General features: G+C 58.2%; 51 protein-coding genes, 1 tRNA gene and 1 pseudogene (2 of these 53 running past the window's edge). 33 read left to right on the forward strand and 20 right to left on the reverse strand.

Features of this window, described 5'->3' with window-relative positions; translation table 11 throughout:
• From RO009_10080 to fdhD (RO009_10180), 21 genes and pseudogenes are all read left to right on the forward strand, one after another.
• Window positions 1-264, forward strand: partial view of a tetratricopeptide repeat protein gene (locus RO009_10080; protein ID MDT3685377.1) — the 3' portion only. 537 nt of this gene lie to the left of the window's left edge; the window shows 264 of its 801 coding nt (coding positions 538-801); its start codon lies off the left edge, out of view; the stop codon is at window positions 262-264.
• Window positions 261-2,093 (forward strand): annotated as a pseudogene (gene selB / locus RO009_10085) (selenocysteine-specific translation elongation factor). The gene RO009_10080 and the pseudogene selB overlap by 4 nt, the downstream one beginning before the upstream one ends.
• A 129-nt stretch (window positions 2,094-2,222) precedes the next feature.
• Window positions 2,223-2,318 (forward strand) — tRNA-Sec (locus RO009_10090).
• 20 nt (window positions 2,319-2,338) lie between these two features.
• The gene (locus tag RO009_10095; GenBank protein MDT3685378.1) at window positions 2,339-2,803 is read left to right on the forward strand and encodes a hypothetical protein; all 465 of its coding nucleotides are present in this window, start codon (window positions 2,339-2,341) and stop codon (window positions 2,801-2,803) included.
• Window positions 2,766-3,191 carry a hypothetical protein gene (locus RO009_10100; GenBank protein MDT3685379.1) on the forward strand — a complete coding sequence of 142 codons (426 nt, stop codon included), beginning with the start codon at window positions 2,766-2,768 and terminating at the stop codon, window positions 3,189-3,191. Before RO009_10095 ends, RO009_10100 begins: the two co-directional genes overlap by 38 nt.
• 56 nt (window positions 3,192-3,247) lie before the next feature.
• Window positions 3,248-4,255, forward strand: coding sequence for a hypothetical protein (locus RO009_10105; GenBank protein MDT3685380.1), 1,008 nt, complete (start codon window positions 3,248-3,250; stop codon window positions 4,253-4,255).
• Window positions 4,252-4,629 carry a DsrE/DsrF/DrsH-like family protein gene (locus RO009_10110; protein ID MDT3685381.1) on the forward strand — a complete coding sequence of 126 codons (378 nt, stop codon included), beginning with the start codon at window positions 4,252-4,254 and terminating at the stop codon, window positions 4,627-4,629. The genes RO009_10105 and RO009_10110 overlap by 4 nt, the downstream gene beginning before the upstream one ends.
• 9 nt (window positions 4,630-4,638) lie before the next feature.
• Window positions 4,639-5,079 carry a glycine cleavage system protein H gene (locus RO009_10115; GenBank protein MDT3685382.1) on the forward strand — a complete coding sequence of 147 codons (441 nt, stop codon included), beginning with the start codon at window positions 4,639-4,641 and terminating at the stop codon, window positions 5,077-5,079.
• Window positions 5,080-5,342: 263 nt separating this feature from the next.
• Complete coding sequence (locus RO009_10120; GenBank protein ID MDT3685383.1) at window positions 5,343-6,248, forward strand: LysR family transcriptional regulator; 906 nt, start codon at window positions 5,343-5,345, stop codon at window positions 6,246-6,248.
• 170 nt (window positions 6,249-6,418) lie between these two features.
• Window positions 6,419-6,892, forward strand: a complete 474-nt coding sequence (locus RO009_10125; protein MDT3685384.1) for a formate dehydrogenase subunit gamma — start codon at window positions 6,419-6,421, stop codon at window positions 6,890-6,892.
• Window positions 6,889-8,445 carry an NADH-quinone oxidoreductase subunit NuoF gene (locus tag RO009_10130; GenBank protein ID MDT3685385.1) on the forward strand — a complete coding sequence of 519 codons (1,557 nt, stop codon included), beginning with the start codon at window positions 6,889-6,891 and terminating at the stop codon, window positions 8,443-8,445. The genes RO009_10125 and RO009_10130 overlap by 4 nt, the downstream gene beginning before the upstream one ends.
• 11 nt (window positions 8,446-8,456) lie before the next feature.
• Complete coding sequence (fdhF, locus tag RO009_10135) at window positions 8,457-11,333, forward strand: formate dehydrogenase subunit alpha (GenBank protein MDT3685386.1); 2,877 nt, start codon at window positions 8,457-8,459, stop codon at window positions 11,331-11,333.
• Window positions 11,334-11,364: 31 nt separating this feature from the next.
• The gene (gene fdhD, locus RO009_10140) at window positions 11,365-12,159 is read left to right on the forward strand and encodes a formate dehydrogenase accessory sulfurtransferase FdhD (protein ID MDT3685387.1); all 795 of its coding nucleotides are present in this window, start codon (window positions 11,365-11,367) and stop codon (window positions 12,157-12,159) included.
• A complete protein-coding gene (locus RO009_10145; protein MDT3685388.1) occupies window positions 12,149-12,388 on the forward strand; it encodes a formate dehydrogenase subunit delta in 240 nt (79 codons plus the stop codon). Before fdhD (RO009_10140) ends, RO009_10145 begins: the two co-directional genes overlap by 11 nt.
• 121 nt (window positions 12,389-12,509) lie before the next feature.
• A complete protein-coding gene (locus RO009_10150; GenBank protein ID MDT3685389.1) occupies window positions 12,510-13,250 on the forward strand; it encodes a substrate-binding domain-containing protein in 741 nt (246 codons plus the stop codon).
• Window positions 13,251-13,496: 246 nt separating this feature from the next.
• Window positions 13,497-14,414 (forward strand): phenylacetic acid degradation operon negative regulatory protein PaaX, encoded by a 918-nt coding sequence (paaX, locus tag RO009_10155; GenBank protein ID MDT3685390.1) that lies wholly within the window; start codon window positions 13,497-13,499, stop codon window positions 14,412-14,414.
• A gap of 317 nt (window positions 14,415-14,731) precedes the next feature.
• Window positions 14,732-15,091 (forward strand): hypothetical protein, encoded by a 360-nt coding sequence (locus RO009_10160; GenBank protein MDT3685391.1) that lies wholly within the window; start codon window positions 14,732-14,734, stop codon window positions 15,089-15,091.
• Window positions 15,012-17,495, forward strand: coding sequence for a molybdopterin-dependent oxidoreductase (locus tag RO009_10165; protein ID MDT3685392.1), 2,484 nt, complete (start codon window positions 15,012-15,014; stop codon window positions 17,493-17,495). Before RO009_10160 ends, RO009_10165 begins: the two co-directional genes overlap by 80 nt.
• A complete protein-coding gene (locus tag RO009_10170) occupies window positions 17,492-18,145 on the forward strand; it encodes a 4Fe-4S dicluster domain-containing protein (protein MDT3685393.1) in 654 nt (217 codons plus the stop codon). The genes RO009_10165 and RO009_10170 overlap by 4 nt, the downstream gene beginning before the upstream one ends.
• The gene (locus tag RO009_10175) at window positions 18,142-18,978 is read left to right on the forward strand and encodes a hypothetical protein (protein ID MDT3685394.1); all 837 of its coding nucleotides are present in this window, start codon (window positions 18,142-18,144) and stop codon (window positions 18,976-18,978) included. Before RO009_10170 ends, RO009_10175 begins: the two co-directional genes overlap by 4 nt.
• A 12-nt stretch (window positions 18,979-18,990) precedes the next feature.
• On the forward strand, window positions 18,991-19,842 hold the full coding sequence (fdhD, locus tag RO009_10180) for a formate dehydrogenase accessory sulfurtransferase FdhD (protein ID MDT3685395.1): 852 nt from the start codon (window positions 18,991-18,993) through the stop codon (window positions 19,840-19,842).
• A 138-nt stretch (window positions 19,843-19,980) separates the two neighbouring features.
• Here fdhD (RO009_10180) and RO009_10185 read toward each other — a convergent pair whose 3' ends face one another.
• Together RO009_10185 and RO009_10190 are read right to left on the reverse strand one after the other, a co-directional pair.
• Window positions 19,981-21,384, reverse strand: coding sequence for a polysaccharide biosynthesis/export family protein (locus RO009_10185; GenBank protein MDT3685396.1), 1,404 nt, complete (start codon window positions 21,382-21,384; stop codon window positions 19,981-19,983).
• A 16-nt stretch (window positions 21,385-21,400) separates the two neighbouring features.
• The gene (locus RO009_10190) at window positions 21,401-22,273 is read right to left on the reverse strand and encodes a glycosyltransferase family 2 protein (GenBank protein ID MDT3685397.1); all 873 of its coding nucleotides are present in this window, start codon (window positions 22,271-22,273) and stop codon (window positions 21,401-21,403) included.
• Window positions 22,274-22,745: 472 nt separating this feature from the next.
• On the opposite strand from RO009_10190, the gene RO009_10195 reads away from it, so the two are divergent.
• A complete protein-coding gene (locus tag RO009_10195; GenBank protein ID MDT3685398.1) occupies window positions 22,746-23,897 on the forward strand; it encodes a glycosyltransferase in 1,152 nt (383 codons plus the stop codon).
• A gap of 34 nt (window positions 23,898-23,931) precedes the next feature.
• Here RO009_10195 and RO009_10200 read toward each other — a convergent pair whose 3' ends face one another.
• On the reverse strand, window positions 23,932-25,086 hold the full coding sequence (locus tag RO009_10200) for a glycosyltransferase family 1 protein (GenBank protein ID MDT3685399.1): 1,155 nt from the start codon (window positions 25,084-25,086) through the stop codon (window positions 23,932-23,934).
• Between the two features lie 272 nt (window positions 25,087-25,358).
• Here RO009_10200 and RO009_10205 point away from each other — a divergent pair, with 272 nt between their 5' ends.
• The 4 genes from RO009_10205 to RO009_10220 are packed head-to-tail and all read left to right on the forward strand — an operon-like array spanning window position 25,359 to window position 29,718.
• Window positions 25,359-26,693: a glycosyltransferase family 1 protein gene (locus RO009_10205; protein ID MDT3685400.1), complete on the forward strand. Its 1,335-nt coding sequence runs from the start codon at window positions 25,359-25,361 to the stop codon at window positions 26,691-26,693.
• Between the two features lie 4 nt (window positions 26,694-26,697).
• Window positions 26,698-27,633 (forward strand): glycosyltransferase family 2 protein, encoded by a 936-nt coding sequence (locus RO009_10210; protein MDT3685401.1) that lies wholly within the window; start codon window positions 26,698-26,700, stop codon window positions 27,631-27,633.
• A gap of 3 nt (window positions 27,634-27,636) precedes the next feature.
• On the forward strand, window positions 27,637-28,422 hold the full coding sequence (locus tag RO009_10215) for a class I SAM-dependent methyltransferase (GenBank protein MDT3685402.1): 786 nt from the start codon (window positions 27,637-27,639) through the stop codon (window positions 28,420-28,422).
• A 60-nt stretch (window positions 28,423-28,482) separates the two neighbouring features.
• The gene (locus tag RO009_10220; protein ID MDT3685403.1) at window positions 28,483-29,718 is read left to right on the forward strand and encodes a class I SAM-dependent methyltransferase; all 1,236 of its coding nucleotides are present in this window, start codon (window positions 28,483-28,485) and stop codon (window positions 29,716-29,718) included.
• Window positions 29,719-29,795: 77 nt separating this feature from the next.
• Here RO009_10220 and RO009_10225 read toward each other — a convergent pair whose 3' ends face one another.
• From RO009_10225 to rfbF, 5 genes are all read right to left on the reverse strand, one after another.
• Complete coding sequence (locus RO009_10225; GenBank protein ID MDT3685404.1) at window positions 29,796-31,904, reverse strand: DNA-binding protein; 2,109 nt, start codon at window positions 31,902-31,904, stop codon at window positions 29,796-29,798.
• A gap of 10 nt (window positions 31,905-31,914) precedes the next feature.
• The gene (locus tag RO009_10230) at window positions 31,915-32,931 is read right to left on the reverse strand and encodes a class I SAM-dependent methyltransferase (GenBank protein MDT3685405.1); all 1,017 of its coding nucleotides are present in this window, start codon (window positions 32,929-32,931) and stop codon (window positions 31,915-31,917) included.
• A 155-nt stretch (window positions 32,932-33,086) separates the two neighbouring features.
• Window positions 33,087-34,310, reverse strand: coding sequence for a class I SAM-dependent methyltransferase (locus RO009_10235; GenBank protein ID MDT3685406.1), 1,224 nt, complete (start codon window positions 34,308-34,310; stop codon window positions 33,087-33,089).
• A gap of 51 nt (window positions 34,311-34,361) precedes the next feature.
• Window positions 34,362-35,411, reverse strand: a complete 1,050-nt coding sequence (locus RO009_10240) for an SDR family oxidoreductase (GenBank protein ID MDT3685407.1) — start codon at window positions 35,409-35,411, stop codon at window positions 34,362-34,364.
• 3 nt (window positions 35,412-35,414) lie between these two features.
• The gene (gene rfbF / locus RO009_10245) at window positions 35,415-36,185 is read right to left on the reverse strand and encodes a glucose-1-phosphate cytidylyltransferase (protein ID MDT3685408.1); all 771 of its coding nucleotides are present in this window, start codon (window positions 36,183-36,185) and stop codon (window positions 35,415-35,417) included.
• Window positions 36,186-36,300: 115 nt separating this feature from the next.
• Between rfbF and RO009_10250 the strand changes: the two genes are divergently transcribed.
• The 4 genes from RO009_10250 to RO009_10265 are packed head-to-tail and all read left to right on the forward strand — an operon-like array spanning window position 36,301 to window position 40,764.
• On the forward strand, window positions 36,301-37,098 hold the full coding sequence (locus RO009_10250) for a PIG-L deacetylase family protein (GenBank protein ID MDT3685409.1): 798 nt from the start codon (window positions 36,301-36,303) through the stop codon (window positions 37,096-37,098).
• On the forward strand, window positions 37,082-39,376 hold the full coding sequence (locus tag RO009_10255) for a VCBS repeat-containing protein (protein ID MDT3685410.1): 2,295 nt from the start codon (window positions 37,082-37,084) through the stop codon (window positions 39,374-39,376). Before RO009_10250 ends, RO009_10255 begins: the two co-directional genes overlap by 17 nt.
• A complete protein-coding gene (locus RO009_10260) occupies window positions 39,367-40,113 on the forward strand; it encodes an FkbM family methyltransferase (GenBank protein ID MDT3685411.1) in 747 nt (248 codons plus the stop codon). The genes RO009_10255 and RO009_10260 overlap by 10 nt, the downstream gene beginning before the upstream one ends.
• 36 nt (window positions 40,114-40,149) lie before the next feature.
• Window positions 40,150-40,764, forward strand: a complete 615-nt coding sequence (locus RO009_10265) for a methyltransferase type 11 (GenBank protein ID MDT3685412.1) — start codon at window positions 40,150-40,152, stop codon at window positions 40,762-40,764.
• Here RO009_10265 and RO009_10270 read toward each other — a convergent pair.
• The 7 genes from RO009_10270 to RO009_10300 form a co-directional block, all read right to left on the reverse strand.
• Window positions 40,761-42,032 (reverse strand): glycosyltransferase family 4 protein, encoded by a 1,272-nt coding sequence (locus tag RO009_10270; GenBank protein MDT3685413.1) that lies wholly within the window; start codon window positions 42,030-42,032, stop codon window positions 40,761-40,763. The genes RO009_10265 and RO009_10270 overlap by 4 nt on opposite strands.
• 29 nt (window positions 42,033-42,061) lie before the next feature.
• Window positions 42,062-43,507 carry a lipopolysaccharide biosynthesis protein gene (locus RO009_10275; protein MDT3685414.1) on the reverse strand — a complete coding sequence of 482 codons (1,446 nt, stop codon included), beginning with the start codon at window positions 43,505-43,507 and terminating at the stop codon, window positions 42,062-42,064.
• A complete protein-coding gene (locus tag RO009_10280; GenBank protein MDT3685415.1) occupies window positions 43,504-45,147 on the reverse strand; it encodes a DUF4214 domain-containing protein in 1,644 nt (547 codons plus the stop codon). The genes RO009_10275 and RO009_10280 overlap by 4 nt, the downstream gene beginning before the upstream one ends.
• Window positions 45,148-45,154: 7 nt before the next feature.
• Window positions 45,155-45,904, reverse strand: a complete 750-nt coding sequence (locus RO009_10285) for a class I SAM-dependent methyltransferase (protein ID MDT3685416.1) — start codon at window positions 45,902-45,904, stop codon at window positions 45,155-45,157.
• 55 nt (window positions 45,905-45,959) lie between these two features.
• Window positions 45,960-47,360: a hypothetical protein gene (locus tag RO009_10290; GenBank protein MDT3685417.1), complete on the reverse strand. Its 1,401-nt coding sequence runs from the start codon at window positions 47,358-47,360 to the stop codon at window positions 45,960-45,962.
• A gap of 512 nt (window positions 47,361-47,872) precedes the next feature.
• Window positions 47,873-48,574, reverse strand: a complete 702-nt coding sequence (locus RO009_10295; protein MDT3685418.1) for a sugar transferase — start codon at window positions 48,572-48,574, stop codon at window positions 47,873-47,875.
• 440 nt (window positions 48,575-49,014) lie between these two features.
• On the reverse strand, window positions 49,015-49,818 hold the full coding sequence (locus RO009_10300; GenBank protein MDT3685419.1) for a response regulator transcription factor: 804 nt from the start codon (window positions 49,816-49,818) through the stop codon (window positions 49,015-49,017).
• A gap of 310 nt (window positions 49,819-50,128) precedes the next feature.
• On the opposite strand from RO009_10300, the gene RO009_10305 reads away from it, so the two are divergent.
• Entirely contained in the window at window positions 50,129-50,371 is a 243-nt protein-coding gene (locus RO009_10305; GenBank protein MDT3685420.1) for a hypothetical protein, read from the forward strand.
• Window positions 50,372-50,596: 225 nt separating this feature from the next.
• Here RO009_10305 and RO009_10310 read toward each other — a convergent pair whose 3' ends face one another.
• On the reverse strand, window positions 50,597-51,670 hold the full coding sequence (locus RO009_10310) for a GNVR domain-containing protein (GenBank protein MDT3685421.1): 1,074 nt from the start codon (window positions 51,668-51,670) through the stop codon (window positions 50,597-50,599).
• Between the two features lie 9 nt (window positions 51,671-51,679).
• On the reverse strand, window positions 51,680-52,414 hold the full coding sequence (locus tag RO009_10315; protein MDT3685422.1) for a hypothetical protein: 735 nt from the start codon (window positions 52,412-52,414) through the stop codon (window positions 51,680-51,682).
• Between the two features lie 911 nt (window positions 52,415-53,325).
• On the opposite strand from RO009_10315, the gene RO009_10320 reads away from it, so the two are divergent.
• Both RO009_10320 and RO009_10325 read left to right on the forward strand, forming a co-directional pair.
• Window positions 53,326-54,300: an NAD-dependent epimerase/dehydratase family protein gene (locus RO009_10320; protein MDT3685423.1), complete on the forward strand. Its 975-nt coding sequence runs from the start codon at window positions 53,326-53,328 to the stop codon at window positions 54,298-54,300.
• 378 nt (window positions 54,301-54,678) lie between these two features.
• Complete coding sequence (locus RO009_10325) at window positions 54,679-55,512, forward strand: alpha/beta hydrolase (GenBank protein ID MDT3685424.1); 834 nt, start codon at window positions 54,679-54,681, stop codon at window positions 55,510-55,512.
• Window positions 55,513-55,525: 13 nt separating this feature from the next.
• Here the strand turns inward: RO009_10325 and RO009_10330 are convergent, their stop codons facing one another.
• The 3 genes from RO009_10330 to RO009_10340 all read right to left on the reverse strand — a co-directional run.
• Window positions 55,526-56,119 (reverse strand): aromatic-ring-hydroxylating dioxygenase subunit beta, encoded by a 594-nt coding sequence (locus RO009_10330; protein ID MDT3685425.1) that lies wholly within the window; start codon window positions 56,117-56,119, stop codon window positions 55,526-55,528.
• 2 nt (window positions 56,120-56,121) lie between these two features.
• A complete protein-coding gene (locus tag RO009_10335) occupies window positions 56,122-57,495 on the reverse strand; it encodes a Rieske 2Fe-2S domain-containing protein (protein ID MDT3685426.1) in 1,374 nt (457 codons plus the stop codon).
• A 168-nt stretch (window positions 57,496-57,663) separates the two neighbouring features.
• A protein-coding gene (locus RO009_10340) for a glutamine synthetase family protein (protein MDT3685427.1) crosses the window boundary here: on the reverse strand, window positions 57,664-57,671 show its 3' end. The gene runs 1,519 nt beyond the window's last position; 8 of the gene's 1,527 nt are visible here — the last part of the coding sequence; its start codon lies beyond the right edge, outside the window; the stop codon is at window positions 57,664-57,666.

Consider the following 57,671-nt stretch of genomic DNA (forward strand, 5'->3'; position numbering starts at 1 on the left):
CCAGCCGCGGCGGTGCGGTGGTGGGACAAGGCTGCTGCGCGCGGAGATGCGGATGCGCAGGCCATGCTCGGTGCAGCGTTCCACTTGGGTGCTGGCGTGGCGCGCGACCCGGTGGCTGCGATGACCTGGCTGCTGCGTGGCCAGGAGGGGGGTAGCGAACTTGCCACTCCGTTCCTTGACGCTGTGCGCGCGAGTCTGGCGCCAGCTGAACTGGATCGCGCGGTCGCACTGGCCGAGCAACCCTTGCCGGAGCCCGTGGCATGATCATTGGCACGGCAGGTCATATCGATCATGGCAAGACGTCGCTCGTGCGCGCGCTCACCGGTGTCGACACCGACCGACTCAAGGAAGAAAAATCGCGTGGTATTTCCATAGATATCGGCTTCGCCTATCTGCCGGTCGACGACAGCCGCATCATTGGTTTCGTCGACGTACCGGGACATGAGCGTTTTGTCCATAATATGCTGGCGGGCGCGACAGGAATCGATTTTGTCCTGATGATTGTGGCTGCGGATGATGGGATCATGCCACAAACCAGGGAGCATCTGGCGATCATTGATCTGCTCGGCATCGATCGTGGGATCGTGGCCCTGAGCAAGAGCGATCTTGTCGATGCCGATCAGATCGCGCGGGTGACCAACGAAATCGCAAATGCACTGCTGCCGACATCTTTGAAAGATATCGAGATTGTGCCGGTTTCATCGACCACCGGACAGGGGGTGGATGCACTGCGGCAGAAGCTTTTCGATGCCGCGCGCACGCTCGGGATCCGGGCCAACAAGGGTCGGTTCAGGCTCGCCGTCGATCGTTCGTTCACGCTGCACGGCGCGGGTACGGTGGTAACCGGGACCGTATTGTCCGGGCGTGTTGCGGTCGGGGACCGTGTGACGGTCAGCCCCTCGGGGGTGGAGGCGCGGGTTCGGTCCCTGCATGCGCAGAACCGCGCCGCGGAGTTTGGGCAGCCCGGTGATCGCTGCGCTCTCAATCTGGTCGGTGAGAAGATCACCAAGGATGTGATTTCGCGCGGCGACGTTGTTCTCGATCCACAGCTGCACGCGCCTGCGGACCGGATCGATGCCGAATTGCGGGTTCTTCAATCTGAAACCAAGGCTATAGGTCAATGGATGCCGGTGCGGCTCCATCATGCGGCGGCAGAGACGGGTGCACGCATTGTGCTGCTGCAAGACACGCCCATCGAGCCCGGAAGCACGGCCTTTGTCCAGCTCGTGCTTGAGTCTCCCATCGCCGCGGCCGTTGGCGACCGCTTTGTGGTGCGCGACACGAGTGCGCAGCACACCATCGGCGGCGGTCGTTTTCTCGATCTGCGGGCACCTGCACGCAAGCGGCGGACGACAGAGCGTCTCGCGCAACTGCAAGCGCTTGCCATCGCTCAACCTGAAAAGGCATTGCTCAGTCTGCTCGATCGAGATCCGAGCTATACTGATCTTGATGCATTCGCCCGCGATCATGCGATGGCGCAGGCGGAACTCGAAGCTATTGTCGAGCGCAATGCGCTTGTCCGAATTGCCGTGTCGAAGACGACGCTGGGTCTTTCACCGGCGAGCTGGCTGCGGCTGAAGCGTAGTTTGATCGCGGCGCTTGAGAGATTCCATGCTGAAAATCCTGATCTCGCCGGGATCGGACTAGAGCGGTTGCGTCTGCAACTTGAACCACGCCTGCCGGCTCCTGCCTTCGTCGCCATGCTCCAGAATTTGCAGCGTCGCGGCGAGATCACCCTCGACGGTGCATGGGTCAAGCTGCCGGGCCACGAAGTGCAGCTTACGCTGCGGGATGAATCGCTATGGGCGCGGATACGCCCGCTCATCAGCGGTGCGGAGCGCTTCCGCCCCCCGCGTGTGCGCGACATCGCGGGTCTCCTCGACGTGCCGGAAACGGAGATGCGGCGTCTTTTGAAGCTTCTCAGCCGGATCGGACAATTGGATGAAGTTGCTCACGATCATTTCTTCCTGCGTGGCACCGTCGCGGAAATGGTCCAAATAGCTAGGCACTTGGCGGAGTCCGCGAAAAGAGGGGAATTTTCCGCCGCGCAGTTTCGCGACCAGCTCGATAATGGCCGCAAAGTCGCCATTCAGATTCTCGAATTTTTCGATCGTCACGGTGTGACGCTGCGCCGCGGTGATCTGCGACGCATCAACAAGCATCGTCTCGACCTGTTTCGCCTGCCAGCCGGCGAGAACGGCGAGCCAAAGTCTGTGCTTTCAGGAGGAGAAACGTCCCCGGTGGGGCGTCCGGACTTCAAATCCGGGAAGGGCCGCGAGACGGTTCTTAGTGGGTTCGACTCCCACTCTCTTCCGCCACTTTCCCGAAGGACCGCACGATGAGCATGAAGCCGATCGACAATTATCTTCAAAGGCTCGACTCGACGGCGCGCTCTAAGAGCGCATCAGAAGATGCATATCGCCGCGAGGCGGCCGAGCGGATCAAGGAGCTTGAGCGCGCGCGCGCCTTCTCGTTCCGGCGGCTGGCTCTTGTGAGGTCTGTCGCAGAGGCCGTGGCCGGCGCCAAAGATGAGGCAGAGGCCGCCGCGCGGGGATCTGCGGCGTTTCTGCGGGAAATCGGATGGACCGGCGCAACCGAGTCACAGCGCGAAGTCCTGGAGCGCTTCAGCCCGATTATTGCTTCGCTTTGGGAGATGTGCCGCGACGAGCCGCCGGCAGTCGACGTGCATGGCATCGACGACGATCTTGCCGCGTTTGAGACTTGGTTCGCGCAGAACCGGAACGGTTCTTTCCTGAGTCTGATGGATGCAGAACCCCTGGAGCTGCCGCTTGTCGAAGTGTGAATCGTTGCCAAGTGGTGCGTTTCTTTTTGACCACTGGGTGGTGGAAGAATTCCGCCGGTTGGATGGTTTCACGGCGCTTGTGGTGCTTGTCGGAATCGGCGACACCACCGTGTCCCCGCTGCGATCGACCTTTATGCATGTCATCGGCGAGGAACTGGACTGGATGGAGTTTTGCAAATTGCTCGCCGGCGCTGGCGTCGCCTGGGACGGCGTGCTGTTGGAGACTGTATCCGCGAAGGATGGCGGTCCGGTAACCGACGCTGAAGCACGCGCGGCGTTGCGGGCGTTAGAAAAGCGCGTGGTCGAAGACCGCCTGGTCATCAATGAGGGTCATTTTTTCGATAAATGGGGGCGCCGGTTGAAAATCGAGGAGGCGTTGCCGCAATGAGCGTAGCGCTGCGCATTCTTGATACGGCAGAAATGCCGGCGCGCTGGAATGTCGCGATGACGGCGGCGCTGACCGAGCTGCACCGCGCCGGGCGGATCGCCGACACACTGCGTTTTCATCGCTATCCGGCTGCTGTCCTTATCGGGCGGCATCAGAATCTCGGGCAGGCGGTCCATGTCGGCAGGTGCCGAGCCGCCGGAATCGAACTTGCGCGACGCGTGACGGGCGGTGGCGCCGTCTATATGGCACCAGGTGCTCTTGCTTGGGATTTGGTCATTGGGCGCGATACTGTCGGCTCTCGACTCAATCACGCGGCCGCTGCGGTCGGCGAAGCTGTAGCCGCAGCTTTGGCACGTCTCGGCCTGCCTGCGCGCTACCGGGCTGAAAACGAAATTGAGATCGCAGGCCGCAAGATATGCGGTATGAGCGGCTATTTCGACGGCGGCACGCTGGTTTATCAGGGAACGATACTCACCGACGCCAGTCTTTCGAACATGTCTCGGTTTCTGAAGCTGCCTTTGAAGCGCACACAGTCACTCCGTCACGACCTCAGAGAGCGGCTGGCGACTGTGACGGAAATTCTGGGGCGAAATCCGGATCCGGGTGAGATCGAAAATGCAATAGAGGCGGAACTTGCCCATGCGCTTGGTAGGTCGTCCATACGGCGAGACCTGACGGTCGAAGAGAGGGAGCTGGCCGAAGAATGGCATCGCACGGAATTTGGGCTGGAGTCTTTTGTGAGCGGCTGCGATCTGCCGAGCGAGGAAATGACGATGATTGGACGAGACGGCTGTGTCCATGCCTATATCAAACTCATTCCCGGTTCGGAACGCCTCATTGATCAGATATGGCTTACGGGAAATTTCAGCGTCTCTCCGTCCCGGACGATTCCCGATCTGGAAGCCGCGCTGCGCGGAATGCCAGTGCAGCATGCATCCGAACGGACGGTCGAAATCCTGTCCAGTAGACAGATCGAAATGCGCGGTGCCTCTTGCTGCGACCTTGCGGCAGCAATTGCAAAGGCGGCGGTCGGTGGTTGCGGCCGGCGAACGAAATCCCTGTGAAACGACGACTTCTTATCGTCCTTCTGAACACCGACCCGCGAAATGTGGAGGAGCTCGCCGCGCCCTTCTACCATGCTGCCGTAGCGGCTGCGATGGATTACGAGGTTGATGTTGTCTGCACGGCGACCGCCGGAAAGCTGATGATCAAGGGTGTCGCCGAGAATCTGCACGCCAAGGCCGGACATCCCATGACTGTACACGACTGGATCAAGGAGGCGCATCAGCATGGCGCGCGCTTCTGGGCGTGCCCTGCCAATCTTGATTTGTTTGATATCACTGAAGAGGATTTAATTTCTGAGTGCAGCGGCATGATGGGTGCGGCTTCCATGATCGAGGGAATCATGGAGGATGACTGTCGGGTGCTGACCTATTAGGAGAGTGGGGTGGTTGCGGTTCGCGGATGCATGTTTCCAGATAACCTGCTCTACGACGTTCCAAATCACACTTGGTACAGTCCGGATAAAGACGGTCTTGTCCGCGTAGGCATGACCCAAGTGGCCATCGCGCTCGCGCGCGAAGTGCTGGTGTTCACGCCCAAGCGTGCCGGCCGTGTGTTTGAAGCGCAACGTTCCATTGCCACGATCGAGAGTGCCAAATGGGTTGGCGTTGTGCGCGCCGCCTTTGATGGCGAGGTGGCTGCCGTCAATGAGGGATTGGTGGCACGACCCACTACGGCGAACTACGATTGTTACGGCGAGGGTTGGTTAATGCTTGTGCGACCAGCGAAAGGCGACTGGCAAGCCGGCCTGGTCACTGGTGCGGCGGTAGGGCCAGCATATGAGGACTGGATGGAGAACGAAGGCTATCCAGGTTGCGGCGGCTAGCGAGAGTGCGATTGCAGGAGGGCCTCGCACCCGCGAATTCAGGTCTTTTTGACATACGGCAAGAGCGTGCAAGTACGTCACCCGCGTTCATCACGTCGCGCGTATTGCGTTCCTGGCTCCATTGGCCGTAGGGTGGCCATAGCCCACGGCTATTGCTGACAATTGAAGAAATCGATTGATTGATTGCACACGACCACTTGTTCCGCGATCGTGTGGGCCTATGAACTTTTCCTATTGGCTGATGGCTCACGGATAATCGCCGGATGATCGACAAGCTTGAATTTTTCATCGCCCTCGCACGAGAGCAGCATTTTGGGCGGGCCGCCGAAAGCTGCGGCATCAGCCAGCCGTCTTTGTCGGCGGCCGTCAAAAGCCTTGAAGACTCCTTCGGTGTGCTTCTGGTTCATCGCGGCTCCCGCTTCCGCGGTTTTACGCCCGAGGGCGAGCGTGTTCTCGAATGGGCCCGGCGAATCGTTTCCGACGCGAGAGCCATGCATCAGGAGGTCGATGCGCTTAAACGCGGCCTCGCAGGCCATCTGCGTATCGCCGCGATCCCGACCGCTCTGGCCATGAGCGCGATGCTGACCACGCCCTACCGTGCCAAACATCCGGAGGTGAAATTCAGCGTCCTGTCGCATACCTCGGTTGAAGTGCTGAGCATGATCGAAAATCTCGAGGTGGATGCGGGCATCACCTATCTCGACAATGAGCCCCTGAATCGCGTGAACGCCATCCCCCTCTATCAGGAAGAATATCGGCTGTTGACGTCCCCGAACGGGGTGCTTGGCAATCGCGACAAGGTCACCTGGGCGGAGGTCGGACAGGTGCCGCTCTGCCTGCTGACGCCGACTATGCAGAACCGTCGCATTATTGACGGATTGCTGCGTGCGGCAGGCTCCGAACCTTCCCCGACGCTTGAATCGAATTCGATGATCGTTCTGTTCGCACATGTGCGAACCGGGCAATGGGCGAGCATCATGCCGGCGAAGCTCGCCGACACGCTGGGTCTGACCGAGAGCGTGCGTTCGATCCCCATCATTGAGCCCTCTGCAACGCATGCGGTGGGGCTCGTCGTCTCTGATCGGGACAAGACCACGCCGCTGGTTCGGGCTCTGATTTCAGAAGCCAAGAAGCTTGCCAAGGTGCTTGCGCAACCTGTTGCTGCGTGAAGCGGCATTCGCCGATATTTGTTGTCTTTAGTTAATCTTATCAATTGATCAGAAATCCGGATCGCCGCGACGATCAGCAAGGCTGATCGTTCCATCCGCGCAGCTGTATTGATTCAACGAGGCTTTCCTTTCAGTTTCCGACCATTCTCATCTGGAGATGGTCACAGGCTGTGCCGACATTTGAACCTTGGACTACCGATCGGGCGCTGAGCATCATCGCGGAAAACAAGGACCGCGATGGCGCAACATTGCCGATCCTGCACGCGCTGCAGGAGACATTCGGACATGTGCCGGAAGCGGCGGCACCACTGATCGCCGACGCACTCAATCTGTCACGCTCGGAAGTGCATGGCGTCATTACCTTCTACCATGTTTTCAGACGGCAGCCGGCAGGCCGTCATGTTCTGAAACTGTGCCGCGCGGAAGCGTGTCAGGCATGCGGCTGCGATGACCTCATCTCGCAAGCGGAATCGCGGCTTGGCGTGAAGCTTGGCGGCACGACCGCCGACGGGCGCGTGACGATCGAAGCTGTCTATTGTCTGGGCCTGTGCTCCACCGCGCCGTCGGCAATGATCGACGGAAAGCCCGTCGGCCGGCTGACCGAGAAGAAGCTCGGCACATTGCTGGCGGAGGCCGACCGATGAGCCACCGCATTTACATTCCCGGCGATTCCGCCGCTGTCGCCTGCGGTGCCGACGAAATTGCCGCGGCAATCGAAACGCTGGCAGCAAGGAACAAGATTGCCGTCACGATCATCCGCAACGGTTCGCGCGGCCTGCATTGGCTGGAGCCGCTGCTTGAAGTCGAAACGCCGAAAGGCCGGGTCGCCTATGGGCCGGTGGAGGAGGGTGACGTCGTCTCCGTTTTCGAGGCGATGCTGGCGGAGGGCGGCGAACACAAGCTGCGGCTCGGCGTCACCGACGACATTCCCTGGCTGAAACGGCAGACACGCCTGACCTTCGCACGTTGCGGCATCGTGGATCCTCGCTCGCTGGACGATTACAGGGCGCATGACGGCTACAAGGGGCTGGAGAAGGCGCTGGCCAATCCAACGGGCATTGTCGCAGAAGTGACCGAATCCGGTCTGCGCGGCCGCGGCGGTGCGGGCTTTCCGACCGGCATCAAATGGAAAACGGTCGCCGACGCCAAACCTGATCAGAAATACATCGTCTGTAATGCGGACGAGGGCGACAGCGGAACCTTCGCCGACCGCATGATCATGGAGGGAGACCCATTCGTTCTGATCGAGGGCATGACGATTGCCGGGATCGCCGTCGGCGCCAGCAAGGGCTACATCTATTGCCGCTCGGAATATCCGCTCGCCATCGCCGTGCTGAATGACGCCATCAAGGCTGCGATGCGTGGCGGGATGCTGGGCAAGAATGTTGCCGGTTCCCCTTTCACATTTGAGCTTGAAGTGCGCTCGGGCGCGGGCGCCTATGTCTGCGGCGAGGAAACCTCGCTGCTGGAAAGTCTGGAAGGCAAGCGCGGTCTGGTGCGGGCCAAGCCGCCGCTGCCGGCCCACAAGGGTCTGTTCGGCAAGCCAACGGTCATCAACAATGTGCTCTCGTTCGCGACCGTGCCGATCATCATGCACAAGGGCGGCGCGTTCTACAAAAACGTCGGCATGGGCCGGTCGCGCGGTACGATGCCGGTCCAGCTTGCCGGCAATGTCAAGCATGGTGGTCTTTACGAAGTCGCCTTTGGCATTACGCTCGGCGAGTTGGTGGAGCAGATCGGCGGGGGGACGGCCAGCGGCCGCCCGGTACGTGCCGTGCAGGTCGGAGGCCCGCTCGGGGCGTATTTCCCGCCTGCGCTGTTCGACACGCCGTTCGATTATGAGGCTTTTGCGGCGCGCGACGGCCTGATCGGGCATGGCGGCATCGTCGTGTTCGACGACAGCGTCAACATGGCCAAGCAGGCGCGCTTCGCGATGGAATTTTGCGCCATCGAATCCTGCGGCAAGTGTACGCCCTGCCGCATCGGGTCGACACGCGGCGTCGAAACGATCGACCGCATCATCAAGAACGAGAAGCGTCCTGAAAACCTCGCCGTACTCGAAGACCTTTGCAACACCATGAAATTCGGTTCGCTCTGCGCGCTGGGCGGCTTCACGCCGTATCCGGTCATGAGCGCGCTTACCCATTTCCCTGAAGATTTCGGCGCAGCGCCACCGCGTCTGCAAGCTGCGGAATGAAGGAGACACACATGTCGCTCGTTCATGAGGCCGATTTCGGAACGCCAGCCTCGAAATCTGAAAAGATGGTCGAACTGACCATCGACGGCCGGAAAATTTCGGTGCCCGAAGGTACTTCGGTCATGCGCGCGGCGATGGAGATGGGAACGCAAATTCCAAAACTCTGCGCCACCGACATGGTGGACGCATTTGGTTCCTGCCGGCTCTGTCTTGTGGAGATCGAGGGGCGTGCCGGCACGCCGGCCTCCTGCACGACACCCGTCGCGCCTGGCATGGTCGTGCACACGCAGACCAACCGTCTGGCGCAGCTCCGCAGGGGCGTGATGGAGCTCTATATCTCCGATCACCCGCTCGACTGCCTGACATGCTCGGCCAACGGAGACTGCGAATTGCAGGACATGGCCGGGGCGGTGGGCCTGCGCGACGTGCGTTACGGCTACGAGGGCGAGAACCACGTCTTTGCGAGGAAGGCCGGAGTCGCCAACGAGAACTGGCTGCCGAAGGACGAGTCAAACCCCTATTTCACCTACGATCCGTCGAAGTGCATCGTCTGCTCGCGCTGCGTGCGCGCCTGCGAGGAAGTGCAGGGCACCTTCGCGCTGACGATCTCGGGCCGCGGCTTCGACAGCCGCGTGTCGCCCGGCACGAACGAAAGCTTCCTCGGCTCCGAATGCGTGTCCTGCGGCGCCTGCGTACAGGCCTGCCCGACCGCCACGCTGAACGAGAAGACGGTGATCGAGATCGGCAAGCCCGAGCATTCGGTGGTCACCACCTGCGCCTATTGCGGCGTCGGCTGCGCCTTCAAGGCGGAGATGCGGGGCGAGGAACTCGTCCGCATGGTTCCCTACAAGAACGGCGAGGCGAACCGCGGACATTCCTGCGTGAAGGGCCGCTTCGCCTGGGGTTATGCGACCCACAGGGAGCGCATCCTCAAGCCGATGATCCGCAAGAAGGTCACGGATCCGTGGAGGGAGGTAAGTTGGGAGGAGGCGATCTCCTATGCCGCATCCGAATTCAAGCGCATCCAGGCGAAATACGGCAAGAATGCCGTCGGCGGCATCACCTCGTCGCGCTGCACCAACGAGGAAACCTTCCTCGTCCAGAAGCTGATCCGGGCCGCCTTCGGCAACAACAATGTCGATACCTGCGCGCGCGTCTGCCATTCACCAACAGGCTACGGGCTGGGCCAGACTTTCGGAACGTCAGCCGGAACACAAAACTTCGATTCCGTCGAAGATGCAGATGTCATCGTCATCATCGGCGCTAATCCGGCGTCGGCGCATCCGGTGTTTGCCTCGCGCATGAAAAAGCGCCTGCGTCAGGGCGCCAAGCTGATCGTGATCGATCCGCGCCGCACCGAGATGGTGAAATCGCCGCATATCGAGGCAGACTATCATTTGCCGCTGTGGCCCGGGACCAATGTGGCTGTGCTGACGGCGCTCGCACATGTCATCGTCACCGAAAAGCTCTACAGCGAGACGTTTATCCGCGAACGCTGCGACTGGGATGAGTTCCTGCACTGGGCCGATTTCGTTTCGCTGCCGCAGAATTCGCCCGAAACTGTTGCGAAACTCTCGAGCGTTCCGGCCGAGACCATTCGTGCTGCCGCCCGGCTTTATGCGACCGGCGGCAATGGCGCGATCTATTACGGTCTCGGCGTGACCGAACACAGCCAAGGTTCGACCGCCGTGATGGCGATCGCCAATCTTGCCATGGCGACCGGTAATATCGGCCGGCCCGGCGTCGGCGTGAACCCGCTGCGTGGACAGAACAACGTGCAGGGCTCCTGCGACATGGGGTCGTTCCCGCACGAACTGTCGGGCTATCGGCATATCTCGCTCGATGAGCCGCGCGCGATGTTCGAGAAGGACTGGGGCGTAACGCTCGACAAGGAGCCGGGCCTGCGCATCAACAACATGCTCGACGCCGCCGTCGATGGTAGCTTCAAGGGCATTTACATCCAGGGCGAAGACATCCTTCAGTCCGACCCAGACACAAAGCATGTGTCGGCCGGCCTGGAAGCCATGGAATGCGTTGTAGTACAGGACCTGTTCCTGAACGAGACCGCGCGTTTCGCGCATGTCTTCCTGCCGGGGTCCACCTTCCTTGAAAAGGACGGCACTTTCACCAATGCTGAGCGGCGCATCCAGCGCGTGCGCAAGGTGATGTCGCCCAAAAATGGCTATGGCGACTGGGAAATCACGCTGTTGCTTTCCAAAGCGCTCGGCTACGAGATGCATTACAGCCACCCGTCCGAGATCATGGACGAAATCGCGCGTCTGACGCCGGGTTTCGCCAATGTCTCCTATGAGATGCTGGACCGGCGTGGTTCGGTGCAATGGCCGTGCAACGACAAGGCGCCGGAAGGCTCGCCGATCATGCACATCAACGGTTTCGTGCGCGGCGAGGGCAAGTTCATCGTCACAGAATATGTCGCGACCGATGAGAAGACTGGACCGCGCTTCCCGCTGCTGCTCACAACCGGCAGAATCCTGTCGCAGTATAATGTCGGTGCGCAGACGCGGCGCACTGCCAACTCCATGTGGCATGCGGAAGACGTGCTGGAAATCCATCCACATGACGCCGAGCAGCGCGGCATCCGCGACGGCGACTGGGTGAAGCTGGCAAGCCGTGCCGGCGAGACGACCCTGCGCGCGCAGATCACCGACCGCGTCGCGCCGGGTGTCGTCTACACCACTTTCCATCACCCCGACACGCAGGCCAATGTCATCACGACCGACTTCTCGGACTGGGCGACCAATTGTCCGGAATATAAGGTCACGGCGGTGCAGATCTCGCCATCCAACGGGCCGTCGCGCTGGCAGCAGGAATACGAGGAGTTCTCGCGCCAGACCCGCCGCATTGCGCCGCTGGAAGCCGCGGAGTAGGGCGATTCAGACGATTTCAATCTTTCCGCGGATGTCGTGGCGAACCGCCGCCGGTTCGGTCAGCGGCGTGCGTGCGATCCCGGAGGAAACGGCCATCGCCTTCACCTACAACGGGGGCTCCTATGCAGTGATGATGGCGTCACCGCAGAATCTGGAAGACTTCGCCTTTGGTTTCAGTTTGCATGAAGGCATCGTGTCCTCGCCGCATGACATTGCCAGTCTTGACATCGTCGAGCATGGCGACGGCATCGAATTGCGAATGTGGCTCAGCGAGGCGCATACGCGGCAGCTCAGCGAGCGGCGCCGGCATATCGCCGGTCCAACCGGCTGCGGTCTGTGCGGCCTTGAAAGCCTGTCGGAGGCCCTGCGGCCAACGCCGCATATCCCGAGCAGCGGTCGGACGATCACGCCCGGGCAGATCATGCAGGCATTGTCGGCGGTACCCGCGTTGCAACAGCTGAACCAGCAGACGCGGGCCGTACACGCCGCGGCATTCTGGGAGCCGGCCTTTGGCATCCTGGCTCTGCGTGAAGATGTCGGCCGTCACAATACGCTCGACAAGCTGGGCGGCGCGCTCGCCCGCGCGGGGCGGTCGGGAAAATCCGGCGCAGTGATTGTCACCAGCCGCGTGTCGGTGGAGATGGTGCAGAAGACGGCCGTCATCGGCGCGCCCGTCATTATCGCCGTGTCGGCACCAACCGCGCTGGCGGTTCGGACCGCCGAGGCGGCCGGCATCACGCTGGTGGCAACTGCACGCGACGATGGTTTTGAAATTTTTACACATCCCGAGCGTATTCACCAGGAAGCGGCCGCCCATGTCGCATAGCAAGTCGACCGATAAGCTGGTCTATATGGCCAACCAGATCGGAAAGTTCTTCAGCAGTCAGGGGCACGATGGGGCGGCAGCCGGGATTGCCGAACACATCAGGAAATTCTGGGACCCGCGCATGCGCAGCGTTATACTCTCGCATCTGGATGCGGGCGGACAAGGACTTGACCCCGATGTACGTGCCGCGATCGGTCGCCTCAGGGATATGGCTCGTCAAGGCGCATAATCGAGCCGCATAGTGCCGGACACGCGCCGCCGCTCTTGCCATCTGCCGTGGCCTTTGCCAACTACGAGCAATGGCACAGGGTCACGGATTTTCGCAGCCACCCAGGCACCGGCTCCGTTTGGTGAGCACCACGGCGCCGGCGGGCGAGCGCGGGCTCGCCGTGTCTGATCCCCCTCCGGTTGTTGGGGGCAGTCACGATCCGCTGCTGGAATGGGCGTTGCGAGAGTGCAATGCAGGCCTTGTTTACACGCCGGAAGGCAGCGCGGCCGGTTTGCAGCGCTTTGTCGACGGCGGACTTGTCGCCGCCGCCATTCATCTGCATGCCTTCAGTGATGACAGCGATGAGAATGTTGCAGTCATGCGCAGTGAACAGCGCCTGCGCGACGCCGTGCTGGTCGGTTTTGCCCGCCGGGAGCAGGGCATTGTTGTGGCGAAAGGCAATCCTCTTGATCTTGCGGGAATCCGAGATGTGGCAAGTGCCGGCATACGCGTGGCGGTGCGTCCGGCCGGTGCCGGCGCGCAATTGCTGCTTGAGTCGCTGCTGGCGCGTGAGAACCTCGATGTCTCGAAGCTGACAATTGTCACGCCGGTCTGTCCAACCGGCACGGACATCGCGCTGGCCATCCAGGCGGGTCGGGCCGATTGCGGCATTGCCAGCCGCAGCGTGGCCAAGGCCGCCGGTCTCGATTTTATCTCTATGGCGTGGGAGCGTTTCGACCTTGTCGTGCGTCAGCGCGAGTATTTCCGGCCGCCGTTGCAGACGTTCTTCGCTTTTCTGACCACGCCGGCAATGAACGCCCGCGCGCAGGCCGCCGGCGGCTATGACATATCGATGGCCGGGCAGATCCGCCTCGCGCCGTGAAGTCCGTGTCAGAGCGGCGATAGGTGAATTGATAAATGCGCGAGACGGAAACCGGATCAAGTGTTTATGAGGTAATATTGTTTGCCGCTCGCGTCGAATTGCGGCGAGGCCGAGAGATACGCCTGGAGCGAATGATCAACTGCGTATCGTCAGAAGATTGCCGATTCAAATCGTACCGAATTGATGCCGAAATATCAGCAATGTAGATTGCGGCCGTTCATTCCGGAATTGATGAAACAGACGAGAATGATCGCGCGCCTGCTCAGACGCCTCAGACCCAAAGCCCCCTCGGTGATCATAACCGTCTATGGCGACTCCATTATGCATCACGGGGGCAGCGCCTGGCTGGGAAGTGTCATCGAATTGGTGGCGCCGCTCGGCCTGAACGACCGGGCGGTCCGGACGTCTGTCTTTCGCTTGGCCAAGGAGAACTGGCTGATCGCCGAACAGATCGGGCGCCGCAGCTACTACCGCCTCACCGAGGACGGGCGCCGGCGCTTCGATGCGGTGCATGGCCGCATCTATCATCGTGCAAGCCAGCCCTGGGACCGTCACTGGACCTTCGTCATCGTCAATTTCGCCGGCATGCCGGCGAAGCGCCGCGCTAGCCTCCGTAGCGATCTCCGCTGGCAGGGATTTGGCCAAGTGGCGAGCGATGTCATGCTGCATCCGGATCCCGATGAGGCCACATTGCGTCAGGTTCTGATTGAATCCGGCGCCGGCAAGCAGGCGTTGGTCATGCGCACTACGGCCGAGCCCTGGGTCGCTGCCGATGCACAGCGCGACCTCATCGGCCGCTCCTGGGACATGAAGCGGCTTGCCGCGGACTACAGAGCCTTCCTCGATACGTTTCAGCCGGTCTGGCAAAAGCTCAGTATCGCCGACAAGCTTGATCCGCAAACCTGCTTCATGGTCCGCACGCTGCTCATGCACGCCTACCGCCGTGTTCTGTTGCGTGATCCGAAGCTTCCAGACGAGCTGCTGAAGGCAAACTGGCCGGGCACCGCTGCGCGGCTGCTGTGCCGCGACCTCTACAAGCTGATTCAGGGGCCGGCCGAGCAGCACCTGATGGCGAGGCTGCAGACGGTGGACGGCCCGGCGCCCGCGGCCCATCCGAGCTATTTCACACGCTTCGGCGGCCTGAATTCGTTCGCCGACGCATAATCAAAGTCCGCTATCAGGGGCACGATTTCATTAGATTATTCATAGTGTTGTGGCCGCAAATCGGTGCCGCTCGCCGCTGCTCAGAAATGATACAAATCAAGTTTCTAAAAGAAAAAATATGTAATACGTTGATTTGTGCAGGAGGAATACGTCCCGGACTTGTCGTCATCCGGCGATGATCACGGTGCCGAAACAGGGCCACGCCGCCATTGCAGAACGAGGCGATGCACCTTTCGCATTCAGGCGCGGATCGAGACCGACGACACCGGACATTTCGCTGCCCGCCAGGCTTTGCGGGCTGAAGTGAGGGTGCAGACATGACAGCGCTTGCAGCGCGCGACACGGCCGCGCGAAAACTGGTCCCGACCCTTTGCTACAATTGCGTCGCCGGCCCGGATTTCATGCAGGTGATCGTCGAGGACGGCGTTGCCACCGGCATCGAGCCGAACCACAGCGCGGCCGGTGTCCATCCGGGAGCAGGGCGGCCCTGCGTGCGCGCCTACGGTCTCGTGCAGAAGACCTACAATCCGCACCGCATTAGCCAGCCGATGAAGCGGACCAATCCGAAAAAGGGGACGCGACGAGGATCCGGGCTTCGTGCCGATCTCCTGGGACGAGGCACTCGACACCATCGCCGCGCGGCTCAAGGACATCATGAGCCGCGGCCTCATCGATGAGGCCGGGCTGCCGCGCGTCGCGGCGTCGTTCGGGCATGGCGGCACGCCGCGCAGCTATATGGGCTCCTTCCCCGCCTTCATGTCGGCTTTCGGTCCGATCGACTTTTCGTTCGGCTCCGGACAGGGCGTCAAATGCACCCATTCCGAACATCTCTACGGCGAATACTGGCATCGTGCCTTCACCGTCTCCTCCGATACGGTGCTGACCAATCTCGTCGTCTCCTTCGGCTCCAACTATGAAGTGACCGGCGGCGTCTGCGCGGTGCGCCGGCATGCCGACGCCCGCATCCGCGGCGTCAAACGCATCCAGATCGAGCCGCATCTATCGGCGACCGCCGCCTGTTCGGCGGAATGGGTGCCGATCAAGCCGAAGACAGACGCCGCCTTCATGCTGGCGATGATCCATGTGCTGCTGCATGAGACGCCGCGCACCGCGCTCGACATCCCCTATCTGCGCGACCGCACCTCCTCGCCCTATCTCGTTGGGCCGAACGGCTACTATCTGCGCGATCCGCAAAGCGGCAAGCCGCTGGTGTGGGACGAGAAGGTCGGGCGCGCCATGCCCCACGACACGCCCGGCATCGTGCCGGCGCTGGAAGGTCATTTCACGGTTGCCGAGGCGGTCAGCCATCTCGCCGACAAGGAAGTGGCGCGCCACGACAATGCGCCGGCGCACACCGCCTTCACCGCCATGGTCGAGCATATGCGGCACTATTCGCCGGACTGGGCGAGCTCGATCTGCGGCGTGAAGCCCGACAAGATTCGCCATGTCGCTAACGAATACGTGTCGAACGCCTGCGTCGGGCAGACGATCGAGATCGAGGGCCACACGCTGCCGCTGCGGCCGGTGGCGGTGACACTCGGCAAGACCGTCAATAACGGCTGGGGCGCATTCGAATGCTGCTGGTCGCGCACGGTGCTGGCGACGCTCGTCGGCGCGCTGGAAGTGCCGGGCGGCACGCTCGGCACCACGGTGCGCCTCAACAAGGGCCACGATAACCGTCTCGTCAGCGTCCTGCCGGGCGAGGACGGCTTCATGGTGTCCTCGCTCAATCCGACGAGCGAGGCCGACTGGAAGGCCAAGCCCACCGGACGTAACGCCCACCGCACGCTCGTGCCGATCGTCGGCAATTCCGCCTGGAGCCAGGCGCTCGGCCCCGCGCATCTGCCCTGGCTGTTCATGGACAAATCGCCGGAGGAATGGCCCAAGCAGCGCGCGCCGGAATTCTGGCTCACCTTCCGCACCAATCCGGCGGTCGCCTTCTGGGATACTGCGAAGCTCACGCGCGCCATTTCGCAGATGCCGTTCGTCGTGGCCATCGCCTACACCTTCGACGAAACCAACCACATGGCGGACATCCTGCTTCCAGATGCCTCCGACCTCGAAAGCACGCAGCTCGTGCCCATCGGCGGCACGAAATTCGTCGAGCAGTTCTGGGAGCATACCGGTGTCGCGTTGCGCCAGAAGGCGGTCGAGCCGCAGGGCGAGGCGCGCGATTTCACCTGGATCACGACCGAGCTCGCCAAGCGCACCGGGCTCATCGAGAAATACAACGCCGCCATCAACCGCGGTGCCATCGGCGCCCCGCTCAAGGGCAAGAACTACGATTTCTCGCTGTCGACCGATCAGGTGCACGACGCCGACACCATCTGGGACGCGGTGTGCAAGGCCTCGACTGCGGCGCTGACCGACGGCCAGGAGGTCAAGGATCTCGCCTGGATGAAGGAGCACGGCTATTTCGTCGTGCCGTTCAAGCGCACCGACTGGTACCTCTATCCGAGCCTTGCCGACCAGAATCTGCGCTTCGAATTGCCGTATCAGGAGCGGCTGATGCGGGTGGGTGAGGAATTGCGCCGCCGCCTGCACGCGCAGGGTATTCACTGGTGGGACGAGCAGCTCAGCGAATATCAGCCGCTGCCGGAATGGCATGACGTGCCCGGCCGCTGGGTCAAGGCGGTGGTGGCGGCGGGTAAGAAGCCGGAGGACTATCCCTTCTGGGGCATCACGACCAAGACCATGTTCTATTCCGCCGGCAACAATTCCGGCGTGCCGCTGATGCACGAGGTCGGGCAGAACGTACGCGGCCATGGCGGCATCATCCTCAATGCCGGCGTCGCAGAGAAGCTCGGCATCGCGGCCGGCGACTGGATCGAGGTGCGCTCCATCGTCGCCGCGACGCGCGGGCGCGCGGTGCCGGTGCAGGGCTGCCATCCCGAGACCATCGTCATTCCCGGTCAGCACGAGCACTGGAAGACGCCGTTCGCCAAGGACCTCAACTTCCCCTCGCTCAACACCGTCACGCAGATGTCGATGGAACTGACCGACGCCACCGGCTCGGGCGCCGACGTCGTGCGCGTCTGCGTGCGCAAGGTCGACGGACCCGGAAAGGGAGCGCGGTCATGACCCGCTATGTGATGGTGGCGGACCTGCGCCGCTGCGTCGGCTGCCAGGCCTGCACCGCCGCCTGCAAGGAAGCCAACGGCACTCCGATCGGCGTGCAGTGGCGGCGCGTGCTCGACATCGAGGTCGGCGAGTTTCCCGACGTGAAGCGCGTCTATGTACCGACCGGTTGCCAGCACTGCGCCGAACCGCCCTGCATGGATGTCTGCCCAACCACGGCGACCCGTCAGCGTCCCGACGGCATCGTCACCATCGACTATGACCTGTGCATCGGCTGCGCCTATTGCGCCGTCGCCTGCCCCTACGAGGCGCGCTATCGGGTGGATCACCCGAAATTTGCCTTTGGCGAGGAAGCATCGATCTCGGAACAGGCGCGCTTCGACGACAGGACGATCGGCGTAGCGACCAAATGTACCTTCTGCGTCGACCGCATCGACGGCGGTTGCGCCAAGGGTCTGGTGCCCGGCGTCGATCCCGACGCCACACCGGTCTGCGTCAACACCTGCATCTCCGGTGCGCTCGCCTTCGGCGATATCGACGATCCAAACAGCAACGTCTCGCGGCTCTTGGCAGAGAACAAATCGTTTCGCATGCATGAAGAGGCGGGAACATCTCCCAGCTTTTATTACCTCTGGGACAAGGAGCTGTCATGAAGCAGGTGTTGCAGGCGCGCCTCCAGCGCTACTGGGATATGCGTGCCGCCGGCAATTTCAGCTTCGGCGGCACCGGCAGCGGACTGGTTATGGCCGCGGCCCTCGGCTTGGCTATCGGGTTGCCGTCGGCGCTGTCGCTTGCGGTCGGGCTTGCGCTGATCGGACTGGGCCTGTTCTGCGTCTGGCTTGAGATCGGGCGGCCGTGGCGCGCGCTCAACGTGTTCTTCCATCCGCGCACCTCATGGATGACGCGCGAAGCCATGCTGGTGCCGCCGCTGATGGCCGTCGGCGTCGCGGCCATCGTGCTCGACATCAGATTTGTTGTTCTCGCGGCCCTGTTCGCGGCCGGATTTCTCTATTGCCAGGCGCGCATGCTACACGCCGCGCGCGGCATTCCGGCCTGGTGTCAGAAAGAGACGGTCCCGCTGATCGTCGCCACGGGAATTGCGGAAGGGACCGGTCTCTTCCTCGCGGTTGCTGGCGCACCGCCCGCGATGATCGGCGCCGCGCTTTGCGCCGTGATCCTGCGTGAAGTCGCCCGCGAATTCCATCGACGTGGCCTCATCAAGGCGAAAGCACCGGCGGGGACGCTGGCATGGTTCGCGCTGCGCGAAGAAAGGGTGCTGACCGCGGCCCGCTATGCGACCATTGCGCTCTTGGCGCTGGCGCTTGCCGGCTGGAACACGGCCGCAATTGGCGGCTTGATGGCAGTTGCGACCGGCTGGGGATTGAAAGTCATGCTGATCACCCGCGCCGCTTTCACCCGCGGGCACGTCATCAAGAACACGCCGGCCCGCGGCCGCGATCCGAGCCATGTCATTATACCATCCTGAATGGGCTGTGCGGTGACCGCAGACAGCATTGTCATCAACGATATAGGTGTCGTGCACGACAACTTGCCGGCGCCCGTCGACAATGTGCTGTCGCTCGCGTGCCGCAAGCGCCTCGCGCAGGAGCGCATGCGCGGTGTGCCGGAGGAGACGCCGGTCGCGCTCACCTTCAACGGCACGACCTATGTGGTGATGATGGCAACACCGGCCGATCTCACCGACTTCGCGGTTGGATTCAGCCTGACCGAGGGCGTGATCACCTGTCCCGCCGAAATTGAAAGCCTCGCGGTGATGACGCACGCGACCGGCATCGAATTGCAGATGTGGCTTACGCCCGAACGTGCATCCGCACTCGGCGAACGCCGGCGCAGCCTCGCCGGTCCAACCGGATGCGGACTATGCGGTGTTGAAAGCCTCGCTGGCGTGTTGCGGCCGGTCCCGCGCGTTGCCGACGGAATCGTCATTACACCGCATACAGTCCGTGCTGCCTTGTCGTCCCTTTCATCGGCGCAATATCTGTTTCAGGAGACGCAGGCGGTTCATGCCGCCGGGCTGTTCGTGCCTGGCCATGGCCTCGTGTCCGTGCGCGAGGATGTCGGGCGGCATAATGCGCTCGACAAGCTGGTTGGTGATCTCGCGCATCGCCGTATTCCTGGAGCGACCGGCCTCGTGGCGCTCACCGGACGCGTTTCGATCGAGATGGTGCAGAAGACCGCTGCGCTCGGCGCTGCCATTATCGTCGCCATCTCGGCGCCAACCGCGCTGGCCATCCGTGCGGCAGAAGCGGTCGGCATCACCCTGATCGGGATTGCGCGCGAAGACGGCTTCGAGGTCTTCACCGGCGGGCATCGGATGAGCTTCCCATAGGTTTCACTCAGTAGCCAACGACCTGATCGCGCATGCTGAGATGAGGGCCGCCCGCGCTGTAAGCGTTTGCGCCGGGATACGCGTTCGTCTCAAGTGCTAGAAGTTGCACGTTAGATAATTCGTCGTTTCAAAATTGCTCTATTGAACCTCGACCCCCGTCGTACGTTCCAGCGATGAGCGCGGAGCGAGAGTTGGCTTACGTGGTGTCACGATTTCCTGCTGCGCCTCGGAAAATGGACCTGTGTCCAGGAGAATTGGCGCTTCAACCTTGAGCGTATCGCCGGGCTCCAGAGGCGTCGTTTCAGACGCATTCACTTCTATGGTCCGTCCTGCATCTTCACGCAGTATCGTAAAGAGCGGCTGCATCTTGCGGGCGCGTGCGCGTTGGGCCAAGGATTGGGGGGCGACCACCTCGGCTTCATAGAGCAGTTGTTCGGCCGTGTTGAGTTTCTGTCGAATTTCATCGAGCTTATGCTGAGTCGCGCGCAGTTCCGTCGTGGCCTCATTAGTACGTTTGTTGTGAAGCTCCAATATGGCGATGTCTGTCTTGCTGATTTCTTGCCTGGCTTTTAGAAGAGCCGTGCCGACCCGCAGACGATCGCCCTCGATTTGCGCCAGCGTCCGTTCCAGGGAAAGCTGTCTCGGAGTAACGGACAATCCCTTGTCTACGAGTGCAGAAATGTTCTGAAGTTCCTTTTTGACGAGCCTGATTTGGTCATCTTCCGTCTTTAACTGGCCCTCGAGCGAGACGATTTCCTTATCCAAGTAGGTTTTCAACTGGTTCAGCGCATGTATCTGAGTTGCAAGCGCCTCTCGGCGTGCCACGAAGATCGATTTCTCTTGCTCAATAATGAGTGCAACGAACGGTTCACGCTGTCTCCCTGTCAGCTCGCTGGGAAACGAAATCGCTTCTGATTGATTCAGTTCCGCGTCGAAACGCGCTTTGCGGGCGAGCAGGCTGGCCATTTGCGCTTTCAACACGTTCAAGTCGCCTCTCGATGAAATCGCCTCCCGTCGCAGCCTTATCGAGCCCGAATCGTTCAATCGGTATACGCCGCCGGCGATCGTCAGGGCCTTCAAGACTGTGAGGCCGGGCCGATATGGATATTCTCCAGGGCGGTCCACGTCGCCTGCGATATAGAATGGTCTGAATTGTACGATTTCGACAGATAAGTCTGGCGCTCGACCCATGCCCATTTCTCTTCGGAAACGTTCAGCAATCAGTTTCGCCAGCTCCCCGACCTGAAGACCGGAGGCCATAACATCGCCGGCGAAGGGCAGGGACAACATACCGTCGGGCCCAACAGTAAACTCATCGTTCAATGCGTCCCATTCGACGACTTGACCAAGAGTTGCGCGCCATTCGTAAGCCTTCAGGCGAATTTTGTCGCGGGGTCCGAGCCGATATTCACTGCCTATTGCTGGAGATCCTTCGGCGACGAGAACAAAGAGCAGAACTACGGAAAACAACAAGGCCAGCGATCGATAAATGCTTCGTGCTTGTTGTCGCTTCAGATGGAAAAGGCGCTTCTGGTGTCTCATGACATGCCCGCTGAGTTTAGATTTTCAGGATGTATTCGGGCTCAATTCGTCCCTGCATCAGGTGATAGGCCGCGAGAAGATTGCCCTTGAGGCGCCCTCGTCTATCGACATAGGGTTCCGACCAGAAGCTCCGGAGGAAATTAGCAGCCACGTTGCGTCCAATCAGCCGGAGCGCAAAGATTGCTGGAACGGTGCCTTTCTTGATGAGATAGACTGGATTTGCGATCTGCGAATAACCAAAACGGACGCCGCTAACACGCCCGGCCTTGAGGCCTAGATGAACACCAATAGCGGTGTTCAATTGGACGATACGGCCGTGACGGCGCAGTTGACTTGTGAAATCAATATCTTCCTGCCAACCATAGAGCACTAGGCGCTCGTCGAAGCGCAACTGGCCAATAAGACGCGATCGCATCGACATATTGCACCCATAAGCTCCGATATGATCTGTCACTTCGAGCTTTGTGGGCGCGCTTGCCTGAGCGGAGCGAAGGAGAGCAAGTCCCTGCTCGAAAGTAAATCCCTCGTGTCGCGCTCCATCCTTCACGACATGCCCCATGATGACAGCCCAATCGGAATGTGCTTCGAAGCAGCCTGCAACAATCTTCAAATAGCTATCTTCAGGAAGAAAGTCGTCGTCGAAGAACGTCACGATATCGGAGCGCGGAAGTGCGTGTGAGAGGGCTAAGTTGCGCTGTGCGCTTAAGCCTCTTTGCCCAAAAACATAAGATATCGGGAAGCTCGTGCTTCGGAACGGCTCCACATGTGTCGAGTCGGGTGCCGAAATGATGACCTCATCCGGCTTGCGCTGTTGTCGCTCGAGATGAGACAGCAGGCGGTTGATCTGCCGTTTTCGATCCAAGGTTGGAATAACCGCGACAATTTTCATTGCTCACCTGAGAAAGGTCTGCGAGCTGGTTCGTGTTGCGTCGCCTGCATACCAGCCGTCGACACACTGCCGGCCGCTGTTGCCTGCCGGAAATGAAGGTTACGTCCGCAGCGAACCGGGAACATCCTCCCAAATAAGTCTAGACCTCTTGCGCGGCGCAATACGCCATGGCGGATATTAATGATGGCCCTACGTCAAACGACTATCGATCGAAAGCCTTAGAGCTACGCCTTCGGAATTGGCCGCGCATCACGCTTTCCAGTCCCACATGAACCGTTAGCTACCTTGTTTGCAAACGACTCCTGGCGAATGGTTTAGCAAGGCATCGTCACTGCAAAGGTTCTATCAACGGCACGCGGATGGGAGACGAATGCATCGCTTACCTCAAAGCGAAGTGATTGCCCGGCAAGTTGTCCCGACGGAGATTCCGCGAGTTTCAAGAATTGGAAAGGTCCCGCGGAAATCGCCATTCTTGCCCATCGCGACGAGCAAGAAGGTGGCTATTGTCCACGACTGGTGCCCGGCCTTCCGAGGGGGCGAGCGTGTCCTTGCCCAGCTATGTAAACTGTTTCCAGAGCCGGAAGTCTTCACCCTGTTTGATTTCCTGACTTCGGAAATCAAGGAGCAGCATTTTTTAAACGTTGCTTTTCACACGTCGGTCGCGGATCGCTTGCCGATGGTTGCTAAGTTCTACCGTTCGCTCTTCTTTCTGTGTCCATTTCTAATCGAGCAATTTGATGTGACCGACTATGACGTCGTCATATCCTCATCTGCGGCTTTTTCACGGGGCGTGTTGACGCGGCCAGATCAACCGCATTTATGCTATGTGCACAGCCCGATTCGCTATGCATGGGACGAGCAATTCTCGTATCTTTCGCAGGGGCATCTTGGCTTCGGGCCCAAGGGATTGCTGTTTCGTTACATGTTGCATCGTCTCAGGGCTTGGGACACGCGGACTGCCCACGGACCCGACGTGATGCTGGCGAATTCTCACTACGTGCGCGCCCGGATCCGGCGCATTTATGGTCGTGACGCGCGGGTGGTTTATCCGCCCGTTGCGCTGGATGAGCTTGAATATGTTCCGGAAAAAGATGACTACTATGTCGCAGCTTCATTTTTGGCTCCATACAAGAGAACAGATCTTGTCATTCGAGCCTTCAACGAGATGCCTTCACGGCGTTTGATTGTGGTCGGGGAAGGACAACAATCGGCGGAGTTGCTGGCATTGGCCGCCCCAAACGTCACATTTACTGGATTCCTACCACGGCAGGAATATGTGAAGACGATAGCGAGAGCCAGGGCGCTGATCTTCGCCGGGTGCGAAGATTTTGGCATCGCTCTTGCCGAGGCCCAAGCCTGCGGCACTCCCCTTATCGCTTTTGACAGAGGTGGTGCGCGTGATATCGTTCAGAATCTTGGAAATTCTGAGCGTCCAACTGGCATTCTCTTCCAGCGGCAGACCATCGATGCAGTACGGCAGGCGGTGGAGCATTTTGAATCGCATCGGCGAGAGATTCGGCCGTCAGCTTGCTGCCAGAATGCCGCCCGCTTCTCTGTCGAACGGTTCAATCGGGAGATAGCACAGGCATTCGAGGCCGTTCAAACGATGCATTCGCCAAGTTGATGTCTCCGCTTTGAGCCACCCGATCGTTGTTTCCTCAGTTTGGCGCCGCGTCATCTGCGGGAGCGCCGATGCCGTCCAAGCGAGCCATCGCAATTAAATACTTCTCCGCCGATTTTTGCCAGCTGAAGAGCGGAGCTCTTTCTCGGCCATTTTTGATCAGTGCCGCGCGAAGGTGTTCATCCGCTCGTAGACGTACGAAATGATGAAACCAGTCATCAGCGTTTGTGGGCGAGGCGTAAAGGGCGGCTTTGCCGCAGATTTCCGGCAAGCTGGCGCGGTTGGATACAACGACGGGGCAACCGAGAGCCATTGCCTCGAGGGGAGGCAAGCCAAAGCCTTCGACAAATGAGGGAAAGGCAAGGCACAGGGAATCGAGGAGAAGCGCACCAAGTTCATTGTCAGATAACCGGCCGAGCCACATGATGTTGTCTGCATCCGGGTCAAATGCCCCGGCATTAAAAACACGAGAATTACCGAGACCGACCACCGCAATGCGCAGGCCAGCGGATTCCAACCTGTTCGCAATTCCAATAATGAGTGCAATATTCTTATGAGGTGCAGGATTGCCCAGGATCACAATCGTATTGCGTCCAGCCGCCGCACGCGTTGATTCTGAATGTCGGGGTGTCCACCGAAGTGTGTGTTCGTAGCCGTTAGGCATTAGCCTGATCTTTTCTCTGTCGCAAATTTGATAGCGAATTAGCTCGCTGGCGGAATGAAATGAAACGGTTCCGATGGTCGTGGCGGAACGCCCCAGCAGCGGAAGCAATATGCGGTAAACAGCGCGAAACCGTGGCGAATAGCTGTGCGGGCAGGTTCGGGTATTAAGGTCGTGAATGCAGACGATATGTTTGCGTTGCGAGAGTGGCCCGGTATTGCACAAGCTGATAAGGGCGCCGCGGGTTTGATAAGGAAGAACGGTCTGCTCCCAAAGATGCCCGTTCACGCGACCGACAGAACGGTGATGAATCGCGTGCAACGGTGGTACGGCCGTGCCCGGCGGGACAAGCAATTCGATTTCCAGATCGCGTGTGAGCGGGTGGCCTTGGTTCAGCAGAGCGTCCAGCGCATGCAAAATTTCGTGCGCATACCGCTGAACGCCCGTCAGGGACTGCGTAAGGAAGCGACCGTTTATGCTCCAGTGTCGGCGCATATGCATCTCGCGCGGGCGTAATCTTTGTGCGGTCACGTAGTCCTCGTACCCTATCGCGCCCTCGCTCTGGGAGTGTCTCTTCGCGAAATATCGTACGCCGCGAGACCGGAAACGACACGTAAGGTGAATGGGCGGTCGTGACCTTTTCAGAGCCTACGGCTTTCGGGGTAGAGCCTTACATCGCAAGTGGCAGCGAGCGCGAGGATCGACTCGTTGAGATGATCTTAATCAGCCGAATGCACGGCTGTCCTAAACGGCCTTTACGAATAAGTTTAAGTGGGCTCCAAGGTCGATCGACGATGGATGGCATGGAACGACAGCCACGTTACGGGGTTGCAGCCCTCCTGCAGCGGGCATCTCTGGCTGTTGATTTTGCTTCCGAGCTTAGTCGGACCGACCAACAATCACTTACGCCCGCGGTCAACGCGCAACGTCGTGCATGGACAATCAACGGAGATTTTGTCGCGCTACAGCCGAACGGTGTCGCTCGATACGCGCGGGAGGTCACGCTGGCCATTGACGCGCTTGTGGCTGAAAAGCATCCGCTCGCGGCGGGACTCGATATTGAACTTCTCGCACCCCATGAACCGCGCGAGCCTTTGCGCCTGCAGAAGATTCCGATCCGAATCATTCCGGAATTCAAGTACCCGCGATTGCCTCAAGTCTGGGTTCAAGCGCAATTGCCTCAGCACGTGGCAGGGGGGCTTCTAAGTTTCTGTAATCTGGCACCGATGCTCAACCGTAAGCACATTGTGTGCATTCACGATTTACACACGAGGCTAATGCCGAATAGTTACGGTAGATTGTTCCGTTGGGTGCATCGCGTCGTTTTGCCAATCCTTGGCCGGCGTGCAAAATTTATTACGACTGTTTCGACCTCGTCGCGCGAACATCTGATCCGGTTCGGGGTGGCGCCGGCGGAAAAGATCGTCGTGACCTATAATGGCAGCGATCACACCGCCTGTTGGCGGCCAGAAAAATCCAATCTTAAACCAAAACCCGCTCGCCCGTTCGTGCTGTGTCTCGGTCAAAATCAAGAATATAAAAACACGAAAATGGCTTTGCGATTGGCACAATCGCTCGATGAAATGGGCCTCGATATCTGTATTGCAGGAAATATCAATGAAAAGACCCTTCGTGCCGACACAAGGGAGGATCCGCGCAATCTCCGTTTGCTTGGGCGCATCGATGACGATGATCTGGCCAGCATGATGTCCAAAGCGTTGTGCTTTCTCTTTCCGTCGCGAATAGAGGGTTTTGGCTTGCCGGTGATTGAAGCAATGGCGCTCGGCTGCCCGGTTGTCGCGTCGAGCGCGCCGTGCCTTCCCGAGGTGTGTGGGAACGCGGCATTGTTGGTCGATCCAGACGACCCTGCCGGCTGGATCGAGGCCGTGCGCGACCTGCAAACCGATCAGCGGCTGCGGCGGCGCATGATCCTAAGAGGGTACGCGCGTGCGCGCATTTATTCGTGGCGCAATATTGCCGAGGTCTATCTGCAGCTTATGGCGCAGGTCGACGAAGCAACTCTTCCACATTCTCAAATGCGAAATTGCGACCGGATACGCCTTGATGCAACAAGGCGGTCGAATCGGAAAATACGACCAAAGAAGTCAAGAATAGTGCTGAGCGGCAGGCAGGGTTAATCCGATGTTGCCCCGTGTATCCTTGGCCCTCCCTGTTTACAATGGAGAAAAATTCATTGGGGATGCGATCCGATCTATCCTGGACCAGGATTACAAGGATTTCGAACTCATCATCACTGATAATGCGTCGACTGACGGAACTGGACGAATTTGCGCGGAATTCGCGCAGTCCGATGGCCGCATAAGATACGTCCGCAATGAGCGCAATCTCGGCGCAGGTCCGAATTTTAATCGCGGCTTTGACCTCAGTTCAGGAGAGTTCTTCAAGTGGTGCGCTTGTGACGACTGCCTAAGTCCAGATTTCATTGGAGCTTGCGTCCGGGCGCTCGAAATGGATCAAGATGCCGTGCTCGCTTACGGCATGACACGGAGCATCGACGAGGACGGACGTCTCATACCCTTGGTCGGGTCGATGATGACGGATATGGGAGATGACACTCCACCTCGGAGATTTCGGAAAGTCATTGCTGAAGTCGGAACATGCTATGAGGTTTTTGGCGTATTTCGCAGAGAGGCTCTCAAGAAAAGCGCGTTGCACCGCTTCTATTATGGATCCGATCGCGCACTTATTGCGGAAATGGCGCTGCTTGGAAGATTCTTGCATGTTCCGGATGTCGTTTTCTACAACAGAGAACATGCAAACCGGTCTATCAATATAGTCGACAAAAAAGCTCGTGTCTTCTGGCACAACACCGATGCAAAATCGACGCGGGCGCTCGAGCATTGGAAGCTGTTGAAGCAGCTGATCGAGACCGCCGTTCGCCACAGGCAAGTTGTTCCGCTGAGCAAGACGTTGCCGTCTCTTTTTGCCTGGGCGACCACACCACTTCAGTTGTCAAGATACGCCTTGGAAGTGATCGGACTCGTAGTGCCTTCCGCACAGGGTTGGTTGCGACAGATGGGCTGGTCCGTCTTACAGACTTTGCGAAAAACGGGATAGCTTATGCGCGGGAAGTTGATCACGAGCGAGGAGTCATTGCTGCATATCACGGGCAGCTGCGCGATGAACTATCAAGAATACGCCGAATTGAAGGGATGGAGCGGATCCGAATTCGGGAGATGCTCGTTCGGTGAAAGGGCCTATTACGCGATGGAGCTTGCGCGCCACGGAGTGTCCTGTCAGGGCCGGAGGATTCTCGAACTGGGCTTTGGAAATGGAATGTTTTTGCGTTTTGCGCGCGATAGCGGGGCTGAAGTCGTCGGTGTCGAGATCCAGGATAATTTATTGAAGCGTGCAGCTGACAGAGGCTTTGTCGTTTACCGTAGTCTCGATCAGGTTCTTGAATCCGCAGTCGAGAAGAAGTTTGACCTCGCGGTTGCTTTTGATGTTCTGGAGCACCTGTCTCCTGAGGAAACTGTTGAAGCCCTTCGGAAGATGCAACGGTTGGTCAAGCCCGATACAGGGCTGTTTGTTGCGAGGTTTCCGAATGGGGATAGCCCGTTCAGCCTGCCTCTTCAAAACGGCGATTATACCCATAGGATTGCCCTTGGCGCCGGAATTGTCAGTCAGATTTTAGCTCGAGGCGGATGGAAGATAAATTATCTCGGGGAGCCGATGTTGGCCCCGGCGACTTTCAGGGAGCGGATGCTGGCGGGTCCAGCTCATGTATTTCGGCGTGCTCTGGAGCGTTTGTTGATCGCTCTTTATTACGGCCGCCACGGTCCCTCTACCCTGTACCACAACTACATACTCGCCGCGTCCCCAAATATAGAGGGCGACGGTCGCTGAGAGAGACATCATGGGCGTGACAAAGCCATCGAGCTGTCTTCCATTTGATCTGGTGCGACAATGAGCACAGCTGATCTGAGAGTTGCGCATAAACAGGAGATGATGACCCGCCCGGTACATTGTCCTTGCTGTGGTGGGCGTGCCACGCGGACGCTCTACGATGCGCCGTCTGTTCCCGTGCACAGTTGTATCTTATTGAATTCGCGCGAAGAAGCCTACGCGTTTCCTCGGCGCGATCTGAAGCTCGCCTATTGTGAGACCTGCAGCTTCGTATTCAATTGTATCTTCGACGAAGCCGTAATGAAGTACTCGACCAATTTCGAGGAGTCTCAGCATTTTTCAGATACATTCGGTGCCTTTGCCAAACGTCTCTCTCGTGACATTGCGCGAAGATGCGAAATTGCGAACAAACATGTGCTTGAGATAGGTTGCGGAAAGGGAGAGTTCCTGCGGGAAATGTGCGAGGGAAGTGGGGCCACTGGGCTTGGCATCGATCCGGCTTACCGAGCGGATGAGGGGCGCAGTAATAAGGACGATAGCGTTGACTTTATCGTCGACCTTTTTGGGCCGAAATACAGGCATCTCAGCGCAGACGTTATCCTCTGCCGTCATACCCTGGAACACATTGCTCCTGCTGCCGAGTTTATCCGGCTAATTCGCGAGATGAGGAGCATCCGTAGCGATACTTGGATCGTATTTGAAACGCCAGATGCCAAACGGGTGCTTGATGAGGGCGCCTTCTGGGACATCTATTACGAGCATTGCTCCTATTTCAGCCCAGGCGCTCACGCACGTCTTTTTCGAAAGGAAGGATTCGACGTTACGGATCTCGAACTCGTCTATGATCAGCAATACATCGTTCAATACGCGAAACCGGCCCCCAAACCCACGCAACCGCATTTGTTGCTGGAGCAAGACCTTCAGGAGATGCATGCGTTGGCGGCAGCCTTTCCCGCGCGGGTCGGCGAGTCTTTGAATAGCTGGCGCGAATACGTGCGTTCGGCCTGGTCGAGTGGCCGTCGTGTCGTGCTTTGGGGTGGCAGCTCGAAAGGCGTTTCCTTTCTTACCACTCTCGGACTCACCGAGGAGGTGGCAGCAGTTGTTGATATCAATCCTTACAAGCAGGGAAAATTTGTACCTGGCAGCGGGCATGCCGTCGTTGCGCCGAAGGCGCTCGTCGTTGAGCCACCGGACGTGGTTCTGGTGATGAATCCGATCTATGTGAATGAAATTGCTATGTGTCTGAAAGCATTGGATCTGGAACCTGAAATCGTCGCAGTACAGCCGCTGATGTAGATTGTGCGTGCGTAGCTCACCTCACGACATTCCAATCTGAATGCCTCTCTGCACGACTTGTGGAAGTCGGGCAGCTCTTACCAACGGGCTGTGAAAGCTTCAAATTTCGAACCGGTGTCGTTTCCCCATTCCCAATTGATGGCAAGTCCGACGCGCATGACCCGCAATGGCGGATCGTCCGGATAGAGATCGGTCAGGCTGCGCTGCATGATCGGCTCGCCGTCGACGAAGACGATAAAGTGCTCTCCGTCAAACGCGATCCTAAGGCAAAATGGCTTACCCCAATCAATCTTGTCCCAGATCATCGTCCAGATTGCGTCATAAAGTTCTTCGAACCCATGGCGTTTCGTGAACAGGGCGATCGAAGAGCCTTTGTAGTTGTCATCCAGATAGGCGGTGAAGGAGAGATAATTGTTCTTATCCTGCCAAAAGACGAGACCACACCGGCAGCAATGCTGCTGGCCCCGGTACTTGCCGGGAGGAGTAATCGTAACTTCGAGATCGGCGAAGTCGGATCGGCTCCACGGTAAAGTGTAAAAGGTACGGCCAGGATTTGGCTTCTCCAGAGTGGCCCGCACACGGGCGCTGCCCAGGCCGTCGACATCGATGTGGCCGGCGCCCAGCGTCTTTTCCCACATTCCTTCGCCGCGGAGCGGCCTGCGCCCGGCAAGATCGCCCGCCGTGCCGGCGAAATCGTCGGCGTACGCAGTGCGTGTACCCTGTCGACTCCAAGGCGGATCAAAGCGCACGGCTGCCGGCATCGGAGCTTCGCGCGGATGCGCCTCGAAATCGCGTATCTGCGCGCCACTCCTCTCCCCAAACCAGAGACCGACTCCGGTCGCTTCTTCGAGCGTTTTGTCGTCGAACCAGCAGTCGAAAAGGCGCTCACCATCCAGATAACAGCCGATCTGGTTGTGCGCATCCAGGATTTGGACCGAATGCGTAGTCTTTCGACCGAGACCATGGGTCTCGTCTCGCGCTACCGGAATCTCAGCGCCATCCTCAACACGAACGAGTAAGGAGCCATTGTCTGAAAGCTTGAGAAGCCAAAAGTTCTCGCTGTCACGAACGCGCCAGACAAGCCCGTTTGCGGTCGGAGCATCGTTCGTCTCGAGGATTGCGTGAACGAGTCCGGATGGGGCTCCAGGGTCAAGAATCGCGAGTGCGTTGCCGTCGGTCACTGCTCCCCTTTTAGTGCGAGCGATCCGGCCACCTAGGATATGCCATGTTCCGCCCAGTATTGCTCCGCCCTTGAGCTCACCCTGTCCCGTTAGGGGGTCACCCGCATGCGCCGTACCAAATGGCCGTGTGAACTCTGGGATTTGGCCGATGTGCACGCCATGGATCCGCGTATCGACGCGGAAGCCGATCTGACCGAGCACACATTGATGGATTCCCGCATACAATGTCTTATCGATATTGAACGGATCGATAGCGATCGGACGCAGCATCGGGAAACCGGCGAGCGCGTGTGCGCCCTCGATCGCAGCCGCGTAGTATACGGCGCCGCGCTCACGCAATGCGACGACATAGCAAATTTGCAGATTTTTTACCTGCCGGAACGCACTGAGGCAGCGACTGCCGACGCGGGCCCACAGCTCCCCGTTTTCACCTTCGGCGGCGTGCATGATGAGCCCGCATCCATCGACGAGCGGATCACTCGGGGCTTCGCTCGTGAACCACCCAACCGCCAAGTTCTCGTTGCAATTCGGCAGGTTGTAAGTTCTGGACGTGCTGCGCATCCACCAGAGAAATCGTCGAAATGTTCCTTTCTTGCGCGGTCCACGTATCCACGCAGCGAGTCGTGTCGGCAAGGGATCAACGTCAGGGCCCACCGCCCACCGCCAGAACCGCTTGACGATATGCTCCGGGATGATGCCGCCCTGTGATGTGTTGTGACCGTTCGTTATTGATACCGCCAGCGTGAGCCCGTTCATTCTGGGGAATGGACCGTAAGCGATCCCTTGGCGACCCCAACCGGGTGTGATGAGAGGTTGAAACCGGAGCGCGCCGTGATCGATGGCTATTTGGCGCTCGATATCGCAGCCTAGCCTGACGGCGCCGGGGATTTCAGCCGTGCCGATGACTGTACCGGCCGGACGGTCGTCTGAAAACATGTCCACGATGAGCGGCTTCGGATGCTTGAGCGGCGCTCCAGCCGCAGCAATTTTCAACGGCGCCGTCATCCTTGCACCTTTAGGCAATAACGATTTCGGGCGTAAGGCCGAGCGCCGCCGCCGTACTGGCAATTTCGTCGCGATAGAGCGGGTTCATAACGATGATCGATTGGAGCCGCCGTTCCCGCAATGCGTCGGGAGGCAGAACCGGCGCGCCAGTTCCCGGCACAAAGCGGCCCTGTTTGTGCGGGTTTACGTCTATAAGCGCACTGATTCGATTCGCGCCTGGAACGGCATTAACAAATGTAACGCCCTTTGAGCCGGCGCCCCACACGACGGTTTGGTGTGGGTCGCGCGCTGCGAGATAGTCACGCCAGTGTTTGATCTTGTCGCGATAGACCTCATCAAAATTCTGAACGAGCGATTCGATCTCGCTGCTCTTCGAGAGCGGAACGGGAAGGCGCGCGGGACCGGGTTTCGCTTCTATGTAGAGGTATTGGTCGCCGAACAACGCGCCGACGTCGAGCACTTCGAATCCCGCCACATTGAATGCTGTGCATAATGAAGCTGGGGTGAAATACGAGATATGCTCGTAGATGATATCCCAGATACCCATATCGCGCAGCGTGTAAAGAGCATTGGGAACTTCAAAGTAGAATACCGTCGCAGGGCCGACACCGGGATGAGTGCGAAGCGTGCGCAGAAACGCGACCGGCTCAGCTATGTGTTCGAGGACATGCCGGCATAGTACGAGATCTGGCCGCACGTCTGCATAGGTGTTGGAGAACCAGTCATTGACGAAGCGGATGCCGGGCACCGATTTATTCCGGCTCTTCTCAAAGCTCTTGTCGAAACCGAGCCCCTTGGCTCCGCTCATCACGCACAGTTTCGTGAGGAAATCACCTTTGCCGCAACCAATGTCGACCACCGTCTTGCCGGCAAGTGAATAAGTCTTGCTCAGCCGTGCCGCCAGCGCGTCAGCAAAAACCGTAAAGCGCTGGGAGAAGTGCAGCGATGTCTCATAACCTTGCGTGTAGTCAATTTGGTCTTCATCAAATGCAGCATTGAAAACATGTGTACATTCGCGGCAATGCATGGTTGCAAATCGTGCGGTCCGCGCCGAGCGTGCCGACCCCGCATCCAGGTGAAGCGAATTGCACAGAACGGGCAACGCCTCAAAGGCAACTGACGACAGCAGACTGTGCCCTTGGCATACGGGGCAGTCCGTGCGCTCTGGAGGAGGCGCTTCCATCAGACGACAAGTGGTGCGGGGACCGGGATAATGAACTTACCGCCGCGCGCGCGATATTCGCGTTGTTGCTCGAGTATTTCTTCGGCAAAATTCCAGGCGAGCATCAACACGTAGTCCGGTTGAATTTCAAGAAGGGACTCTGCCGAGCGGATGGGGACGTGCTGGCCCGGCATGTATCTGCCGTGTTTATGGATATTGCGATCAACGACAAAGTCGATGAGGTCGCGTCCGATGCGGGACGTATTGATCAGCGTAGCGCCCTTGGCAGCTGCGCCATAGGCGGCGATCGAAGCGCCTTCGCGCTTTAGCCGATGCAGAAGCGCCGACAGATCGCGCTTCAGCTTCTCGACTTTGGCGGAGAAATCGCGGAAGTAGGCAATTGAATTGATCCCACGCGCAGATTCGTGCGCAAGCTGCTGTTTCACGCTTGCCCCCACTCGCTCTTGCGGCTCCACGTAGAGGCGCAATGAACCGCCGTGAATCGAAAGGTGCTTGACCTCGTTGAGATAAAGCCCGTGGTGGCGAAACAGTCGATCGAGCGCGGAGACTGAAAAGTAACAAAGATGTTCGTGGTAGATCGTGTCGAACTCGCAGTGATCGATCAGCTGTTCGACATAGGGGACCTCGATGACCGCTACACCATTGTCCGTGAGAAGTCGCGCGATCCCCCCTACAAAGCCGTTGGTATCAGCGACGTGAGCAAGCACATTGTTGGCATGGATGACATCGGCCCGTATACCCTCTGAATGAAGAGTATCGGCAAGCTCGCGGGTGAAAAAGGCGCAGCGCGTGGGAACTCCCATCCTCTCCGCCGCGGCAGCGGGACCGTCGGCGGGATCAATCCCAAGCACGGGAATTTCCGCTTCGATGTAGTTTTTCAGCAGGTAGCCGTCGTTGCTCGCCAGCTCGATAACGAAACTATTCGGACCCAGGTTTCGGCGCCCAATAAGATCGAGCGCGTTTTCACGCGAATGTTTAAGAAGCGCCGGTGAGAAGGACGAATAGTACGGATATGCATCTGCAAATAGAATTTGTGGGCTCACCGTCTCGGTTATCTGCGCAAGGCTGCAGTCTTGGCAGAATGCGACGCGGAGCGGAAAGACGAGTTCGGGTCTTTCAAGGTCTGCATCGGTCAGAAGACGGTCAGCCAGTGGTGTCTCGCCAAGCTCGAGAAACGTTTCGATCCGGTTCCCGCCGCACGACCGACAGGTGCGCTCTGTCACGGAATTCGGTTCGCAACGTGCCATAGCGCGTTATATTCCTTTCTACTGCCTTCAAGCCGCAATCACTTCGGCCGGCGAGGCGATACGACGCAAATCCGCGTCCACTTCGCGGTCGTGAATAAGCTTCTTCACATGGGCGATGCGCTTGAAGCGCTCTCCTTCGAAATCATCAAGCGTAAGCCCGACGGTGCAGAAGCTTTCGTAAAGCTGCTCCACGCCTCGTCGAGCCGTCCACTGCGGCTTGAAAGCGTGCAGACGACGGCCGATGTAGTTGCAGTCAACGCGATAGCATCGTGTGTCTGGACCCGCCGTGGCAGCGTATTCGATCCGGCTGTTCGGCACGACCGTCTTGACGATTTCTGCCAGTTCCCTGATCTGATAGTTCTCAGTTGTCAGGCCGACATTGAATGCTTCGTTGTGGACGAGGTCACGATCGGCTTCGAGAGCGGCAATATAGGCTCGTGCGATGTCCTCGACATGCACGATCGGCCGCCATGGCAAGCCGTCGCTCTTAAGGTACACCTGTCCGGTTGTAAACGCCCAAGCGGTCAAGTTATTCACGACCAGGTCGAATCGAAGGCGCGGCGATAAGCCGTATGCAGTAGAAGCGCGCAGGAAAGTAGGACTGAACCTCTCATCCGCCATTGGCGCTATGGCACGCTCAACGTTTACCTTTGAAAGCCCGTAGGGTGTAACAGGGTTGAAAGTCGCATTTTCGGCGATGAAATCCTCGCCGGACGCTCCGTAGTTGCTGCACGATGAAGCATAGAGAAATCGTAAAACGCCAGCCTGTTTTGCAAGCCGTGCGAGGTTTACGGATGCCCTGAAGTTAATTTCGTCGGTGAGTTCGAGCCGGTAGTCGCCGAGGGGATCGTTAGAAAGTCCCGCGAGGTGGATGATCGCGTCAAATCCCGACACCTCATCGATAACTGCGTCGCGGATATCCTTCTCAATCGTCGGTATTTCGACGAGAGTCCCGATGAATGTGCAAGCGCGGAAGATATCGCTGTCAAATCCCCAGACATCATGGCCGCGCTCCAGCAGCATAGGCGCGAGCACGGAGCCGATATAGCCGCGATGTCCGGTTAGCAAGACCTTCATTGCTCAACTCCATGTTTTCCAAGGCGGCCGTTCGCTATCCCAAAGCTTTTGCAGGAGGTGTTTCTCCCGTATTGTGTCCATGCATTGCCAGAAAGAGTCGTGACGATACGCCGCGAGTTGTCGGTCGGCGGCGAGGCGCCTCATCGGTGCGTGTTCGAACATGACATCATCACCGTCGATGTAATCCCTGATGCCGGGCTCTAGGACAAAAAAGGCGCCATTGATCCATCCCTCGGAGGCCTGCGGCTTTTCAGTAAAGTCGGCCACCAGATCGCCGTCGAATTCGATATGGCCATAGCGTGCGGGTGGGCGCACTGCCGTCATAGTGGCTAGCTTGCCGTGAGATCGATGGAACGCGACTAGCTTGTCTAGATCTACATCAGACACTCCATCTCCCCACGTAAGCATAAAGGTGCCGTTGCCCATCCAATCTAGCAGCCGCTTAATGCGGCCGCCTGTGAGCGTGCTCAGTCCTGTTTCGATGAGATCGACGGACCAATCGGGAACGGAGTTGGAGTGGTGCTTCACATCGCCCGTTGCGAGTCGGACTGTCATGCTGCCGTTCAAGTCACCATAATCTTTGAACCAACGCTTGATGTACTCACCCTTGTACCCGAGCGCGATAGCGAATTCATGATGACCGTAACGGTAATAGTGCATCATGATGTGCCAAAGGATCGGCATGGAACCGATCTCGACCATTGGTTTGGGACGTATCTCAGTTTCCTCCGCCAGCCGGGTCCCAAATCCGCCGGCGAGAATACCGACCTTCATGAGGTCTTCTCCACCAACACACGTGATTGTAGTTAGCACGTGTGGTTAGCTTGGACGACGCAAGAGAACGGATGATGGAAACGCACCCATGTATGACGCCAGACGAGCCATTTGCATGATGCTCGATAGCTGTATGCGGCACCGATTTAAGTCTTTGGAGGTAGACGATTGGGCAGAGTCGGCCATCATTTTCGCGCCACATCCGGACGACGAGACTCTTGGTTGCGGGGGCGTTGCAAACAAGAAGATCAATTCGGGTGCGCGGATCAGATTTGTCTTTGTTACTGATGGCGCAGCGTCTCACCCTGGTCGTATAAATCCCGGAGCGTTGCGTGCGATCCGCGAGGCGGAAGCCATAGAAGCAGTTCGCCGTTTGGGCGCCTCATCTGATTGTGTTACCTTCCTGCGTTTTCCAGATGGGTCCGCCCTAAAACATCTTAATGAGATAACGGGTGCGATTGTGTCTCTGCTCAATGCGTGGCGACCACAGAGTGTGTTCGTGACCCACGCGAAGGAGCCGCCGCCCGACCATGTAGCTGTCAATTCAAGCGTGCTTGCGGCGCTTCGCGCACATGGCCTGCCTGTTACGGTGTTCGAGTATCCTATCTGGTATTGGTACCATTGGCCCTGGATACGGATAGGCGGTGATTTGCCCGGCATGTGGCGGACCACCCTGCGACAGACGCTCAAGACGGCGGCGGGGTTGCGTGCGTTGTCTACACTCGACACATTAGCCTATGTGGGCGACGTAATCGACGTGAAGCGCGCTGCTTTGGCCGCACATATGTCCCAGATGAAACGACCGGAGGATCAAGACAATTGGCTGACGCTTCCGGATCTGTCGGGCGGTGATTTTGTTGCGCGATTGCTGTCAGACTACGAAGTGTTTACACGCTATGAAGTCAATACATAGTGATTTCGGGATTGCCGCAGCCGTGTTTGTGGTCGCAGCCACAATCGCTGCAGCCGTCAGTATCGATCGGAGCTATGGACAGTTCGAACAACGTCTTGCAGCGGGTCTCATTTTTGATCGCAAAGAGATTGCCAACCAATCCGGAGATGTAAAGCTTGTCGGCGACCTGGATGGGGACGGACAATTGGATCTTGTCCTCGGAGGCTACCCGCAAGATCCCTTATCCTGGTGGCGCTGGCCAGATCTGCGTCGCACGATGATTGCAGCTGCCCGCGTCGAGTTCACGACTGACGGGGTGCTGGCCGACGCCGATGGCGACGACGACCTCGACATCATCACGGCTGATGGTCCTAAGGGGATCAATCTCGTTTGGTTCGAGAACCCACGCCCACATGGCGATCCGGCCGACGGCACTCAATGGAAGCGTCATGAGATTGGTGCCGTCGGAGACTGGGTTAAGGACATCGAAGCAGCCGATTTCGATGGTGACGGCCGCATCGATATGGCGGCCCGATCGGCCAGAGAACTGATGATCTTCTTTCACGACCGTCCCGGGGTCTGGAACCGAACGCTTCTGCGCGGTTTCGATTTGGGAGAGGAGGGCATGGCAAGCGGCGACATTGATGGAGACGGGCACGTTGATTTAGTCCTGCGCGGCATTTGGGCGAAGAACCCGGGAGGCGCGGCGGCGCGTGATCCCGCTCGGTGGCGGGCTTATCCTGTCGGTGTTTTCAGTCCCGCCTTTAAGGCGCTTGTCGTTGACCTGGACCAGGACGGCCGGCCCGATATTCTCACTTCGAGTTCTGAACACACGGCGGATGTTGCCTGGTTCCGCGCGGATGAGGGGCCGACGCGGCGGTGGACCCGTCATGTCATTCAGCCTGCGGTCAGCGGCGCTCATACGCTGCAGGCGGCCGATATGGATGGAGATGGCGACATAGACGTCGTGGTGGGACAGATGCACACGACCAAGGAGCGGGCGCTAGCCATCCATTACAATATTGACGGTCGTGGAACGCGCTGGGCGCGGCAGGTCATTGACAATACGGGGCTGCACAATGGCGTCGTCGCCGATATCGACGGCGATGGCGACTTCGATATTTTCGGTTCGAATTGGGCGGGCAATCCGCCGCTGAGAGTCTGGATCAATCGCCTCGATCCGCCTGCTTCAATTCGCCGTCTCGATCGCTGGAGCTATCACCGGGTCACTGACAAACATGTTCGCTCGTTCAATCTCGCCTTTGCTGATGTGAATGGCGATGGGAGGACCGACATCATTTCGGGTCCATTCTGGTATCGCCAGCCTGTCGATCCCTGGACCAAAGCTTGGGAGCAGGTCCGCCTTGGAGATGGCCTGGACGCGATAGCAGCGCTCGACTTCGACGAAGATGGCCGCGCGGAGATCATTGCACAGCGTGGCAGTGGTAAGGCGCTGCAGGTTGTGTGGCTCAAGGCAGTGGATTCCGATACACGCATCTTTCAGGAGCACCGCATAGGCGAGGTTCCTGCCGCCAGCCACGAACTTGGCTCTCAAGGCCACGCACTGGCACAAATCGCGACCGGTGGGCGGGCGGAGATCGTCGTATCCAGCGGAGGTGGCGTATTCTATTTTCAAATTCCGGAAAATCCGGAATCGGGACCGTGGTCGCGCACACGCATCTGCGCCGAGGCCTCCGACGAAGGGTTTGCCTTCGCCGACATCGACGGCGACGGTCTGCTCGATCTTGTTGCCACCACGGGCGAGACGAAAGGCGTCGCTTGGTGGCGCAATCCTGGTGATGGCTCGGCCGATTGGGAACGGCGGAATGTCGGGACAGTTCGCGAGATGGTTTTCCCGGATCGTGTTGCGGCTGCCGATCTCGACGGCGATGGACATCCCGACATCGTCGTCAGCGAGGAGAACGGCAAAGTCGATGGCGCGAAGGCCTATTGGTGGCGCAATCCCGGTGACGGATCGCTTGATTGGAAACGGCACGAGATCACCTCACGCGGCTCGCTCAACAGTCTTTCTGTGGCCGATCTCAACGGTGACGGCAGACCAGATCTCGTCATGGGAGAACATCGCGGTGCGCTGCGCCTGTCGATCTGGAATAATCTTGGTGGCGGACGCTTCATCGAGCAGATGATCGACGAGGGAAGAGAAAGTCATCTCGGCGCTGGCGTATTCGATCTCGATGGTGACGGATATCTCGATGTGGTCTCGATCGCGTGGGATGCGCCTGACGCGATCCACGTTTGGCGCAATGGTGCCGTCAGGGAGTGGTCCACATGGAATTGATCGCGAAGCTCCGCGGCATATTTTCAGAAACATATGTTGTCGCCGAAGGGAGAGGCGCCGGCCTGAAGCTGGTCGCAAGGGGCGCTGATCCGAATTTTGCGCGTGGAATTTATGAACAGCCCATGCAGGAAGCAGTTATTTCCGGCCTGTCCGCGGGCGATGTCTTTTTCGATGTGGGCGCCAATATTGGATTTTTCTCACTCATCGCCGCGCGCCGGGTAGGCACTGAGGGGTACGTTTACGCTTTCGAACCCGTTCCGCGCAACGTAGTCGCGATCCGGCGAAGTGCACAGCTCAACGGTCTTGCTATGATCAAGGTTTACTCCGAAGCCGTCGGAGCAACAACCGGGCGCGCCGAACTTCTGCTTGCGCATCATATTGGCGGCGCTGCACTCGCTTCCGTAGGTGCGCCGCCGGATACACGCGGCCGCATGCAAGTCGACGTCGTGACACTGGACGATGCCGTAGCCCGGCGGGGGTTGCGACCGCCATCGCTGGTCAAGATCGACGTCGAAGGCGCCGAGATCGATGTCCTTCACGGTATGACGGAAATTATGCGCAGATATCGGCCGAAGGTCATCTACGAGGTCGACGATGCAACGAGAGAAGGGCTCGCTCGCAAAGCCCGCAATATTGCGGCATTCATGACAAAGGCGGGTTACACGCTGGCGCCATTGCCGGCCTGTTACCCTGATGAAGACTGGTATGTCGAACACGTCTTCGCACGTCCCATGTGAGGAAGCGTCTTTGCATCGCCGCAGGCAGAGGGTCTCATGCAAGGCAGGAGCAGCATAGTCACAGAGACGAGGAACGCAGTACGCGATTTCCTGCGGGCGCGCGCACCGTTTCTGGCGCGTCACATTGGCACTTTTCATCTGAGCGAAGACCGCAAGCTTCTCGAGTTAGTCATTCTGACCTATCTGCGCGATGACCCGACGATAAAGCGTATCCTGTTTGTCGGTTGTGAGTGGTACACGAAACCTTACGAATCCTTGTTCCGATCCATGGAATATTGGACGCTGGAAATCGACCCGGGTAAGCGCCGCTATGGCGCGCGCCGCCATGTCGTTGATGCTCTGAAAAATCTTGAGCGGCACGCGCCCGCCGAATATTTCGATGCGATCGTCTGCAACGGCGTGTTCATGAAGACAGCAATTGAAACACGCGAGGAGGCGGAACCATCTTTCGAGGCATGCCGGCATTGTCTGCGGTCTGGTGGCTGGTTCATCCTGGGCTGGAACGACACCGACGAATTGCGTCCTTATCCGCCGAGCGAAAGCTCGTCGCTCACTGCCTTGACGCGCAGCGCGTTTCCGCCACTCGGTGTGAGCGAGCACCGGACCGAGACAAGTTATCGACATACCTATACGTTTTTCACAAAGCCTTAGCCTGCGGCGGCCTTTCGCCACCGCCGCACCGATAGGGCCTCGCCATGCAGGTCGTGAGTGAGAGCGGCGATCCGTGTCCATGGATAAAGCTCGGCGACACGCTTTGCGCCGCGCCGGCCCATTTCCGCGCTCGCTTCGGGAGTGGCAAGCAGTCGAATGATCGCGTCAGAAAGGGCGGCTGGATTGTTTTTTTCGACGAGCACGCCGCCGCCGGTCGCTTCGATGATCTCCGGCATGCCACCTGCGCGGGTCGCCACGACCGGCGTGCCGGTTGCAAGGGCCTCTATGAGACTCATGCCGAAGGATTCACTGAGCGATGGATTCACGAGCAGCGATGCGCCGGCGCAACGCTCAATGACGCGCTCATACGTTTCCGGACCGGTGAAATTAACTGTGTGCCTGAGCTGTGGTGGAACCATCGTACGCAACGCGGAGCCGTACGAACCTTTGAAGGCCATTCCTCCGCGATAGAACCGAGACAGGTTCAACACGTCCGGGTCCTCGCTCAGATCAATCAGGAATTCTCGTGGGGTCTCGGCTGGCGGACCGACGATGTCGAGACGGGCCTCGGGGTGGGCGGCAATGACCTTAGGCCAGGCTTCGAGCAGCGTGTGAATGCCCTTCTCCGGCGACACACGCCCGACGAACAACACCTTTCCTACCGTAGGCCGCGCTCCAATGCGGGCGAGCCGTTCCACCGGCGCACCGTTGGGCAGAACAGCAAAAGGTGCATCCGCGTTTGCGAACCGTTCGAGAGCGGTCGCTACGACGTGCCCCGAACAACCGACGACAAGATCGGATGCGGCCACACCACGCGCCATGACATCACGGTCGAGCCGGGCGAGCCAGTCGCAATGCATGTGCAAGACAATTGCGGCGTTGGGCGCGGCGCGCCGAATAGCCGGTGCATAGTGCGGAAAATTCTGAAGATGAATGACGTCTGGCGCGAGACGGCGGAGTTTCCGCGTTGCCTGGATGAGGAAGTCGAGGGCGTAGAAGCTGCGCGCAAAAAGCGGAGCACGCGGGCAGACTCGGCTCCATAGCCGGGACGCCTTGCCCCACACGCGCACCGGCGCACAGGTGAGAAGCTCCATACGCGCGCCGTCGATATCGACCTGTGCAGCCTCTCCGCGCGAGCGGCGGGCGATAACAGTCACGTCGCAGACTGCGCCCAGGCGGCGCGAGACTTCATAGGTCCAGATGCCAATAGAGCTCTGATTTGGCGGAAGGACCAGATCGAAATGCTGGCAGACGAACGCAACTTTCATGAACCTGAATCCTGGCCCGTCATTCACGTCTATTCACGCAGCCTCAGAAGCACATCACGGGCGTTGAGAAGGTCGGGGCGCACCAGCACGATGGCGGCAGCGATATAGACGGCAGCGCCGACGGCGATTCCGCCCGCAATTAGAATTTCCTGGGGAACGTAGGCTGGAGCACCGACAAGCCATGCGGTCACGGCCGCAAACATGGTTGCAGCCGCGATCGCAAGTCGCGGGAATATCGCGAGCGGCTTCAATATGTCGATTTGCGCGATGCGCTGGACGAAAAAGAGAAAAACCGGCAGCAGCACAAGATTGCAGGCGACGAGCGCCGCGATCGCTGTCTCAAGGCTGATCTGTGCGGCGGCAGTGAGCAGGATCGCCCCGAGCGCTGTGTAAGCCATGTTTAGCTTCAGGATCAGGCCAGAATGGCCGAGCGCAAGGATGGTAAACCCGCAGAGACTGTCGATCGTGCGCTGCAGGCCGAGCAACATGAGGATTTGGACGGCGACGGTGCCGCTGGCCCATTGTTGGCCGAAGATAAATGGCACCGCGACAGGCGCGATTGCGGCAAATCCTATGAATGCCGGAAAGCCGGCGATCCCGGCGATGCGCACGGTCGTGTTGAAGTAACGATCGATTTTTTCCGGCTCATCTTGAAGACGCGCCAGCGCCGGCATCGTCACTGCCATGAGGGGACCCAGGAACACCTCCACGAGGAGCTCCAGCGGCTTGCGGGCGAGCGTGTAAATGCCAACCGCATATGGTCCGAGGAATGTGCCCAGTATAACTTTCGGCATCTCGTCATTCACGAAATTCCACAGCGACTGGCCGACGATCGGGCCTGCAAAGCCAAACAGGTCACGACAGCGCGCATAGGAATATCGCAGGCGCGGTCGCCATGAACTGCCGAAGAGAATGACAGTGGTTTCCACCGTCGCCTTTGCGAGCTGCATCCAGACGAGGCTCCACATGCCGAAACCGGCGATTGCCATGACAATGCCAAGCGTCCCGCCTACAGCCGTGCCGAGCAGCGTGCGCGCGGCAAACAGACGGAAATGGAGCTGACGTTTGAGTACCGCCGTCGGCACTGCCGCAAGCGCCTGAATTGCCACAATAACGCTCGTCCAGCGGACGAGATCTTCGAGAAGTGGTTGGCCGAACGCGGCGGCGATTACACCGGAAAATATCCAAATCAGCGCGCTGAGCAGCACGCCGGTCACGGACAGGAGCCAGAAGGCGGAATCGAGATGAAGGGGCTCGATCTCCGCCCGTTGAATGAGTGCTTCAGGTATTCCTTTTGTTACCGGGACCGCGAGGATGATTGGGGCCACCATTGCAAGCGCAGTGAGACCAAACGCTTCGGGGCCGAGATGGCGGGCAAGTATGACAAAGACGGCAAACATCGCCGCCTGCCGACCCCACGTCTCGACCGCCGTCCAGGCTGCGCCGCTGATGATTTTCCGGCCGATCGACGTCATTGCGTATCTCTTTGACGCTGGTCGGGAAAAAGGATTGCGTGGTTGAACCGAAACTCGTTCGAGTGCAGAAATTCTTGCTGTAGATTGTTGCGGCTCAACAGGCTGCGATCGAGTTGAGAGACATAATTCGCAAACCCGCTACCATCCGGTTCCCGTCCGAGCAGCAGTCGATAGAGCCGGGTTACGTATTCGGAGTTGGTCAGCGCGGCCGGCAGATAATTTCCGCTGACCTCGTCGGAGCTCAGCATTTCCACGAGCATTTGCGGAACAGCCAGAGTTTTCTTCAGTGCCGTCACGTAACGCCATTGCTCGGCGGGGCTTGGCATGCGGCGCATGATGAGACAGTAGCCATAGGCCACCTGATTTTCGTGACTGAAGGCAGAACGGTTGAACGAGGCTAGATCGCAGTCGGCAGGCGCTCTTGCTGCGGGCGAGGGATGCGGGGTGAGTGTTTGTGCTTTGGGGGAAGCAGTTGTTCCGGATGTCGCCGAGGGTTCATCTCGTGCAAAGCCGCTTGCGATAAAATCCTTGACGGCGTGGTAGGCTGATTTGGGCGGGCCCGGTGTCCAGGCGCCTTTGCCATCTTTGATCAGACGAACCAAGCCCATGACGGCTTCGAAACTCGGAGCCCAGTAGGGCTCATCCATCAGTTCGTAGATGTGGGCGGCCTCCACGTTGTAAGCGTATTGATGTCGGCGCAAATGCTCCATCATCTGCACCAATCCGGCGGCTTGTTGCTGTTCGCCCTGCTCGCTACCTCCTGCATTGTTAAATTCAGTCACCCAGATCGGCCGGTTAAGCGTGACGAGGAATTTGAATGCTTCCTCAGGATCGCCTTCGTAATGGTGCCAGACGGTGATGTCCCACCTGATGCCGTCCTGCAGCATGCGTAGAAAAGCACCAGTATGTCCCCAACCGGCAGTTCCGATGGCCTTTCTGATCGTTGGATCCACGGCGCTTGTGCCGTCGGAGAGACCTTTCAGGACGGCGCTGACCTTCGACCAGCGCGGGCTGTAGTAATGCAGAACGCCGGTGCCGCCAGCAGGACCCCAGGAGCAATTATATTGGACGCCGTCATCCTGCATTTCGCAGGGCTTTATAATGGCGTAATTTTCCAACTCATTCCCAAGCTCCCAGACGCGGATGTCGTTTTTGAAACGCGACACGAGAGTGACAGCGAAATTGTAAGACTTTGCGTAGAGGTTCGCGGAGGTCTCATTGGCGAGGTCAAGCCCCGGAGTGATCACAGGCAAGATCTCGATGCCGCGAGACTTGGCTGCCTTGACGAGCCTGGCCAGTTCGGGCGCAGAACGCATGTCGGAAATATTGACCCGGTAGGAGCCTGTTCCAAGGTCTTTCACGTAATCCAGCTGACGCTCGAATGAGACACCGGGATAGCCGTTGAACGGATGCCCGTTCACGCCCCAAAGCAGGTCCGCCCGTATTGTCGTGGTGCCCATTACGGCTACGGAGATAGACAGCAGTCCAACGACAAAGGCGCGGTTGAAAATAGATAGGTTCCAAATATGCTCCCGCGCGATATGGGGTGGCCTGGATTCAGGTTCCACCGACGCCTGCTGCAGCCACCGGGAGGTCGGCAGTAATCCAGTCGTGGGGCTCTGGTGTTCCACGTATTTCATCGCGGATTCACCTGGATCGGCCTTTGCGAGCAAATAAGAAAACGCCGAAATATTCGGCGTCTGGGTCGCATCGAATGATGCGAATCTCGGCTGATCTGGACGCATAAAGGCCAGCCACCACCGCGTTCAGATCATAGCAATACATGTGCATCGGTGGATCGGCGTGTCCGTTCCGAAGCAGATTGGTTGCCTGGACCAGTGTTGGAAACCATGTCTTGAGTCCTTCTTTCACTTTTGAAAAGAACGGCCTCATGGGAATAATCGGAAATTGAATGCATAGAACTCCGCCTGGAAGCAGCAATTCCCACATCCGGGTAACGAGCGCAAAACCGTGACGCGGATCTATATGCTGCAGTACGTGCATGCTATGCACGAGGTCCGCCGAGGGCGCGAGCGTATCGAGCGCACTTGCGAAACGCACATTGTCGAGGCGTCTTTCTTCCGCGGCTCTGCGCGCTTCTGCGATCATTCCATCGGAAATGTCGACGCCGATTGCGCTGCGGTAATGACTCGCAAATGCCACTAGGCAACGCCCGACCCCACAACCGAAGTCCACCACCGTTCCGGTTTCATGATTGGGAGCAAATAGATCGAGTTGCTGAACCACTCGTGCAACGTCTTGCTCGCCGGTTGCATAGAACTCCGCGTAACGCTCGGCGTTCATTTCACCGCAGCGGTAGCGGGGATTGGAAAGCACCCCAAAGAATGGATCAATAGATCCGAAATTCCGCCAGACTCTGTCCGTGTTAGCCGACATTATAATCACCTCAATCCATGTCGCTACCTGTCGCTGCTTCTGGTACGTGCTCCGCTCAACTAGTTCCTGTTGACGTGACGTGACCGCGCGAGACTTGCTGTCGACACGCTATAACCGTTGCCAACGAGACGAAAAACAGAAGACCCGGATCTGCGCCACCGCCGGCGATCGCAGCGGCCATGAGCCACAACAAGGCAAAAGCACGCACACCGTCATGAATGGCGACTATCTCGAGATCGCTCCGGGCCGACTTCTGGCCGAGCCCTCTCATGAGATCCACGACAAGCGCAGCCATAAGGAAGGCGCCGATCGCACCGAACTGAGAAAGAACGGAGATAATCCAGCTCGAAGACCGCGAACTACCAAGGCCTATTCCCAGTCCTGCCGTATCGAAAAGCGACTGCAGACTTTTCAGATTCCAGTAGGCGCGCTCTTGTCCCGAAAGTGACGACGATTTGTTGAGTATCGTCGCCTCGAACAGCTTTATGACGGGCGCAAATACTTCTGAATTGTACAGATAGATCGCCAGTGCGATCGTAACGCAGAGAGACACCAGTGCGACCAATATCAGGTCCTCTCCCGAAAGGCGTCCCACCAAGATCGAACGAATGATGGAGGCGACAAGTGGTAGTGAAATGATAGTGAGTCCGACATACGCCGTGGTCGACGTGGAAAGGGCAAGAAGAACAATCAACGCAATCGACAGCGCAAATGCCAAAAATGATCGCGTCCTTCGCCAATAGGTAGACGTGAATGCCAGACAAGCGAGAGCGACTCCGCCGAACGCCGATGCTTCAGAATATCCGCCGGCGATACGAAAGAAGCCGGCCTCTTCAACATTGGTAGCCAGCGCATAACTTGCGCTGCGGACAGGCATGAGAACGTCGCCCGCTCCAATGAGCTTTCCCGTTAAGTCAACAAAGCCCAACGCGACATGCAGAACACACAGCGTGAAGAAACCGCGCCGGATCATCTGCAACTTGTTCCGACGCGTGAGAAGAATACTGAGTGCGAGGAAAACCAGCGCCCCAAGACTGAAATAGCCAGTCTGGGTGATATTGCCCGATACGGGCGCGAGAGGCAATTCGAAGACTTCACCGCTAACCCGGGAGGGGACAAAGGCGGTGGTTTGGCCGGCGAAAAGCCGAGGAAGAATAATTGCTCCGAGGGTCGTGTAGAGGATAAGACTGCCTATGATCCATGGAGCCCCTGATCTCGTTAAGGCGACACCAAGATCGTGTAAGGCATGTCGACGAAGCGGAATTGACACCAGCAAAAGAGCTGCAAAGACTGTAAAGATCAGTGGAGACGCGCCTCCCAGCGATTCGATTGTCGCAATCGCTGTAGATCCAAATGCGAAGGAAGCGATCAGTGCGACAATGACCGTTGCTCGCTGGTAATAGCCAACGATTAAAAGCCCGGCGCAAACAAGAGCTCCGACGACGAAAATCTGCATGGCTTAGGGCTCGTCGGCTCTTCCGGCCGGCATTCGCCGAAAACTTGACCTCACAGCGGCGGCAGTCATGCTCCAATGCGATCCTTTTCATGTGACGAGCGTGTCCACACTCTTTATCGGGTCAGCCGACTCTGCTTTCATGGCGCCGTTTCAATGGAGATATCATTGTGCTCTGGGCACTGCTTGCAGTCAGTGTAGCGGGATTACTTCTTGGATTCTGGTTCCGCGCGCCAGCTCTTGCATCCGCTGCGGCAATAGTCGCAATGATGAACATCGCCGTCGCCCTTGCTGGAGATTGGCCCTTACAAAGGGCAGCTATGTCGGTATTAATATTGCTGGTAGGGCTGAGCTGTGCATACCTGCTCGGGCTTCTTGGCTCTTTCACGTGGTCAAAGCTGAAGAAGAAGTTCGGCGATGGCTGACTAGATCCCAATTCTGAAGTAACTCGATTGAACGGACGCGACGTATTGCAAACTTGTGCGCAAGCAGAAATCCGGGCGCGCCGTTGGTCGCTAGGCGGTTTCATCGAAGTTTGTCAGGACAAAAACTGTCTTGGCGAGAATGATGATATCTCCCCAAATGGACCAATTTCTTATGTAAGCGCAGTCGAGGGCAACACGCCGCGCATAGTTGACATTGCTTCTGCCGCTCACCTGCCAGATGCCTGTCAAGCCTGGCCTTGCCTTGAAATAATCTTCGGAACTGGCGCCGTATTCTTGCAATTCTTCCAAGACAATCGGTCGTGGCCCAACGCAGCTCATTTCGCCGCGCAAGACGTTGATTAGCTGAGGCAGTTCGTCAAGGCTCGATTTCCGCAGCAAATGGCCCAGGACAGTAACGCGCGGATCACTTCTTAGCTTCCTGGTTCGATGCCATTCTTCCGCAGCCTTTGGGTCGTTTGCGAGATGCAGACGCAACGCTTCTTCTGCATTACGGACCATGGTGCGGAATTTATAACACTTGAACAGCTTCCCGTTATAGCCAACGCGGGGGTGGGCAAATATCGTCGGTCCGCCCATCGTCAACTTGATCAGTCCAGTGATGATTACCAACAAGGGCAGAAGCAATGTGATCGCGCAGAGAGCGATCGCGATATCCATGGCTCTCTTTGGCGCGCCTCCGAGAGGCACTGAGGGCGGCGCGCGGCGAAAATTGGCGGATACCGTGCCTTGCTGATCGGCCGAATAATTTGATGCAGCTGCAAATGGTTTCATTTCGTAGACTGCGAAACGGAGTGGCTCCTCTTGCTTTGCTCTTAGATAAACGTCGTTCGCACTTGCGTGGCTGAGTGGAGAAGCCTCGCTCACTTGGCTTGATCCGGTAGCTGGTTTCGAAACGTGAAGCCTCATGGCTAACACCTGCAGCCAAATTTACGTCAGTATTTTCTCTAGCGGCAGGAGTAGCAAGGCGTGCAAAGGGAGTAGTGCCATTCAAGCGGGCAACGCCCCTTAATGCTTACGCACGTAAATTGCTTGAGTTGGAGCTCATACTTCCTGCTTGCAGGAGGAGCTTTGCGCGGAGCAACTTTGTTAGTCAGAAATGCTTCTTTAACGAGGCGCCGCTGGTGCCGCTTGGCAGATAGTCAGCGTCCGCGCTATCAGTCGAGCTTTATAAGCAGCGATCCGACCTGATGAATGGGACCATCGATTCTGAGTCATCTACTGGTGGGGCGCAGCATATCATTGGTCATATAGGCAACTTCGGTTCTGTTCTTGGCCTTGAGCTTCTTCATGATGTTTCTGATGTGTACCTTGACGGTGCTTTCCCTCAGGTTGAGTTCGTACGCAATAATCTTGTTTGATTTTCCTCGTCGTAGTGCCTCAACCACTGCGGTCTGCCTCGCGGTGAAAGGACCATTGTCCACGTGCGCTGATGACGTAATGTGTTTTGTGGACGGTCGCATCGCTACAAGGCTGCTTGCAGGCGCAAAAACGCCCCCTGCTTTGACGAGACGCATCGCTTCGACGGCAATCTCAAGAGGAACGCTCGTCGGAATGTATCCGCGCGCTCCGTTATTCAGCGCTCTGATAATTTCATCGGGCTCCTCGACATCAGAAAGGATAATTGTCGGCAGTGGATTATGCGATTGCGCAAGCAAGGAAAGATCACGACGCATCTCCGCCTCGTCTGGCTTTCCTGCGACACACAACACGACAAACGAGGCCAAAATGCTATCGGAAACGGCCAGCCAGCTGTCGACGCTTGGAAAGGAATTTACGTTATGTCCCGATATCAGCTTTAAGCTGCGCGTCAGACATTCGCGGACAAAGGCCCTCTTTTCAATAACGACAATGACAGGGGCCAGGGGCTCATCTGTCGCGACATCTATTTCGGACCGTGACCCTAAGTCCCTTAGCCCAGAATTAAAACCTAGTGAATCTTGGTCGAGCGGTTTGATGGAGGAATGCATCCAGGAAATGTTGAAAACACCGGTGTCTTCGTTTCTGAGATTGCGCATGACGCCCTCACAAATTGAAATTTTGCTGTCCCGGCCGCAATTTGTCTCCTACATGTTTGAAAGGTTACTGCCTTCTTAACGCCATGTTTACTATATCTTTTGGCCACCAGGTTACCGCTTTCGGGTCGTGGCAGGGTGCCGACCTGGACAAAAGAGCAGGAGAACCGAAGTCGAATAGCTCTTTTGATGCGGTAGAGAGCTAACTTATGGCGACGACAAACTACCTATTGCGGACTTATGGCCCTCTTGAGTTGTTTGTTTATGGACCAATGAGTTGTTTGGGAATGAGTTATTTGTTTACGGATCAAGCATGGCCAGATCAAAGGAACAGTCAGCTGAACTCCTGCGCGAGCAGTTAGGGCGGAAAACAAAGTGCGCAGAAGTCACTTCTTGGGCGGTCGGGCGGATTGAAGGATCCCAGGTCGTTGCTCTTCAACTTAACGACGGTACGCCATTTCTGCTGAAAGCGGCGGAGGCAAAAAAGATTGCCGCGGCACTCCGGAGCGAGGCTGACATCGTCTCCAAGCTCGAAGCTAACCCGAAAAAGCGGTGATTGAGAAACTGCTGACGAGTAGCTTAATGTTCTAAGCATCCACCTCGGTACCTCAGATCTTACAATTTGTTTCTTTTCACGTGGATTGCCCCAAGCTGATCCGTTTAAGCAGCCATGCATCTGATCCGTTGTTCGGGCACAGCACTTTGTCTGAGAAGACGTATCCGGGCTTGCTTTTGTCGCCGTATCAGTGACCAGAAAATCCTGGGCTACCTCGATCGATTGTTATGTTCGCGTACCGCCAAGACTGTGTCGCGTGATAGCAAGTGCGAAACCAATCGTGAGTCCAATCAGCAGTGCCAAGGCCAGCACCAACGTGGTTCGCGGATAACTTTTGGCAAGCGGTCGTGCGGCAAGCGTAATGACTCGTGCATCGGAGACAGGATAGGACTGCCGCTGAACGGAAGCGGTATAAGCCTGAAGGAAACTCTCATATATCTTGCGATACGTCTCGGCCGTCGTCTCGAGCTCCTCAAGCGTGGGTTTCTTTGGGCCAACATCGATGTTCGTATTCGAATCTTGCAGACGATTAGGCTCAGTAATATCTTCTGGTCTCACGTCGACACTGTAATCGTGCTTTGCCCGAAACGCCTGAACTCTAAGTGTCGCGATATTCATCTGTGCCCGCAGTTCGGCAAGACGCACCTCTAGCCATCTACTGGCTTGTCGTGCCGATTCCGACTTCGATTCAATCTGATCACGTAGATACGCTTCCGCTGTCGCGTTGGCGATGAGGGCAGCTTTTTCTGGGCTCGCAGACGAAAATGCGATTTCGATGGCATACGATAGGCCCACTCGGCGAATGACTAAGCCGGCGCTGAATGCTGTGATGGCGCCGCGCGCCTTAACAAAAGTTGATTCCGCGTTGTTCTCTTCTGGTGCACGCCACGCCAATAGCTTGCCAATGTTCAATTTCGAAGCGTCCTGAAATTCGGGGTCGTCCTCAAGGCCAAGTTTTGCAATTACGGCCGCAGCAATTTTCTCTGATCGCAAAACAGCGATGTGACTTTCAACCTGGGCTGAATCCAGAGAGAAATTCACTTCTCCAGTTTGCTCACGAAGTATCGGTGTCTTGGGATCAATGAGTATCTGAGATCGGGCGATGAAAATCGATGTCGCGAAGAATAAATACACGCACGCAATAGCCACCGAAAGAAGCAGTGGACCGGCTATTGTCCAGAAATATTGTCGAATGAACCGATTGATGTCGGAGAGGCTGATGAATTCTCCGGTCTCAACAGCTTTCGTAATTGGTATCCGGTGTAAGTGTGGTCGCCCTGTTGTTACGCGCTCTTGCATGAGTCCCGCTCAGAAGTGCTGAAAATTGAGGTGCTTGACGATGCGGGCTGAAATTGTCTCATTGCAGAGATGGCGGGCATCGACAGCATTTTGCGCCCGTTGTGCCGGCCTCACTGTTATCGGATTACCGCTGGCCATGACTCGGCGCGCAATCTTCAAAAGGCGCTCTGATCCAATTGTGAGATCGGCGTGGATGTTGAGAATAAGATCACACCGAGCGCTCTCGGAATTGCCGTTCACCGGCGCGCGTCCGAATTGCGCTACGAGATACTCGGCGATGAAAGTTGGCATCAGCGCAGGTCGACCACGCACTAAATATCCCAACCAGGCGGCGATCAGCAGCAATTCGTGGAAGATTACAAAATCCCGATAAACATATGCGCCGTTGAAGCTCGCATAGAGACTTGCAATGAGCGCCTCCGGCAAACTGAAGCGATCATTGGTTTGATCTGGGGTCCCAGTCTTGGTTAGCGAGTCGCGTAAGATCCGGTCCAGACATGCCAGAACGGTCAACTCAAAGATCCAGACATCGCGGTTAGCATCTATTTCCGGACCTCGCTTTTCTCTTACAGGTCCGACGAGAGAGCGCAAGACTGGCGAGTCGCCATACAGTTCCGGAAATGCTGCCTGTCCCTCAGCCCAGATCTGATGGAAGGGGAGGGCGGTTATGGTGCCGCTCTGGGCAATTATGTCACGTACCTGTTTTGATACATTTGTGCTGCCGCGCAGGGTCGATGACAGCATCTGTACCGCCCAATGCAGACGGGCGCCAAGGGCGCGGCGCAAGTACCGGCTTGGGCCGATCGCGCCGGCTCGCGTTCCTGTCCCAACCTCGGACGCGAGCGAGGGAATGAGAAATGCGAGTTCATCTTCCGATACGCTATCCCAGGTGCAGCGGTACCAAAGCGTGGATAGTGATTGCTCCGCTAGACCGTCACCCCAAATAGGCCTGGACGCCCGGCTGTTCCATCGGCGACTTGTTGCGGAAAGTCCGCGGTATGCGTGTCGGAATGCAGAGCCGACTCCAAGCATGACACTGTCGCATCTCTCGATGGCAATCTCCGTGCAGGTTAGGCGGTTCGTTCAGATCGGTGAACGTCTTCAAAAGTAGTAAGCAACGAACGACTCCGGCCCAAGGGCTAAGCGAGTGCCATGGATCGTGATTGCGGGCTGAAGCATCAAGCATGAGTCTGAGTAGTTGTCTCTGCTTCTGGACCTTCCTGCTCCGATTCGATGTTCCGACGGCATACCACGTTGTGCGTATGCCTCAGTCCTTTGCAGGAGCGCGCATTCACATGCAATTCTCCGAATTCGGAGGCTTTTCTGAAGTGCGGCTTACCGTAACATGCCACATTGCACAGAGGGGCTCACGCAGGGAGACATGCGTATTGAATGGGATTCCTTGGAGAAGACGGAACAACCAGCGTTGCGACGTGTCGCATCGACATGGATTGATGAACAGGAAGGTGTAGCCGGATATCCCCGGCGTGCAACTCTCCATGGTGACATGCATTGAGCGCGAAGGTTCAGGTTCGTTGCCGAACGGCGCCGGATCGTTTCTGCATAAGACGCGCGACCAACTTAAGACACGCCCCCGACGTCAGGCCGGCGGCAGCCATTCGATGCTGTGTTCTGCCGGATTGCGCGAAAACTTATTGAAACGGAAACGTGTCTTGGTCACCGGCGGAGCCGGCTTTGTGGGGTCACATATTGTCGATCTGCTTGTCCAGATCGGATGCGACGAGATTATTATTATCGACAATATGACGACCGGGCGGCCCGAAAACCTGATCGGATCGCTTCAATCTGGCAAGGTGAAGCTTGTCGTTGGTGATATTCGAAACAGATTGCTGCTCAAGGAACTCATCGATGGCGTCGATACCGTTTTTCATCAAGCCGCCCTTGACACTCTTCATTGTATAGTCGAGCCGCGGCTTGCTCTGGAGGTCATGGTTGACGCTGTGTTTAACCTCCTTGAGCAGTGCGTTAGGGCGAGCGTTCGTAAGATCGTCACGGCCTCCTCCGCATCGGTTTATGGCATCGCCGATGTTTTTCCCACGACGGAGCACCACAATCCCTATTCCAATCGAACGCTGTTCGGCGCAGCGAAATGCTTTGGCGAAGGTCTCATGCGTTCGTTCAACGAAATGTATGGAACGGATTACGTCGCCCTGCGCTACTTTGACGTCTATGGGCCCCGGATGGGTAACAAAGAATTCCATGCGAAGGTCTTGTTCCGCTGGACTGAGCGGGTAGCCGCCGGTTTGCCGCCGATCGTCATAGGCGCCGGCTCCCAGACGATGGACATGCTACATGTGAATGACGTTGCCAGGGCAAACATCCTCGCCGCAATTTCACCCGTGTCGGATATCGCGCTTAATGTCGGCAGCGGCAAGGAAACATCGCTCCTGAATCTCGCCCGCATTCTGGCGCGGGTCATGGGCCGACCGGACCTGGAGCCTGTATTTTGGGAAGGACGTACGAATTTAGTGGCTCGGCGCGTCGCCGACGTAGATGCTGCGCGCCGTACCATCGGCTTCGAATCCAGCGTTTCACTGACGGATGGGTTGGAGGGTTTTGTCGAGTGGTGGCGCGGACGCTCAGTCACTCCCCAAGATGCGCTTGGGTAACCGCGAGATTGGAGGACACGCATGTGGGGTCAAGTTAGATCGCCGCACGTGATCGGCACCCCCTTTAGCTCGAGCGTTTCCTTGTGGCCAAATCCCTTTTTGTTGTCGATCAGAACAATGCGTTCGGGATCTAGACGATAAATCTCTCGCCGGACAAGGATTGCGTCGAAGCCAGAACGGCAACCGATGCGGATTCCGTCGCGCTGGCGCCGCCACTCACTCCTGCGCGACAACCGAAAGCCGCGACCCCCGCATTGTCCCTCTGCAACCCAGAGGTCCTCCAGAAACTTCCTAGCCACCAAGGCCGCAAAGCAGCGTAGAATGCGGACAAGCCCCGCCAAGCGGGTCCACAATCACCCCCGGGATTTGTTTGCTGCCATGAGTGAAGAGATCTGGCGCGGGATGACCCGCGAGGAACTGGATGCCGCCTACAACAACACTGCCGCGGTCAAGCACAGCGCGGCCACCCTTGCCGACTGGACGCGCCGCAGCGCCGATTTGCGCGCCGCGCATCCGGAATTGCTGAACCTGTCCTACGGGCCGCGGCCGCGCAATAAGATCGACCTGTTCCGCTGCGGCAAGTCGGGCGCGCCGCTCTTTGTTTTTATCCATGGCGGATACTGGCAGCGCAATTCCAAGGAAATTTTCTCATGCATGGCGGAAGGTCCGCTGGCGCACGGATTCGATGCCGCCATTATCGGCTACACATTGGCGCCCGAGGCCACGCTCACTGAGATCGTCGCCGAGACGCACGCCGCCATTCGCTGGCTGCGGAGCCAAGGTCCACGTCATGGCGTCGGCAATGCAGCGCTGGTGGTGTCAGGCTGGTCGGCGGGCGGGCACCTTGCCGCGATGGCGATGTCATTGGAAGAGGTCGATGCCGGCTTTCCGATCAGCGGCATCTTCGACATCGAGCCCTGCCGCCTCAATTACCTGAACGAGAAGCTGCGACTGAGCGAAAAGGAGGTAGAGACGCTCAGCCCCATTTACCATCTGCCGAGAGAATCCAAGCCGATGATTATCGCATTCGGCGCATCGGAATTGCCCGAGCTGCAGCGCCAATCGCGGGACTATGCCAAGGCGCGCGGCGAGGCCGGGCTTCCGACGCGCCTCCTGGCGCTAGCGACGCACGACCACTTTTCCATTCTGGAAGAGCTTTACAAACCCGGCGGCAAGCTCACCGCCGCGCTATTCCGCCTGTTACATGCGTGAGGTGAGGTTGCTCCTAGATGACGATGCTGGGATTGCGGATGCACTGATCGCATTCCAGCAGGTTCACCTGCCGCGCCTGGATCTCCCAGCGGCCATTCTGTTCGACATAGCGATAGCCCGCCCAGCCCGGGAGGGAGCGTGTCTCGAAGCCGCGGAACTCGCAGATCTGAAAACTGGCGCGCACCATGCGCACATTGGGCTTGTCAGTGCGAAACACTTCGACATTCGATACCATGCGCACCGTTCGTGATTTGGGTTTCTGTGACCAGGCAAAGCCGGTGCGCAAACGGTAGACGCGGTCTTCCATGCGGCGGCGATCGTCGAACGAGATCGCCACCTCGCGGCGCGGATCGCCGCCGGTGACGGTGGCAGGAGCCCAGTAGACGCACTCGGCTGCAAACAGCTTGAGCCATTCCTCCAGCTGATCCTTGTCGAGGAGGCGAGCCTCCTGCTCCAGCAAGCGGCGGAACATGTCGCGTTCGACGGGATCGATGACGGCCAAATCGTCGCGCTGCCAGTTGGTGAAAGCGGCGATGATCTCGTCATAAAGGTCATCATTGACATAGTAAGACGTCTTCGACGGATCGTGCATCGCGGTTGCGGACATGATCATGGCTCCCGCTTGATCTGAATATTCGGCTCGGTCTGCATCAGCCGTTTCCATTCCTTGATATATTCGCGCATGAACATCTCGTCGGTCGCTGGGGCCGTGATCACGCCGTCGGCGTCGCCGCTGATGCGGCCGGGAATGTCCATGCCGCGATGCATGTAGACCCATTCGTCCTCAAACGCGGCGAGCCCGCGCTGGATCTCCTCAAAATTGGCGAGATCGTCGACCTCGCCAAAGTTCGGAAAGCCTTCCTGCGTGCGCATGCGCAGCGCATTGATCAGCGGCAGCGCGTCGCCCCAGACGCCTTCGTCGTCGACGACCGCGGTGCCGTACCAGATCGTGTTGGTCTCGTAGTGATTGAGCGGCTCGATCACCTGGATGTGGTTGCCAAGGATGGAGAGATTCGGAAACACGTTGATGTTGACCGGCTCCGACGCCGCGAGGTCGAGGGCTTCGTCAGCGCGCGCGCTGAACCGGCGGCGCAATTCAGCTTCATAATGCTCCATGCCGGGATGCGGCCCCTCGATGGCCCACATCGCGCCCGGCTTGATCTCCATGTTCGGGCGCTTGTCCTTGAAGTGATGGCCGTGCCCGAAATATTTCATGTACATCGGCGCGCTGTCGGGCCGGCCTTTGTAGAACGACATGCCCTTGTCCGCCTCGTTCACCAGGCGATTCTCCATGTCGAGCAGCGAGCGGTGCGAGAACACGACGTGATAGCCGTCGCAGGAATTGTCGTAGGCGAGCTTCCAGTTGCCGCGATACATCAGGCGGTTGGCCTCGCAATAGGCGATCTTGCCGCCAGGATGGCGGTCCAGCCATTCGTCAATCGGGCCTTTTACCGGACCGAGATAATCGTCGAGCGAGGGCGCATCCATGTTAAGGGTGCCGAAGATGAAGCCGCGATAGGACTCAACGCGCGGCACCTGCGCGACATTGAACTTTGAATCCTTGAAATCGCTGGCGTAGCCGTCCGGCCACGGCACGTTGCGCAGCTTGCCGGTATTGTTGAAGGTCCAGCCGTGATAGGGACAGCGGAAAATATGCGCGGAGCCCTTTTCGAGGCGGCATAGCGTCGTGCCGCGATGCGTGCAGCGATTATAAAGCGCGCGGATGACGCCGTCGGAATCGCGCAGCACGATGATCGGCCGCAGACCGAGCTTTGTCGTGATGAAATCATCGTTCTTCGGGATCTGGCTTTCATGCGCGAGATACACCCAGACCGCACCGAAGATATGCGTCATCTCCGCGGTGAAGATCGCCGGGTCGGTGTAGATCGACTGATGAACGCGATCGTCCTGGATCAGATAATCATAATCGTAACCAGGGCCGTTGAAGCCGGGCCGGTTGTGTCCCGCGGTTTTGTCCAGCATGGCTCGTTCCTCTACTGTGAGTCTAAGTCGATCCGTTATCCTCAGGTGCGAGCGCAGCGAGCCTGGAAGGATGACGGCCACTGATTGCGGCCAGCGGGCTCTTGCCTTCGAAGCCCGGCTTCGTCGGCGCGCCTCGGGGTGACGGGGAAAGTCAAAGCGCGGCCACCCTTAAAAGA

It is taken from the genome of Pseudorhodoplanes sp. (assembly GCA_032027085.1).
Classification (GTDB): domain Bacteria; phylum Pseudomonadota; class Alphaproteobacteria; order Rhizobiales; family Xanthobacteraceae; genus Pseudorhodoplanes.

Bases quoted from the DNA above. Each gene is read 5' to 3' on its own strand.
- RO009_10160 (MDT3685391.1), top strand. From the start codon at position 14,732: ATGACAGCGCTTGCAGCGCGCGACACGGCCGCGCGAAAACTGGTCCCG.
- RO009_10330 (MDT3685425.1), bottom strand. From the start codon at position 56,119: ATGTCCGCAACCGCGATGCACGATCCGTCGAAGACGTCTTACTATGTC.
- RO009_10130 (MDT3685385.1), top strand. From the start codon at position 6,889: ATGAGCCACCGCATTTACATTCCCGGCGATTCCGCCGCTGTCGCCTGC.
- RO009_10170 (MDT3685393.1), top strand. From the start codon at position 17,492: ATGACCCGCTATGTGATGGTGGCGGACCTGCGCCGCTGCGTCGGCTGC.
- fdhF (MDT3685386.1), top strand. From the start codon at position 8,457: ATGTCGCTCGTTCATGAGGCCGATTTCGGAACGCCAGCCTCGAAATCT.
- RO009_10225 (MDT3685404.1), bottom strand. From the start codon at position 31,904: ATGACGGCGCCGTTGAAAATTGCTGCGGCTGGAGCGCCGCTCAAGCAT.
- RO009_10285 (MDT3685416.1), bottom strand. From the start codon at position 45,904: ATGTCGGCTAACACGGACAGAGTCTGGCGGAATTTCGGATCTATTGAT.
- RO009_10270 (MDT3685413.1), bottom strand. From the start codon at position 42,032: ATGAAAGTTGCGTTCGTCTGCCAGCATTTCGATCTGGTCCTTCCGCCA.
- RO009_10335 (MDT3685426.1), bottom strand. From the start codon at position 57,495: ATGCTGGACAAAACCGCGGGACACAACCGGCCCGGCTTCAACGGCCCT.
- RO009_10315 (MDT3685422.1), bottom strand. From the start codon at position 52,414: ATGCTGTCATCGACCCTGCGCGGCAGCACAAATGTATCAAAACAGGTA.
- RO009_10310 (MDT3685421.1), bottom strand. From the start codon at position 51,670: ATGCAAGAGCGCGTAACAACAGGGCGACCACACTTACACCGGATACCA.
- RO009_10185 (MDT3685396.1), bottom strand. From the start codon at position 21,384: ATGAGACACCAGAAGCGCCTTTTCCATCTGAAGCGACAACAAGCACGA.
- RO009_10220 (MDT3685403.1), top strand. From the start codon at position 28,483: ATGAGCACAGCTGATCTGAGAGTTGCGCATAAACAGGAGATGATGACC.
- RO009_10240 (MDT3685407.1), bottom strand. From the start codon at position 35,411: ATGAAGGTCTTGCTAACCGGACATCGCGGCTATATCGGCTCCGTGCTC.
- RO009_10100 (MDT3685379.1), top strand. From the start codon at position 2,766: ATGCAGAACCCCTGGAGCTGCCGCTTGTCGAAGTGTGAATCGTTGCCA.
- RO009_10300 (MDT3685419.1), bottom strand. From the start codon at position 49,818: ATGCGCAATCTCAGAAACGAAGACACCGGTGTTTTCAACATTTCCTGG.
- RO009_10230 (MDT3685405.1), bottom strand. From the start codon at position 32,931: ATGCATTGCCGCGAATGTACACATGTTTTCAATGCTGCATTTGATGAA.
- RO009_10305 (MDT3685420.1), top strand. From the start codon at position 50,129: ATGGCCAGATCAAAGGAACAGTCAGCTGAACTCCTGCGCGAGCAGTTA.
- RO009_10295 (MDT3685418.1), bottom strand. From the start codon at position 48,574: ATGAAACCATTTGCAGCTGCATCAAATTATTCGGCCGATCAGCAAGGC.
- RO009_10205 (MDT3685400.1), top strand. From the start codon at position 25,359: ATGGAACGACAGCCACGTTACGGGGTTGCAGCCCTCCTGCAGCGGGCA.
- RO009_10260 (MDT3685411.1), top strand. From the start codon at position 39,367: ATGGAATTGATCGCGAAGCTCCGCGGCATATTTTCAGAAACATATGTT.
- RO009_10255 (MDT3685410.1), top strand. From the start codon at position 37,082: ATGAAGTCAATACATAGTGATTTCGGGATTGCCGCAGCCGTGTTTGTG.
- rfbF (MDT3685408.1), bottom strand. From the start codon at position 36,185: ATGAAGGTCGGTATTCTCGCCGGCGGATTTGGGACCCGGCTGGCGGAG.
- RO009_10105 (MDT3685380.1), top strand. From the start codon at position 3,248: ATGACGGCGGCGCTGACCGAGCTGCACCGCGCCGGGCGGATCGCCGAC.
- RO009_10095 (MDT3685378.1), top strand. From the start codon at position 2,339: ATGAGCATGAAGCCGATCGACAATTATCTTCAAAGGCTCGACTCGACG.
- RO009_10210 (MDT3685401.1), top strand. From the start codon at position 26,698: ATGTTGCCCCGTGTATCCTTGGCCCTCCCTGTTTACAATGGAGAAAAA.
- RO009_10275 (MDT3685414.1), bottom strand. From the start codon at position 43,507: ATGACGTCGATCGGCCGGAAAATCATCAGCGGCGCAGCCTGGACGGCG.
- RO009_10120 (MDT3685383.1), top strand. From the start codon at position 5,343: ATGATCGACAAGCTTGAATTTTTCATCGCCCTCGCACGAGAGCAGCAT.
- fdhD (MDT3685387.1), top strand. From the start codon at position 11,365: ATGTCGTGGCGAACCGCCGCCGGTTCGGTCAGCGGCGTGCGTGCGATC.
- RO009_10325 (MDT3685424.1), top strand. From the start codon at position 54,679: ATGAGTGAAGAGATCTGGCGCGGGATGACCCGCGAGGAACTGGATGCC.
- RO009_10215 (MDT3685402.1), top strand. From the start codon at position 27,637: ATGCGCGGGAAGTTGATCACGAGCGAGGAGTCATTGCTGCATATCACG.
- RO009_10145 (MDT3685388.1), top strand. From the start codon at position 12,149: ATGTCGCATAGCAAGTCGACCGATAAGCTGGTCTATATGGCCAACCAG.
- RO009_10250 (MDT3685409.1), top strand. From the start codon at position 36,301: ATGATGCTCGATAGCTGTATGCGGCACCGATTTAAGTCTTTGGAGGTA.
- RO009_10190 (MDT3685397.1), bottom strand. From the start codon at position 22,273: ATGAAAATTGTCGCGGTTATTCCAACCTTGGATCGAAAACGGCAGATC.
- RO009_10280 (MDT3685415.1), bottom strand. From the start codon at position 45,147: ATGAAATACGTGGAACACCAGAGCCCCACGACTGGATTACTGCCGACC.
- RO009_10265 (MDT3685412.1), top strand. From the start codon at position 40,150: ATGCAAGGCAGGAGCAGCATAGTCACAGAGACGAGGAACGCAGTACGC.
- RO009_10290 (MDT3685417.1), bottom strand. From the start codon at position 47,360: ATGCAGATTTTCGTCGTCGGAGCTCTTGTTTGCGCCGGGCTTTTAATC.
- paaX (MDT3685390.1), top strand. From the start codon at position 13,497: ATGATCGCGCGCCTGCTCAGACGCCTCAGACCCAAAGCCCCCTCGGTG.
- RO009_10175 (MDT3685394.1), top strand. From the start codon at position 18,142: ATGAAGCAGGTGTTGCAGGCGCGCCTCCAGCGCTACTGGGATATGCGT.